This is a genomic window from Thauera sp. 2A1 (assembly GCF_009469595.2).
GTDB lineage: Bacteria > Pseudomonadota > Gammaproteobacteria > Burkholderiales > Rhodocyclaceae > Thauera.
Map to the genome: position 1 here is coordinate 57,672 of NZ_SSXV01000006.1, position 57,671 is coordinate 115,342.

Sequence of the window (57,671 nt, forward strand, 5' to 3'; positions counted from 1 at the left end):
TCACGCTGGGCGATCGACTACCTCGCCCATGCCGCCGATCGCAGCCTGCCGGCGATGCTCGAAGCGGCCCTCGAACGCCACTATTCGGCCAGTCCCGGCGAAAGCTTCTTCACCGGTGGCGGCGTGCACACTTTCAGCAACTTCAACGCCTCGGACGACGGTCGCAGCCCGACGATGCGCGAGGCCTTGCAGGGGTCGATCAACCTGCCCTTCGTGCGCCTGATGCGCGACGTCGTGCGCCACACCATGTACCAGGTGCCGGGCAGCACCGCCCAATTGCTCGACGACGCCGACGACCCGCGGCGCATGGAATACCTTGCCCGCTTCGCCGACCGCGAAGGCCAGGTCTTCCTGCGCCGCTTCTGGCGCAAATACCAGGGCAAGACGCCGGACGAGGTGCAGGAAGCCTTCCTCGACGGCCTGCGCCCCGGCGCCGAGCGCCTCGCCGCGGTGTTCCGCTACCTGTCGCCGCAGGCCTCGCCGGACGAGCTGGCCGCCTTCCTGCGCAAGCGCCTGGACGATGCCGAGCTGACGTCCGCGCGTGTCGAGCAGCTCTACAAGCGCACCGCGCCCGAAGCCTACGACCTGCCGGATCGCGGCTATGTCGCCCGCGTGCATCCACTGGAGCTGTGGCTGGTCGGCTATCTGTCGGCCAAACCGGAGGCGAGCTGGCAGGAGGCGGTGGACGCGAGCGCCGAGGAACGCCAGGAGGTCTATCGCTGGCTGTTCCGCACCCGCTTCAAGGGGGCGCAGGATTCGCGCATCTACACCATGCTGGAAGTCGAAGCCTTCCTCGACATCCACCGGCGCTGGGCACGCCTGGGCTATCCCTTCGACCACCTGGTGCCGTCCTATGCCACTGCGCTCGGCAGTTCGGGCGACCGGCCGGCGGCGCTGGCCGACCTGATGGGCATCATCGTCAATGGCGGCGTGCGCCTGCCCACTGCGCGCATCGAAAGCCTGCGCTTCGCTGCCGACACGCCGTATGAGACGCGCTTTGCGCGCCGCGCCGCGGAGGGCGAGCGGGTGATGGCGCCCGAAGTGGCGGCGGCGCTGCGCAATGCGCTGTCCGAGGTGGTGGAGGGCGGTACCGCGCGGCGGTTGTCGGGCGCGTTCAAGCTCGCCGACGGCACTGCGCTGGTGGTGGGCGGCAAGACCGGCACCGGCGACAACCGCATCGCCATCGGCCGCGGCGGCGCCAAGGGGCTGGCGCTCAACCGCACCGCGACCTTCGTGTTCTACATCGGCGAGAACCATTTCGGCACGCTGACGGCCTACGTGATCGGCCCCGAGGCGTCAGGCTACCGCTTCACGTCCGGTCTGCCGGTGCAGATCCTGAAGTCCATGGGGTCGATGCTGCTGCCTCATCTCGAGCCGCATGCCAGCGGCGGCTGCGCGGCGCCGAGGCTTGAGCCGGCGGGCGCGGCCGGCAATAATCCGGCGCTCCCCGCCACAACGACAGAGATCAAAGATGATTGAACGCCAAGCCATCATCCCGCAGGGGATGGAATACGTGTACGACCGCATCCACTACGCGCCGGCGGTGCGCGTGGGCGACACGATCTACGTGTCCGGCCAGATCGGCCGCGACGACGACGGCCAGCTGGTGGAAGGCACCGAGGCGCAGATCGTGCAGGCCTTCGAGAACCTCAAGAAGGTGCTCGCGGCGGCCGGTGCGCAGTTGAGCGACATCGTCGATCTCACCACGTTCCACACCGACATGCGCGACCTGCAGTTGTTCATGAAGGTCAGGGATCGCTACCTGACGCAGGACTTCCCGGCGTGGACGGCCATTGGCGCGGCCTCGCTCGGCGGCGCGCCGGGCTATCTCATCGAGATCAAGGCGGTGGCGGTGCTGCGGCGCTGAGGCGCGCACTGCTGCGTCCTGAGCGTTGGCCATCCAGCCCAGGCTCCGCTCGCTGCCCGATCGGCTGCGCCAGATCGCGCTGTTCGAGATCGGCGGCCTGCTGCTGATCACGCCGCCCTTCGCGTTGCTGAGCGGTGTGCCGGTGACGGAATCACTCGGCCTGCTGGCGGTGCTGGCGTTGATGGCGGCGGTGTGGAACGGCGCCTACAACACCGCCTTCGACTGGTTCGAAGGCCGGCTCACCGGCCGCACGGCCGACCGCCGGCCGTTCCGCCTGCGCTGCCTGCATGCGGTGGGCTTCGAGACCGGCCTGCTGCTGATGACGCTGCCGGTCATCGTGTGGTGGACCGGCATGGGCTGGGTCGATGCGCTCGTGGCCGACATCGGCCTGGCGGCCGGCTACACGGTGTATGCCCTGGTGTTCAACCTGGGCTACGACCGCATCTTCCCGATAACGCCGGCGGTGCGGCCCGGGGCAGAGGCGAGGCCACGCGACTGATCCCGTGTTCAGCATCGATTTCCCGGTTTGGCAGCGCGCAGCCAGCGCTGCAATCTCCTTCCTCGCCGCCTGACTTGCGCCGCATCATTGCCCGGACCCTCCAGTGACTGCTCTACCCTTTTCCGTGCCCGATGCCGACCTCACACGGCTCAATACCTTCGGCCTGCCCGCGCATGCGGGGAGGCTCGTCCGTGTGACGACCGCCGAGCAACTGCGGGCTCTGGCCGCTGAAACCTGCTGGGCTGCGACGCCGAGGCTGGTGCTGGGTGGAGGCAGCAACCTGATCTTCACCGGCGATTTTGCCGGCACGGTGCTGAAGGTGGAGATCGGCGGCCGCCGGCTGGTGGGCGAGGATGAAGAGGGCTGGATCGTCGAGGCCGGCGCCGGCGAAAACTGGCACGATTTCGTGCGCTGGACGCTGGCGCAGGGCTGGCCCGGGCTGGAGAACCTGTCGCTGATTCCGGGCACGGTAGGCGCGGCGCCGATCCAGAACATCGGCGCCTATGGTCTGGAGATGGCGGAGCGCTTCGAGTCGCTCGATGCGATGGAGCTGGCGACCGGGGCGGCGCGCGTCTTTACTGCGGCGGACTGTGCCTTCGGCTATCGCGACAGTGTGTTCAAGCGCAACCCCGGGCGCTGGCTGGTGACGGCGGTGCGCTTCCGGCTGCCGAAGCGCTGGGCGCCGGTGACGCGTTATGCGGATGTGGCGCGCGAGCTGGAAGCGCAGGGCATCGCGCAGCCGACTGCGCTGCAGGTGTCCGATGCGGTGATCGCGATCCGCCGCCGCAAGCTGCCCGATCCGGCGGTGATCGGCAACGCGGGCAGCTTCTTCAAGAATCCGGTGGTGGATGTGGCGACCCATGCGCGGCTGGCAGCGGCACACCCCGGCATGCCGGCCTATCCGCAGGCCGACGGTAGCGTGAAGCTGGCGGCGGGCTGGCTGATCGAGCAGGCGGGCTGGAAGGGCCGCGATCTCGGGCCGGTGGGCTGCTTCGAGCGCCAGGCGCTGGTGCTGGTCAATCGCGGCGGCGCCACCGGGGCCGACGTACGGCGCATCGCGGCGGCGATTCAGGCCGAGGTGCTGGCGCGCTTTGGGGTCGGGATCGAGCCGGAGCCGGTGTTCGTTTGAGTCGCGGTTTGCCGTTGTGGCTTGGGGGCGCTAAGCGCCGGGCGCGCCGGGTATTCGCTCCGAGGGCTGCGGAACTCGCCTGCGCTGCGCTTGGCTCAAACAGTCCTCGCCCTCTCCGCGAATACCCGGCACGCCCGGCTTGGCATGGGTGCGACTTCAGGCGCCCTGTATTTCTTCGGAGTGACACTGCACTGTTGCGGTGCGCCTGGTCTGCCGCACCGCATCAAGCTTGGGCGCCGGTCGGTCGCCGGTGCGATCCTCTATCCGCCGTGGTGCATCCGCGCTGAAAACGGGTGCTGCCGCCCAAGTGGCTGTGTTGCCGGTGGTTTTATATCCGTTCCGGATCTTTGGCGTGCTCGCTGCGACACGTGGCACGCCCTTTGCTGTTAGCTGACCGACAACGCGTTTTGCCGTTGTGCATCTCTCAGCTCACAACAAGGGGTCGTCCATGAACCGTCGCAATTTCGTCAAAGCGCTCACGCTGTCCGCTTCCATCGCCGCCATCGGCCTGCCCGTCGGGGCGCACGCGGCCGACACCATCAAGGTCGGCATCCTGCATTCGCTGTCGGGGACGATGGCGATCTCCGAGACCGCGCTGAAGAACGTGGCGCTGATGACGATCGAGGAGATCAACGCCAAGGGCGGCGTGATGGGCAAGAAGCTTGAGCCGGTGGTGGTCGATCCGGCGTCCAACTGGCCGCTGTTCGCCGAGAAGGCGCGCCAGTTGGTGGCGCAGGACAAGGTCGCGGCGGTGTTCGGCTGCTGGACCTCGGTGTCGCGCAAGTCGGTGAATCCGGTGTTCAAGGAGCTCAACGGCCTGCTGTTCTACCCGGTGCAGTACGAAGGCGAGGAACTGGAGAAGAACGTCTTCTACACCGGCGCCGCGCCCAACCAGCAGGCGATCCCGGCGGTGGAGTACCTGATGAGCGAGGAGGGCGGCGCCGCCAAGCGCTTCGTGCTGCTCGGCACCGACTACGTGTATCCGCGCACCACCAACAAGATCCTGCGCGCCTTCCTCAAGAGCAAGGGCGTGGCCGATGCGGACATCATGGAGGACTACACCCCCTTCGGCCATTCCGACTATCAGACCATCATCGCCAACATCAAGAAGTTCGCCGCGGCGGGCAAGAAGACGGCGGTGATCTCGACGATCAACGGTGACTCCAATGTGCCTTTCTACAAGGAACTCGGCAACGCCGGCCTCAAGGCCACCGACGTGCCGGTGGTGGCGTTCTCGGTCGGCGAAGAGGAGCTGCGCGGCGTCGATACGAAGCCCCTGGTCGGCCACCTGGCGGCGTGGAACTACTTCATGTCGTTGAAGAACCCGGAGAACGCGGCCTTCGTGAAGAAGTATCGCGACTGGGCGAAGAAGAACGGCGTGCCCAACGCCGACACCGTGGTCACCAACGACCCGATGGAGGCGACCTACGTCGGCATCTACATGTGGAAGCAGGCGGTGGAGAAGGCCAAGTCCACCGACACCGACAAGGTCATCGCCGCGCTTGGCGGCCAGACGGTCAAGGCGCCGTCCGGCTTCACGCTGACCATGGACAAGACCAACCACCACCTGCACAAGCCGGTGTACATCGGCGAAGTGCGCGGCGACGGCCAGTTCGACGTGGTGTGGAAGACGAAGGAGCCGATCCGCGCCCAGCCCTGGAGCCCGTTCATCCCGGGCAACGAGTCCAAGCAGGGGATCTGAGTCGCGACCTGCGGGCCTGACGTGTTTCTTCTCGGGGCCGGCTGGTCTGCCCGGCCCCGCGGTGGAGGGCGAGTCCACCGTGTGTGCGCAGACCGTTTCTCTCCTCCCGTGCAGCGCCTTGGGGCCGGCTCCGGCCGGCCCGTCTTTCCCTACGGATGGGAATCCAGATGTTTCGACTGACACTGATGAAGCGAATTTTCGGGGTCGCGTTGTTGCTGACCCTGCTTGTCGCGCCAGCGCGGGCCGCGCTCGACCCGTCGCTGCTGGCCGGGTTTGCGGGCGATTTCCAGGGCCGCATGGCGGCCATCGAGGCGCTGGGCGTGGCGGGGGGCGACGATGCGCGCCGCGTGCTCGACGCGCTCGAGGCCGGCAGGCTGGGCGTCGTCGCCGGCCGGGCGGTGATCGTCGACGGCGACACCGTGCGCGATGCCGCGAGCGGCGAGGCGCTGGACCAGGGCGCCGGCGACATCGAACTCGTCACGCTCAACAACCGTGTGCGCCGCACGCTGGCGAATGCGCGCGCCGCGCTGGCACTGACCTCGGCCGACCGTGCCGAACGCCTGAGTGCCGCGATCACGCTTGGCGACAATCCCAATGAAACCCTGCTGCCGGTGTTCGACCGCGCCCTGGCGGCAGAGACCGACGAAGAGATCCGCGGCATCGTGGCGCGCGCCGCCGCGCGCATCAAGCTGGCTTCGCCCGATCCGCTGACCCGCCTGCGCGCCGTGCGGGCGCTGGGCGAATCGTCCGATCCGGCGGTCAAGAACCTGCTCGAGGGCCTGCTGCAGAAGCGCGACGGCAACTGGGTGGAGCCGCATCCCGAGGTGCGCACTGCGGCGAAGCTGGCGATCGACGACATCGAAGGCCGCATCGCCATCGCCGAGAGTGTCGGCACCGTGTTCTCCGGCCTGTCGCTGGGCTCCATCCTGCTGCTGGCCGCGCTCGGCCTGGCGATCACCTACGGCGTGATGGGCGTCATCAACATGGCGCACGGCGAGCTGCTGATGGTCGGCGCCTACGCCACCTTTTTGGTGCAGGGACTGTTCCGCAGCTACCTGCCTGCATACCTCGACTGGTACGTGGCGGCGGCGATCCCGGTCGCCTTCCTGTCGGCCGCACTGGTCGGCGTGGCGATGGAGCGGCTGGTGCTGCGCCACCTCTACGGCCGTCCGCTGGAAAGCCTGCTCGCCACCTGGGGCCTGTCGCTGGTGCTGATCCAGGCCGCGCGCGTGATCTTCGGCCCGCAGAACCTGGAACTGGCCAACCCCTCGTGGATGTCGGGCGGCGTCGAGCTGGCCGCCGGCGTGGTGCTGCCGTACAACCGCATCGTCATCATCGGCTTCGCGGTGTTCGTGCTGGTGCTGATCTGGCTGATGATGCAGAAGACGCGGCTGGGCATGTTCGTGCGCGCGGTGACGCAGAACCGGCCGATGGCCGGCTGCGTCGGCGTGCCCACCGCGCGTGTCGACACGCTGGCCTTCGCCATCGGTTGCGGCGTGGCCGGGCTGGGCGGGCTGGCGCTGTCGCAGATCGCCAACGTCGGCCCGGCAATGGGCACCGGCTACATCGTCGATGCCTTCATGGTCGTCGTGCTCGGCGGTGTCGGCCAGTTGGCCGGTGCGGTATGGGCGGCGCTCGGGTTGGGCATCGTCTCCAAGTTCCTCGAAGGCTGGGCCGGCGCGGTGATCGCCAAGATCCTGGTGCTGGTCTTCATCATCGTCTTCATCCAGAAGCGTCCGCAGGGCATCTTCGCCCTCAAGGGCCGCTTCGCCGACAGTTGAGGCCGCCATGCGCACCCCCTTCACCGTCAGACTGCTTCGCAGCACGCCGAAGTCCGGCTGGCTGGCGATCGCAGTCTTCGCCGCGATCACGCTCATCGGCGTGCCGCTCGCCCACCTCGCGCTGCCGGAGTCGAGCCCGCTGCACCTGTCGGCCTACACCGTCGGCCTGCTCGGCAAGATCCTGTGCTACATGGTCGTCGCCGTGGCGATGGACCTGATCTGGGGCTACGCCGGCATCCTGAGCCTCGGTCACGGCCTGTTCTTCGCTCTCGGCGGCTACGCCTTCGGCATGTACCTGATGCGCCAGATCGGCCGCGACGGCAGCTACGGCGCCGAACTGCCCGACTTCATGGTGTTCCTCGACTGGAAGGAGCTGCCCTGGTACTGGGCCGGGTCGGACTCCTTCCTGTGGGCGCTGTTCCTGGTCGTCGCGCTGCCCGGCGTCGTCGCCTTCGTGTTCGGCTGGTTCGCGTTCCGTTCGCGCATCAAGGGCGTGTATTTCTCGATCATCACCCAGGCGCTGACCTATGCCGCGATGCTGCTGTTCTTCCGCAACGAGACCGGCTTCGGCGGCAACAACGGCTTTACCGACTTCAAGCGCATCCTCGGTCATGACATCACGTCGCCCGAGATGCGGGTGACGCTGTTCGCGCTGTCCGCTGCCTTGCTGATCGCCTGCCTGGTGCTGGGCCGCTACCTCGTCAGCTCGCGCTTTGGCCGCGTGCTGGCGGCGATCCGCGACGCCGAGAGCCGCGTCATGTTCATCGGCTACAACCCGCTGCACTACAAGCTCTTCATGTGGACGCTGTCGGCCATGCTGTGCGGCTTGGCCGGTGCGCTCTACGTGCCACAGGTGGGGATCATCAATCCGTCGGAGATGAGCCCGGCCAACTCGATCGAGATCGCGGTGTGGGTCGCGGTCGGTGGGCGCGGCACCTTGATCGGTGCGGTGCTCGGCGCGGGCATCGTCAACCTGGCGAAGAGCTTCTTCACCGTCACCGTGCCGGAGTACTGGCCCTTCTTCCTCGGCTTCCTGTTCATCGCCGTCACGTTGTATTTGCCCGACGGCGTGGTCGGCCTGTGGCGCAAGCTGCGCGCCCGGCGCGCGCTGGCCGCTGCGCCGGATGCGGCCGAGTCGAGTGTTGCCGGGTCGAGTTCCGCCGCCGAGAAGGCCGATGCTGGGCCGGCCAACGTCACCGTTCCGAAGGGAGCCACCGCATGATCAACCTTAGCCAACTCGACCGCGCCGAGTCCGCCGCCGTCGCCCAGGCCGCGCTGCTGGCCAACGAGCAGCGCGAACAATGGGAGAGCGAGGCCACCACCAGCCACCTGGTGAGGTCGGGCGAGCTCGACCTGTCGCACAACGTCATCCTGTACCTGGACGACATCACGGTGAGCTTCGACGGCTTTCGCGCGCTGAACAAGCTGTCGCTGACCATCGACGCCGGCGAGCTGCGCTGCATCATCGGCCCCAACGGCGCCGGCAAGACCACGATGATGGACGTCATCACCGGCAAGACGCGGCCCGACTCGGGCAAGGCCTTCTTCGGCCAGACGATCGACCTCACCCGCCTGACCGAGCCGGAGATCGCCCACGCCGGCATCGGGCGCAAGTTTCAGAAGCCGACGATCTTCGAGCGCCTGAGCGCGTTCGAGAACCTGGAGCTGGCGATGAAGGCCGATAAGCGTGCGCGCCGCACGCTGTTTGCGAGCCTGTTCGACGAGGACCGCGATCGCATCGCCGGGGTGCTGAAGCAGATCCGCCTTGCCCACGAGGCCGACCGCCCGGCCGGCCTGCTGTCGCACGGCCAGAAGCAGTGGCTGGAGATCGGCATGCTGCTGATGCAGGAGCCCCGGCTGCTGCTGCTCGACGAGCCGGTGGCAGGCATGACCGACGACGAGACCGAACGCACCGCCGAGCTGTTCGTGAGCCTGGCGGGCAAGCATTCGCTGATGGTGGTGGAGCACGACATGGCCTTCGTCGAGGCACTCGGCGGCAAGGTGACCGTGCTGTGCGAAGGCTCGGTGCTGGCCGAAGGGGATCTGGCTTCGGTGCAGGCGGATCCGCGGGTGATCGAGGTTTATCTGGGGCGGTAGTTTTTGTTTGGGTTCGGGGTTGGGAGTTGGGGGTATTAACCGCCGGCTGCGCAGGGTATTCCTTCCGAAGGCTGCGGAACTCGCCCTTCGGGCTCAGACAGTCCTCGCCTTCTCCAGGAATACCCCGCACAGCCGGCTTGGCTTGGGTAATGGAAGAACGTTTAGTAAACCCAGCTAGATGGATGAGCAATTGAGCTGCGTCGTGCTTCTCGGGAAGCGGATAACCGCGGACGTCAAGCGGGCCATGCTGGGTGTTTGTGGAGAGGGCGAGGACTGTCTGAGCCGAGCGCAGCGAAGGCGAGTTCCGCAGCCCTCGGAACAAACACCCGGTGTGGCCCGCGGTTAGCAGCACCCTCGCCGATCAAGAGAGAAAAAATGCTGAAAGTAGAGAACCTGAACCAGTACTACGGCGGCAGCCACATCCTGCGCGGCCTGTCCTTCGAGGTGCCTGTCGGCAAGGTCACCACCCTGCTGGGCCGCAATGGCGTGGGCAAGACCACGCTACTGAAGACTTTGATGGGCCTCGTACCATCGGCCACCGGCAGCATCCACTTCGACGGCCACGACATCACCCGCGCCCCCTCCTACAAGCGGGTGAGCGCCGGCATCGGCTTCGTGCCGCAAGGGCGCGAGATCTTCCCGCGCCTCACCGTCGAGGAAAACCTCCTCATGGGCCTGGCGACGAAGCCGCGCGGCACCGCCATCCCGGCGCGCATCTTCGACATGTTCCCGGTGCTGCGGCAGATGATGGGCCGGCGCGGCGGCGACCTCTCCGGCGGCCAGCAACAACAGCTCGCCATCGGCCGCGCGCTCGCCTTCGGCCCGAAGCTGCTCATCCTCGACGAGCCCACCGAAGGCATCCAGCCCTCCATCATCAAGGACATCGAGCGCGCCATCCGCAGCCTGGCCGAGACCGGCGAAATGGCCATCCTGCTCGTCGAGCAGTATTACGACTTCGCCCGCGCGCTCGCCGACCAGTACCTGCTGATGGAGCGCGGTGAGATCGTCATGCGCGGCAGCGGCGCCGACATGGACGCCGACGGCGTGAGGCAGGCGCTCGCGGTGTGAAGCGGGGCGGCAGGGCTGCCGCGGGGTGTTTGCCACCTATAATGGCCCGCGAGCCAGATACGGCGTCGAGCCTGGCCCCAGTCGTGGGGCAGGCGCCCGGAGGTCATCGGCTCTTCCCGTCCAGAACAGCCCATTCCTGCCCCCCATGAAGCGAAGCCTTTCCCGCCTGACCGCCGTCCTCGGCGCAACCCTGCTGGCCTTTGCGGCGCACGCGGCGGAAGTCCGGGTCGCCGTCGCGGCCAATTTCGCCGTTCCCTTGAAGGAGATCGCCGCCCGCTTCGAGACGGACACTGGCCACAAGCTGGTCGCCGCCTTCGGGCCGACCGGCGGGCTGTATACCCAGGTGAAGAACGGCGCGCCGTTCGAGGTCTTCCTGTCGGCCGATGACTCCACGCCGGCCAGGCTGGAGCGCGAGGGCGAGGCCGTCGCAGGTTCCCGCTTCACCTACGCCATCGGCAAACTGGTGCTGTGGTCCGCCACCGCGGGCTATGTGGACGACAAGGGCGAGGTGCTGAAGAAGAACGCGTTCAGGCATTTGTCCATCGGCAACCCGAAGACGGCGCCCTATGGCCTGGCCGCGACGCAGGTGCTGGACAAGCTCGGCCTGGCCGAGGCTGTGAAGTCCAAGCTGGTCGAAGGCACCAACATCACCCAGGCCTACCAGTTCGTCGCCAGCGGCAATGCCGAGCTGGGCTTCGTCGCGCTGTCGCAGGTGTACAAGGACGGCCGCATCACCGGCGGTTCGGCCTGGATCGTGCCGGTGGCGCTGTACGAGCCCATCCGCCAGGACGCGGTGATCCTCGCCCGCGGCAGGAGCAACGCGGCGGCGGCGGCGTTTTTGGAATACCTCAAGGGGCCGAAGGCCGCGGCGGTGATCAAGGCCTATGGCTACGACCACTGAGCGGACTCGGCGCGCCCGGCTGAGGGCGGCGCGTTGAGCCTGCCCGCGTCCGCCCTCGCCGCGATCTGGCTGACGCTGGAGCTGGCGTCGCTGACCACCGTGCTGCTGCTGCTGATCGGCACGCCAATCGCCTGGTGGCTGGCGCGCACGCGCTCGCGCCTGAAGGGAGTGGTGGGCGCGGTGGTGGCGCTGCCGCTGGTGCTGCCGCCCACCGTGATCGGCTTCTACCTGCTGGTGGCGATGGGGCCGCACGGGCCGGTCGGCCGGCTGACAGAGGCGCTGGGGCTGGGCGTGCTGCCCTTCACTTTCGCCGGGCTGGTCGTCGGCTCGGTGTTCTATTCGCTGCCTTTCGTCGTGCAGCCGCTGCACAACGCCTTCGAGGCGATCGGCGAGCGCCCGCTGGAAGTGGCCGCCACGCTGCGCGCCGGACCTTGGGACAGCTTCTTCAGCGTGGTGCTGCCGCTGGCGCGGCCGGGCTTCGTCACCGCGTCCATCCTCGGCTTCGCCCACACGGTGGGCGAGTTCGGCGTGGTGCTGATGCTGGGCGGCAACATCCCCGGGAAGACTCGCACGGTGTCGGTGCAGATCTTCGACCATGTCGAGGCGATGGAGTACGCCCAGGCGCACTGGCTCGCCGGCGGCATGCTGCTGTTCTCCTTCGTGGTGCTGCTCGCCCTGTATTCCAGCCGGCGCATGCGGCCGGGGCTGGGCTGAGGTCGATGCGCATGGAGCGTCAGGGGGGCCAACCGGCCGCTGCGGCGTCTGCCATCGAGGGCGGCATCCGCGCGCGCTTTGCCGTCGGCTACCCCGGCTTTGCGCTGGACGTCGATCTGCAACTTCCCGCGCGCGGCGTCACCGCGCTGTTCGGGCATTCCGGCTCGGGCAAGACCACCTGCCTGCGCTGCATCGCCGGACTGGAACAGGGCGCGCAGGGGCGCATCGAGGTGAATGGCGAACTCTGGCAGGACAGCGCGGCGGGCGTCTTCGTGCCCACCCACAAGCGGTCGCTGGGTTACGTTTTCCAGGAGGCAAGCCTGTTTCCGCACCTGTCCGTGCGGCGCAACCTGGAATACGGCATGCGCCGCGCGGGCGCGGGCAAGGTGTCGTGGGCGCAGGCGGTGGAACTGCTCGGCATCGGCCATCTGCTCGAACGCATGCCGGACAGGCTGTCGGGTGGCGAGCGCCAGCGCGTGGGCGTGGTCCGCGCGCTGCTCACCAGCCCGCGACTGCTGCTGATGGACGAGCCGCTGGCGGCGCTGGACCTGCGGCTCAAGCGCGAGATCCTGCCCTACCTGGAGCGGCTGCATGGCGAGCTCGACATCCCGGTGATCTACGTCAGCCACTCGCCGGACGAAGTGGCACGCCTGGCCGACCACGTCGTGCTGCTGGACCAGGGCAGGGTGGTGGCACAGGGGCCGCTCACCGACACGCTGGCGCGGCTGGATCTGCCCGCCGTGTTCAGCGACGACGCCGGCGCGGTGGTGGAGGCGGTCGTCGCCGCGCATGACGAGCACTACCACCTGACGCGGCTGGATTTCACCGGCGGCAGCGTGCTCGTCGCCCGCCGTCCGGAACCGCTCGGCCACCGCCTGCGCTTTCGCGTGAATGCGCGCGACGTCAGCCTCGCGAAGGAGAGGCTGGAAGGCAGCACCATCCTCAACCTGCTGCCGGTCACGGTTTTGGATGTGGGCGACGCCGACACGCCCGCCCATGTGCTGGTGCGCGTCGACGCGCAGGGCACGCCGCTGCTGGCGCGCATCACGCGGCGCTCGTGCGAGCAACTGGGCATCGCGGCGGGGCGGCCGATGTGGGCGCAGATCAAGAGCGTGGCGCTGCTCGGGTGAATGGCGGCAAACCCTCGCGGCGACTGTGCGCCGACGGGGCTTGCAGCGGGATCGGCGTGGGCTATTGTTCAGTTCGACGGGGTTCGACGCTGCGCCGGTTGTGCCTGGCGGAACTTCGTGGTGGACGGTGCCCTGGGCAACGAGCAGTCGCGTGGGCGCGACGGGGCAGCGCGGCACAGGATGGCGTGGGCAAGGTCAGGGAGGTTATTTCATGCTGGCACCGGGAGCACTGATCCTCTGCAGCGGGAATGGGCCTGCAAGCCTTGGCTGTTTCGCCTTCCGTCATTCCAGGAAGAATGAGCTGTATGGGGTCATCGCCGCGCATGCGGCGACGCTCCAGAACCCGGTGAGTTTCGGGGACGGCGACGTGTTCGGCGTCGTCACTGAAATCCACAAGAAGCTCGATACCGCGCTCGTGACGATAGGCCGGGCGGTGAATGCGGCGCTGCGCGAGGACAACTTCAGCGTCGTCGATTTCAATGCGCCGCTGACCGGCGTCTTTCCGTTCTCGGACTACTGGAAGCTGATCGAGGGAAGCCGGACGCAGCGGCAGGAGCAGTGGTGGGCGAACAATGTGCGCATCCCCGTTCGCCACAGCGGCTTCAAGTCCAATCGTGTCGATCCGCCGGCCTTGCAGAAGAAGGGGGGCGAACGCGGGGCGGTGGCGTTCGGCACGAAACAGGCGAACATGGTGACCATGCGCGAGCGCACCTCGCGCGCCGGCGATTCCGGCGGGCCGGTGTTCACCCCCGCGCATCAGCTCGTCGGCTTCATCTCCATGGGCGGCGGCAAGACCGACTCGCGGCAGACGAGCATCGTGGTTGCCGAGCGGGTGTTTGCGGAACTGGGCCTGACGCTCGCCACCTGGCAGAACCGCGACGCGTGGCAGGCGACCCCGTCCCCGGCAAACACGGGCGCGCCCGCGTCATCGTCTTCGTCTTCCTCGTCGTCTTCCTCTTCGTCTGACGACGACCCGTTCTCCGGAATCTCGCTGGCGACCTGGTGAGCGGCCGCCACGACGGGCGCGAGCGTCAGGGACGGTAGCGGAGGGCCGCACGCGACGCGTGGCTGGCGCGCGGTTGGTGGGCGGAGCTCGCGGCTAGAATGCGGGCATGGCCGAAGCCCCCACGCCCTTGCCGCCCGCCTGTCCGGTCTGTCTCGCCGATTCGCCGCGCCATTTCATGCGTGTCGGCGCGTCCGACTACGGGCGCTGCGACGTGTGCGAGGCCACCTTCCTGCTGCCACACCAGCTTCCGACGGCGGAGCGGGAGCGCGCCGAATACGAGCGGCATCGCAACGAAGCCGATGATGCGGGCTACCTCAGCTTTCTCGCGCGCCTCTCGGCGCCGCTGCTGGCGAGGCTCGCGCCGGCGTGCGAAGGGCTGGATTTCGGCTGTGGTCCGGGGCCTGTGCTGGCCCGGATGCTGCGGAACGCCGGCCATGCGGTTGCGCTGTACGACCCCTTCTTCGAGCCCGATCGGTCGGTGCTGCAACGCCGCTACGATTTCGTCACCTGCACCGAGGTCGTCGAGCACTTTCACCATCCGGCCCAGGAGTTCGCCCGGCTCGATGCGCTGCTGCGCCCCGGTGGCTGGCTGGGCATCATGACCTGCTTCCAGACCGACGATGCCCGCTTCGCGCGTTGGCATTACCGCCGCGATCCGACGCATGTGGTGTTCTACCGCGAGGCGACGTTCCGCGTCATCGCGCGGAAATACGGCTGGTCGTGCGAAATTCCGGCGAAGGATGTGGTGCTGATGCGCAAGCGCCCTCCGCCGGCCTGAGCATGCCGGCGGAGGGCGCGCTGCGCGTATGGAGTGGCCCGTTCAGCGCGTGCGGCGCCGGCTGGCGCCCAGGGCGCCGATGGCGGCGATGCCCAGCAGTGCCAGCGTGCCCGGCTCGGGAACGCTCGTTTCCGGGCTGGCCGGATCCCGCGCCCAGACGGTGATGTGCGACAGGCCGGCCGGGTTCTTGAGTCCGTCCTTGCCGCCCGCGCGCAACGTGCCCGTAACGTCATACGTTCCCGCCCAGTTCATCACCGGCGTCGCCGCTGTCGGGTGCGTTACGCCGAACTGCTCGGCGGTGAAGTCGTAGACGGCGAAGGCGTTGGCTGACTTGAAAACGAGGGCGAACTGGTCGAAGTAGTTCTTGCCGAGAACGGTGCTCGCGCGTTGGGCCACGGTGGCATCGGGCGTCAGCGCCCAGGAGCCCTTGCCCGCGCTGTCGACCGTCGCGGTGAAGAACGAGCTCAGCACGATGCTGGTGTCCCCGCCCACGGCAGAAGGCGTGAATGTGCCTTTGGAGGGGTCGAACTTGCCGAGCATGATCCAGCCCGGATCGTCCGCCGCGCCGTCGTTGTCGAGGTCGGAAAGCGGGTGGGCGTCCGTGATGAAGGCTCCGCTGGGGAAAATGATCCGGCCGGTGCTGACCTGGAAACCGCCGTTGAGCAGCCCATCGTTCTGCCAGCCCAGGTTGTCCTGCGGGTAGTAGCCGTCGTTGCCCGAATAGGCGCCGGCGCAGGCTGCTGCGTTGAGCGACAGGTTCGACGCGATCGTGGTCAGCGTGGCGCCTGCGGTGGTGTCGCTGTACTGAGCCACGCTGGTGACTTTCACGTCGTTCAGATTGCAGGGGAGCAGACTTGTGGCTTGAGCCGTGCCAGCCGCAGCGATGAGTGACGCCGACAGGAGGAGTTGGGTGAGTTTCATATTGAATGTCCGCGGAGGGTTGTTTGCTGCTGCGGTCAGCAGGCTTCGTGCCAGAGTTCTTATCAAACTGATTTATATGATCTTTTACGGCGGCGGAGGGCTCCTCTGGCCGTCCATGTAAAATAATTCAGAAAAAACGTTTAAAAACAATTTATTGAAACGTAATTCCGCCTTGACCTGGCCTGGCGGGCGAGGACTTAAGTCACTAAGTCAATAAGCGGGGTTTTGTATTTCGTGACTCCTGTCACGGAGGTTGCCCAGGGTCGTTCATTCGAGTGCCGCGAGTCGGTCGCTGGCTGGTGAACTTGGGCCTCCGTGCTGTCAAGTTTTCCGACATGGAGGCGGAGGCAAGTGCTTGCACCAGCGTGGTGCGTCTTCCGTGTCCTGCCGGGGCAGGAAGTGGCTCATGTCATCCTTCCAAGGCCTGCCTGATCTAGTAAATCATTTTTAAAACAGGATTTTAGCGTTTTATATTCTAGATTGGCCTGAAAAATGCTTGAGTGTGGCATGAGCGTCGCTGGACTGACCCCATTGCCTGTCTCCACGTCTGCGCCCACGCCCGGTGCGTGGCGTGCTGCGCTGCGCCTGTCGTATGCAGGACGAGGGGAGCGAACTGTGTTGGCGGCGAGGTCGCATGTGGGGCCCCTCGTGGTTCAGCGGCCCTTGTACCCGGAGGGTGAGGCGGTTTGTCACACCATTTTGGTGCATCCGCCTGCCGGCATTGCCGGTGGCGACCGGCTGCGTGTCGACGTGTCGGTGGGGGCAGGGGCGCATGCCCTGCTGACGACCCCCGGCGCGGGCAAGTGGTATCGCAGCGCGGGGGCGCGGGGCGAGCTGGTGCAGCGCATCGAGGTGGCGGGCGGCGGCGTCTGCGAGTGGCTGCCGCAGGAGAGCATCGTGTTCGATGGGGCGCTGGGCGAGCTGGCGACCGAGGTGAGCCTGCAGGGTGACGCCTGCTTCATCGGCGCGGAGATGGTGTGCTTCGGGCGCACGGGTTCGGGCGAGCGCTTCGCGCGCGGGGAGCTGGCGATGCGCACGCGGATCGAGCGCGATGGTCGGCCGGTTTGGCTGGAGCGGGGTGTCGTCGAGGGTGGAGATGCGCTGCTGGGGTCGAAGGTGGGTTTGCAGGGCTTTCCGGTGAGCGGGAGCCTGCTGGTGGCCTGGCCAGGTTGCGATGCGGCGCTGCTGGAGGTGTGGCGCGGGGTGGAGCCGGTGGCGGGCGTGGGGGCGGTGACCTTGTTGCCGGGTTTGCTGGTGGCGCGCTGGTTGGGGCCGTCATGCGAGCCGGGGCGGGCGTGGTTCGCGCGGCTGTGGGCGGCGGCGCGGCCGGTGGTGGCGGGGCGCGAGGCGCAGGTGCCTCGCATCTGGAATACCTGAAGGGATTGGCAGCGCGAGGGCGTTGCGGAGGGAACGATGGAACTGACTCCACGCGAGAAGGACAAGTTGCTGGTGTTTACCGCCGGCTTGCTGGCGGAGCGCCGGCGGGCGCGCGGGTTGAGGCTGAATTATCCGGAGGCGGTGGCTTTCATTACCTGCGCGATTCTGGAGGGGGCGCGGGATGGGCGCACGGTGGCGGAACTGATGAGCTTCGGGGCGACGCTGCTGACGCGCGAGGAGGTGATGGAGGGGGTGCCGGAGATGATTCCGGATATTCAGGTGGAGGCGACGTTTCCGGATGGAACGAAGCTGGTCACCGTGCATAACCCCATCGTTTGAGAGGATTTGCAATGCTCGATTCGTGCGGGGTGCCCGCAATCGGCACGCCGGGTATTTGCGCCGCAGGCTGCGGAACTCGCCCTTCGGGCTCGGACAGTCCTCGCCTGCTCTGCAAACACCCGACATGCCGATTGCTACCGCGTAGCTTATTCGACGCGGTTCGCTGCCACTGGGAGAGGATTTGATGATCCCCGGAGAATATTTCGTCGCCGACGGCGACATCGAACTCAACGCCGGCCGCGCCACGCTGACGGTGGTGGTGACCAACACCGGCGACCGGCCGATCCAGGTCGGCTCGCACTATCACTTTGCCGAGACCAACACCGCGCTCGACTTCGATCGCGCGGCGGCGCGTGGTTTCCGGCTGAACATCGCGGCGGGTACGGCGGTGCGTTTCGAGCCGGGGCAGTCGCGCACGGTGGAACTGGTGGCGCTGGATGGCGAGCGAGAGGTGTACGGCTTCAATGGCCTGGTGATGGGAGCACTCTGATGGCGAAGATCTCGCGCCGCGCATATGCGGAGATGTTCGGCCCCACGGTGGGCGACAAGCTGCGGCTGGCCGATACGGAACTCGTGATCGAGGTCGAGCACGACTTCACGATCTACGGCGAGGAGGTGAAGTTCGGCGGTGGCAAGGTGATCCGCGATGGCATGGGGCAGGGGCAGGGTGTGTCCGCCGATGTGGCCGACACGATCATCACCAATGCGCTCATCGTCGATGCGGTGGCGGGCATCGTGAAGGCGGACGTCGGCCTCAAGGACGGGCGCATCTGGCGCATCGGCAAGGGCGGCAATCCGGACATCCAGCCGGGGGTGACGATTCCGGTGGGCGCGGGTACCGAGGTCATCGCGGGCGAGGGCATGATCCTGACCGCGGGCGGCATCGACAGCCACATCCACTGGATCTGCCCGCAGCAGATCGAGGAGGCGCTGATGTCGGGCGTCACGACGATGCTCGGCGGCGGCACCGGGCCGGCGACCGGCACTTTCGCCACCACCTGCACGCCGGGGCCGTGGCACATCCACCGCATGCTGGAGGCGGCCGAGGCGTTTCCGATGAACCTGGGCTTCTTCGGCAAGGGCAACGCCAGCCTGCCGGCGCCGCTGAAGGAGCAGGTGGCGGCGGGGGTGATCGGCCTCAAGCTGCACGAGGACTGGGGCACGACGCCGGCGGCGATCGACAACTGCCTGACGGTGGCCGACGAGATGGACATCCAGGTCGCCATCCACACCGACACGCTGAACGAATCCGGCTTCGTCGAGACGACGCTCGCGGCGTTCAAGGATCGCACCATCCACACCTTCCACACCGAGGGCGCGGGTGGCGGCCATGCGCCCGACATCATCCGCGCGATCAGCCGGCCCAATGTGTTGCCGTCGTCGACCAACCCGACGCGGCCCTACACGGTGAACACCATCGACGAGCATCTGGACATGCTGATGGTGTGCCATCACCTCGATCCGAGCATCGCCGAGGACGTGGCCTTCGCCGAGTCGCGCATCCGGCGCGAGACGATCGCCGCCGAGGACATCCTGCACGATACCGGCGCGTTTTCGATGATGTCGTCCGATTCGCAGGCGATGGGCCGCGTCGGCGAGGTGGTGATCCGCACCTGGCAGACGGCACACAAGATGAAGGTCCAGCGCGGCTGGCTGGCGCCGGCGCGCCGCGCCGCGGCAGCGGTGCCGCAGGCGGTCGCGGCCGTCGAGGGCAGCGCGGCCAACGACAACTTCCGCGTGAAGCGCTACATCGCCAAGTACACGATCAACCCGGCGATCACCCATGGCATCGCGCACGAGGTGGGCTCCATCGAGCCGGGCAAGCTTGCCGACCTGGTACTGTGGAAGCCGGCCTTCTTCGGCGTCAAGCCGAGCCTGATCCTGAAGGGCGGCATGATCGCGGCGGCGGCGATGGGCGACGCCAACGCTTCCATTCCGACACCGCAACCGGTGCATTACCGGCCGATGTTCGGCGCCTTCGGCAAGGCGGTGAAAACGTCGGTGATCTTCGTGTCGCAGGCCGCGCTGCACAACCCGGAGGTGGCCGCGCTCGGGCTGCAGAAGACGCTGGTGGCGGTGCGCGGCTGCCGCAAGGTGCAGAAGTCCCACATGGTGCTCAACGACGCCACGCCGGCGATCGAGGTCGATCCCGAAACCTATGTGGTGCGTGCGGACGGCGAGCATCTGACTTGCGAGCCGGCGACGGTGCTGCCGATGGCGCAGCGTTATTTCCTGTTCTGAACGGGGGCGGTGTAGGAGCGGGCTCGACCGCGATCCGTGCGCTGTGGCTGGCTTGATATCGCGCTCAAGCGCGCTTCTACGCAACGCATGCTCAGACCATTTTTTCATATCGATGCCATGACGACCGAAGCCGACATGATCTCCACTGCCTCCACCGCCGCACCGGCACTGTTGCTGATCGAATCCCTCTACGAGGGCGATGCGCCCGCGACCGATGGACTCGAGCTCGACTTCAACTACCGCACCAAGAGCCGCCTGCGCGCCAGGCTTGCCTCCGGCGCCGAGGTGGGACTGTTCCTGCCGCGCGGCACGGTGCTGCGCGGCGGGCAGAAGCTGCGCGCGAACGACGGGCGCATCATCGCGGTGGCCTCGGCGGCCGAGGATCTGCTCGAGGCGCGCTGCGCATCGGCGGTGGACCTGGCGCGCGCGGCCTTCCACCTCGGAAACCGCCACGTCGCGGTGGAGGTCGGCCACGACGCCGAGGGCGACTGGCTGCGCCTGCAGGCCGATCACGTGCTGGAAGGCATGCTGGTCGGGCTGGGCGCGCGCGTGCGTGCACTGCGTGCGCCCTTCGAGCCCGAGGCCGGCGCCTATGCGCCGGGCCACCAGCATCCCGGCGACGGCAGCGGCGCGCGCATCCACATGATGGCCGGGCAGTGAGCATGCGCGCCGACGCCACTGGACTGCTGCGCCCCGTGGGACCAGCGGCTGTCGCTGCTCCGGGGACGGCGGCCGGCATGATCGCCGCCGACCGCGCACCTGCAAGCCGCGAGGTCACGTCCGGCGCCGGCCTGCTGCCGCTGGTGCGCCTGCTGCAACTGGCGAGCCCGGCGCTGCCGGTCGGGGCCTACACCTATTCGCAGGGCCTGGAATGGGCGGTGGAGAGCGGCACGGTGCGCACCGAGGCGGACGCCGCCGCGTGGATCGGCGACCTGCTGGAGTGGAACCTGGCACGCTTCGAGGCGCCGCTGATGGCCTGCCAGCTCGGCGCCTGGACGGCGGCCGACGACGGCGAGGTGGCGCGGCTCAACGAAGATTTCCTCGCCAGCCGCGAGACCGCCGAGTTGCGCGCCGAGACCGTACAGATGGGCTGGTCGATGGCGAAGCTGCTGGCCGAGCTCGATGCCTTCGCCGCCTTGCCGGGCTGGCGCGCGCGGCTGCTGGCGGTCGACACGCCGTGCTTCCCGACCGCGTGGTCGGCCGCGGCTGCGGCCTGGCAGGTGGCGCCGGAGCAGGCGGTGGCGGCCTATCTGTGGGCCTGGACGGAGAACCAGGTGATGGCGGCGGTGAAGGCGGTGCCGCTCGGCCAGAGCGCCGGTCAGCGCCTGCTCGCCACGCTCGGCGCCGGCATTCCGCCGCTGGCGCAGCTTGCCCTGCATCTGCCGGAGGCACGCTGGAGCAACTACACCCCCGGTCTGGCGATTGCCAGCAGCCGGCACGAAACCCAATACACGAGGCTGTTCAGATCATGAGCACGACACTTTCAATGCATCGCGGCCCGCTCCGCGTCGGCATCGGCGGCCCGGTCGGCTCCGGCAAAACGGCGCTCACGCTGGCGCTGTGCCTGGCGCTGCGCGACAGGTACAACATCGCCGTCGTTACCAACGACATCTACACTGCGGAGGACGCGCAGTTCCTGGTGCGCAACGAGGCGCTGGCGCCCGAGCGCATCATCGGCGTCGAGACCGGCGGCTGCCCGCACACCGCAATTCGCGAGGACGCCTCGATCAACCTCGAGGCCGTCGACCGGCTCAACGCGCGTTTTCCGGGGCTGGACATCATCTTCGTCGAATCCGGTGGCGACAACCTGGCCGCGACTTTCTCGCCCGAGCTGTCGGACCTGACGATCTACGTCATCGACGTGTCGGCCGGCGACAAGATCCCGCGCAAGGGCGGACCCGGCATCACCCGCAGCGACCTGCTCGTCATCAACAAGATCGACCTCGCGCCGCTGGTCGGCGCGTCGCTGGAAGTGATGGACCGCGACGCGCGCAAGATGCGCGGCGAGCGGCCCTTCATCTTCTCCAACCAGAAGACCGGGCAGGGGCTTGCGGATATCATCTCCTTCATCGAGCGCCAGGGCCTGCTCACCGCCCCGGCCGCCGCCTGACCATCCCGCCTGGCGGGTCCTCCCGCCGGTGTCGCTGAATTGCAAACCGCTGTCGAGGACAGATCATGAAGATCCACAGACTGATGGCTACCGCCACCCTGGCCGCCGCATCGGGCGCCGCCCTGGCCCACCCGGGGCATGAAACCGCGAGCTTCGCCACCGGCTTCGCCCACCCCTTCGGCGGGGTGGACCATCTGCTGGCGATGTTCGCCGTCGGGCTCTACGCGGCGCGCCAGCCGGGCGCCGCGCGCTGGGCGCTGCCGGCCGGGTTCGTCGCGGCGATGCTGGCCGGCGCCGGCGTCAGCGCAGCGGGGCTCGTGTTGCCGGCGGTGGAGTCGGGCATCGCGCTGTCAGTGCTGGTGTTCGGGCTCTTGATCGCCTTTGCCGCGCGCCTGCCGCTGCCCGCCAGCCTGTCGCTGGTGGCGGGGTTCGCGCTGTTCCACGGCTTCGCCCATCACGCCGAGATGGGCGGCGCAGCGCTCGTCACCTACGCCGCGGGATTTGCGCTCGCCACCGCGGCGCTGCACGGTTGCGGCTATCTGCTGGCGCGCTGGATGCCGGAAAGTACGCTGGCACAAGGCGTCAAGCGTGCTGCGGGTGCGTGCATCGCAGGAGTCGGAGTGGTCTTGCTGGGAACCTGACGTAGGAGCGGGCTTGACCGCGACCGAGTTACAGAGAATCGCGGTCAAGCCCGCTCCTACGGCATCCGCTTGTGGGTGGCTCGTTTCACGCCACCTTGTTAGGCGGCACCTGCCCGGCGAAGAAGGCGCTGAGGTTGTCCACCGCCATCAATCCCATGCCGTTGCGCGTCTCGTGCGTGGCGCTGCCCAGGTGGGGCAGCGCCACCACGTTTTCCATCGCCAGCAGGGCGGCCGGCACGCGCGGCTCGTGCTCGTAGACGTCGAGCCCGGCGCCGGCGATGGTGCCTTGTGCGAGCGCTTCGACCAGCGCGGCCTCATCCACCACGTCGCCGCGCGCGGTGTTGATCAGGAAGGCGTGGCGCTGCATCGCGGCGAAGCGCGCGGCGTTCATCAGGTGGCGCGTTTCCTCGCCGCCGGGGCAGTGCAGCGACACGAAATCGGCCTGCGCCAACACCTCCTCGAGGGAGTCGCACTGCTGCGCGTCCACGCCCTCGAGCTGTTCCGGTGACAGCCGGCTGCGGTTGAAGAACACCACTTTCATGCCGAAACCCTGCTGTGCGCGCCGCGCCGTGGCTTTGGCGATGCGGCCCATGCCGATGATGCCCAGCGTCTTGCCGCTGACGCGGGTGCCGATCATGTGCGTCGGCCGCCAGCTCAGCCACTGGCCGGCGCGCACCAGGCGTTCGCCCTCGCCGGCGCGGCGCGCCACCATCAGCATCAGCATGATGGCGAGGTCGGCGGTGCAGTCGGTCAGCACGTCGGGGGTGTTGGTCACCGTGATGCCCAAGGCCTTCGCCGCCTGAACGTCGATGTGGTTGTAGCCGACACCGTAGTTGGCGATGATGTTCGCGCGCCGGCCAGGGACGTCCAGCACGTCGGCGGTGATGCGGTCGGCGACGGTGGTCAGCACGCCGTCGGCAGTCTGCAGCGCCTGCTGCAGCTCGCGTGCGGTGTATGGGCGGTCGTCCGGGTTGAGCTGCGCATCGAAGCGCGCCAGCAACTCGCGCTCGACGTCTGCGGGCAGCCGTCCGGTCACGATCACTTTCGGTCTGGCATTGGCAGTCATCGCGAGCCTCTCCCCAATCTGGATGTATCGGTCAGGGGACGGATGATGCCGCCAAAGCCGGATGCACGCCACCCAACCGCCCAAGGAGGCAACACGATGAGCAGCCCCAACATCCTGGTCATGGCCGGCAGCGCCCGGCGCGAATCGCTTGCGCGCCGGCTGGCGCAGGCCTGCGTCGCGCCGCTGCAGCATGCCGGCGCCGAGGTGAACCTGCTGGAGCTCGGCGACTACCCGGCGCCGCTCTACCACGGCGATCTGGAGGCGGCGTCGGGCCTGCCGGACTGCATCGTCAGCCTGCAGCAGCAACTGGCCGCGTGCGACGGGTTGCTGGTGGTGAATCCCGAATACAACGGGTCGATCACGCCGCTGCTCAAGAACACGCTCGACTGGTGTTCGCGTCCCAACCCCGAGGACCCCGCGCGCTCCGGCGGCGCGGTGTATGCCGGCCGTGCCGCGGCGGTGCTCGCGACCTCGCCCGGGCCGCTCGGCGGCATGCGCGTGCTGTTCCATGTGCGCGACATCCTCGGCTATCTCGGCATGCAGGTGATTCCGCAGCAACTCGCCGTCGGCCGCGCGCATGAGGCGATCGGGCCCGACCACCTGCTGCTGGATCCGAAGCAGCAGGCCACGCTCGATGGCGTGGCCAAGGCGCTGGTGGATACGGCGCGGCGCCTGCGCGCCTGAGTCGCACGGACGCCGGGGCGGCCTCGTCTTCCGTGGCGAAGCGACCCTGCGCGCGTGCCGCTGTCAGGCCGTGTGCGAGCGTGCCCAGCGCACGATGTCGGCCGCGCCCATCGCACCGGCCTGGCGGGCGATCTCGCGCCCACCGCGGAACAGCGCCAGCGTCGGGATGCTGCGGATGCCGTAGCGCGCACCCAGCGCCTGTTCCGCCTCGGTATCGACCTTGGCCAGGCGGAAGTGCGGCTCGAGCATGCCTGCCGCCTGGACGAAGGCCGGTGCCATCATGCGACAGGGCCCGCACCACGGCGCCCAGAAATCCACCAGCACCGGGATGTCGTTGCGGCCGATATGGCGGTCGAAGCTGGCGGCGCTGAGGTCCGCGGGGCGCGCGGAGAACAGCGGCTGGTGACACTGGCCGCACCGGGGGCTCTCCGCCAGGCGCGCCTGCGGCACGCGGTTGACGGCGTTGCAGTGCGGGCAGACGAGGTGCAGGGCGTCGGTCACGGTCGGGCTCCGGTCATGGCATTGCAGCGCAGATGGAGGCGGTCCGCGCGAGATCAAGATCGTCGCTGTGGCAGGACGTGGCGAGCCGCTACAAAAATTCGCACACAAACGAATGCGAATTGTTATCATTAGCGTACCGAAAACCGGAGCTTCCCATGTCGCGCCTTCTCCTTGCCCTGCTCGTCTTTCCTGCGCTGGCTGTCGCCGCGCCGCCCGAGATCTCCCTGACGATCAAGGATCACCGCTTCCAGCCGGAGGAGGTGCGTGTGCCGGCCGGACAGAAGGTGAAGCTGGTCATCCAGAACCAGGATGCGACGCCGGAGGAGTTCGAAAGCCATGAGCTCAACCGCGAGAAGGTCATTCCGGGCGGTGCTACGGCAAACGTCTTCATCGGGCCGCTGCAACCGGGCAAGTACCCGTTCTACGGCGAGTTCAACGAGAAGACCGCGCGTGGCGTGGTGATCGCGGAGTAAGGCTCGTGCTGGGTGCCGCCATCATCGTGTTTCGCGAAGCGCTCGAGGCTGCTCTGCTCATCGGCATCGTCGCCGCGGCGGCGCGCGCGCTGCCGTACCGCAACCGCTGGCTGGCCGGCGGCATCGCCGCCGGCGTGGCCGGCTCCCTGCTCATCGCCGCGCTGGCCGGGTCGATCGCCGAAGCGGTCGACGGCATCGGCCAGGAGCTGCTCAACGCCATCGTCCTCGGGCTCGCCGTCGCCATGCTCGGCTGGCACAACATCTGGATGGCACGCCACGCACGCGAGATGGTGAGCGAGACGCGCAGTGTGCTGAACGCCGTCGCCGAAGGGCGCCGCGAATTGTCGGCGATTGCCGTGGTGGTCGCGATGGCGGTGCTGCGCGAGGGCTCCGAGAGCGTGCTGTTCCTCTTCGGGCTGATCACGCAGGGCGACTCGCTGGCGCGGGTGCTGGGCGGCGGTGCGCTCGGCCTGGCCGCAGGTGCGGCGGTGGGTTGCGGCATGTACGCCGGCCTGGTGCGCGTGCCGCTGCGCTGGTTCTTCACCGTCACCTCCGGCTTGGTGTTGCTGCTTGCGGCCGGCATGGCGGGGCAGATGGCGCGCTTCCTGATCCAGGGCGATGTGCTGCCGCCGCTGGCCAATCCGCTGTGGGACACCTCGCGCCTCCTGCCCTTGAATTCGGCCGCCGGCACCCTGCTGCACGTGCTGGCCGGCTACGACCCGCGGCCCAGCGCCATGCAGGCCATCTTCTATCTCGGCACGCTCGGGCTGATCGCACTCGGCATGTTCGCCGTGCGCTCGACGCGGGCGCCGAGCGCGCGTCCCGCCACCTGAATTCCCCCCCCCCTATCGATGCACGCGCTGCCGGACACGGCGGCGTCCGTGCGTCCTCAGTCACGTCATCATCACGTCCAGGCGAAGAACCGGAATGAAGAAGCGCATCCTCCTTGCGGCAATGGCCGCCCTTGCAAGCAGCCTCGTTCAGGCCGGCCCTGCCGATTATGTCCATACGCCGCACGTCGAATATGGCGAGCGCGAAATCGAGTTCAGGGCCGGATCGGAGCGCGATCGTGGCAAGGAAGCGGCGACTGCCGGCGTCCTCGCCTTCGGAGTGGGGGTCACCCAGTCGTGGTTCACCGAGCTTGCGGTGGAATTCAAGCGCGAACGTGGCGAGAGCTTCGGCTATGAATCGTTCGAATGGGAGAACAAGTTGCAGCTCACCGAACCGGGCGAATTTCCGGTCGACCTGGGCGTGCTGGTCGAGATCGAGCGTGCGCGGGATCACGCCGAAGGCTGGGAGCTCAAGCTCGGGCTGCTGACGCAGAAGGATTTCGGCAAGCTGCAGGTGAACTTCAACCTGATGGGCGAGCGCCATTTCGACGCCGAAGAGCGGAGCGTGACGGAACTGGGCTACGAGTGGCAGGCCAAGTACCGCTGGCGGCCAGAGTTTGCGTTCGGCCTGCAGGGCTTCGGCGAAGTCGGCAAGTGGAACAACTGGGAAGGCTCGGAGCGACAGGAGCACAAGATCGGCCCGGCCATCTTCGGCAGGCTGCCGGCAGGTGGTCGCCAGGCGATCAAGTACGACGCCGCCTACCTGGTCGGTCTCACCCGGGCGACACCGGACCATACCCTGAGGCTGGCTGTCGAATTCGAATTCTGAAAGCACGCGGCGCGCGGCCAGTGTTCGCGATCGCCAAACAGTGTTTTTCCATTGTTGTGTCTTTTTGCATGACACCACAGAATCTCGAGACTCTTTCCGTAGTCCCGTGATACGACCTTGAACAACAATGGAGACACCATGCAGCGTCGCGACTTCCTGAAGAAAGCTTCCGTGGGAGCCGTGGCTGGCGCTTCCGTCAGCCTGGCCGCACCCGCCATCGCCCAGTCGCAGCCGACCGTCAAGTGGCGCATGACCTCCAGCTTTCCGAAGAGCCTGGACACGATCTACAACTCCGCGGACATCCTCGCCAACCGCGTGCGCGAGCTGACCGGCGGCAAATTCGACATCCGCGTGTTCCCGGGTGGCGAGATCGTGCCGGCGGGGCAGGCGCTCGACGCGGTGCAGGCCGGCACGGTGGAGTGCTGCCACACCATCTCCAACTACTACAACGGCAAGAACAAGGCCTTCGCCTTCTCGGGCCTGCCCTTCGGCATGAACACGCGCCAGGCCACCGCCTGGCTGTACCAGGGCGGCGGCAACGAGCTGCTCAACGAGTTCTACGCCAAGTACAACGTGATCGGTTACCTGGGCGGCTGCACCGGTGCGCAGATGGGCGGCTGGTACCGCAAGGAGATCAAGACCCTGGACGACATCAAGGGCCTCAAGATCCGCATTGCCGGCTATGGCGGTGAGGTGTTCGCCGCGCTCGGCGCCATTCCGCAGCAGATCCCGGCCGGCGATACCTATGCCGCGCTGGAAAAGGGCGCCATCGACGCGGTGGAGTGGATCGGTCCCTACGACGACGAGAAGCTGGGTTTCGACAAGGTCGCCAAGAACTACTACTACCCCGCCTTCTGGGAGCCGGGTTCGTTCTCGCACTTCTTCGTCAACAAGGACGAGTGGGCCAAGCTGCCCAGGGAGTACCAGGCCGCGTTCGAGGTCGCCAGCTACGAGGCGGCGGCGAAGATGATCAGCGCCTATGACACCAAGAACCCGGCTGCGCTCGCACGTCTGCTGCAGAAGGGCGTCAAGCTGCAGAAGTTTCCCGACGACGTCATGCAGGCGGCGTACAAGGTGGCGTTCCAGCTCTACAACGACGAAGCCGCGAAGAATCCGGATTTCAAGAAGATCTTCACCGCCTACGACAAATTCCGCCGCAGCTCCAACGCCTGGTTCAGCGTGGCCGAGATGAACATCGACCGCTTCCTGCAGACGGCGAAGTGATCCCTTCGCACTGCCGGCTGCAGGCCGGCAGTTGCCGCGAGGATTTTTCGGCGCATCTTCGGGAGCCTGTCCCTCTCCCTCTACCCTCTGACAGGCTTCCCTTCATGGCTGCCGCCCTTCACGGGCCGGCAGCCAATTTTTTGGGCCCTTCCGCAGGGTGCCCCTGCCTCAGCTCGCGGGGCTGCGTTCCCCGCCAGCGGCGTCGTGCCGAGCGATCAGCCGCTGCAGTTCGGATGTGGTGCTCACGTCCATCTTGCGCAGCACGTTGGCGCGGTGCACGTCGACCGTCTTCGGGCTGATGCCGTACCGACGGGCGATCTCCTTGCTCGTCAGGCCCTCCTTGATCGCGTCCAGAATCTCGATCTCGCGCGCCGACAGCTTGCCGATGCGCTGTTGCCAGGCGGCCTGCTGGAGGCGGCGCGCATGACGCTCGCGGGCGATGCGCATGACCTTGTTCACCGCGTCGAGAAAGTCCTGCGGCTTGAACGGCTTCTGCAGGAAATCGGCCGCGCCCAGTTGCATCGCGTTCACCGCGGCCGGGATGTCGCCGTGTGCGCTGAGGAAGAACAGCGGAATGTCGAGCGCCTCGTCGACGAGCCGCTTCTGCAGTTCCAGCCCGCTCATCTCCGGCATGCGCAGGTCCAGCACCGCGCACAACGGCCCTTCGGCTTGGCGCGCGGCGTCCACGAAGGCTTGCGGCGAAGTGAAAGTGCGTGCGCGGATCTTCACCGAATCGAGCAGCCAGACCAGGCCTTCCAGCACCTCCGGCTCGTCATCGACGATGAACACTTCGACACTCGTGTCGCTCATTCAGCGCTCCACCGTTCTCAGGGTGAATTTGAAGGACGCCCCGCGACAACGCGACGGCACCAGGCGCAGCGCGCCGCCGTGCGACTCGACGATGTTGCGGCAGATCATCAGCCCCATCCCCAGCCCCGTCGGCTTGGTGGTGAAGTAGGGCTCGAAAAGCCGTGCCGCGGCATCGGGCGAGATCCCGGAACCCGTGTCGCGGACGACGACTGCCAGCATTGCATGCTTGTCGCGTTCGAGGCGAATCTCCAGCCGCCGCTCATCGACCGGCGTGTCCTGCATGGCGTCCAGCGCGTTCATCAGCAGGTTGACCAGCACCTGCTGGATCTCCACTGCATTGCAGCGCACCAGCGGAAGATCCGCGTCGGCATGCACCTCCGGCCGCAACTGGGCCGCGCGCAGTTGCGGCTCCATCAGCGCCAGGGTCTTGCGCAACAGTGCGCCGAGGTCGGTCTCGACCTGCGGTACCGGCTTGCGCGACACGAAGGAGCGCACGCTGCGCATGATCTCGGTGGCGCGCTCGAGATGTCCGGCAATCTTGTCGACGGCGATCTGCACGTCGGCGAAGGTGGCGCTGCCGTGTTGCAGCCTGAGGTGCAAGCCGCCCACGTAGCTCTGGCAGGCGTTCAGCGGCTGCCCCAGCTCGTGCGCCAGCGCCGACGTCATCTGCCCCATCAGCGACAGGCGCGACGCGTGGGCGAGCGCTTCCTGCTGCTGGCGCTCGCGCTCGGCGGCGCGCCGCTGCCGGGTGACGTCGGTGAAGGCGAAGATGGCGCCGAGGCCATGGCTGCGCAGCGGCGCCGCCGTCACCGCGATCTCGCGCACCTTGCCGGCGGTGGTGAGCCAGCGGAACTCGAAGCGGTCCTCGCCCTGCAGGTCGCCGGTGACATGGCGTTCGAGCAGGCTGGCAAAGGAGGTCGTGCCGTCGTCGGTGAGCACGTAGGCATCGTTCTCGAGCATCTCCATCGCGTGCTTGCGCGAGCGCGCCGCGATGCTGCGCTGCAGGACGCGATTGACCTCGATGGCGCAGCCCTGCGCATCCGCGACGAGCAGGCCGAGCGGCAGCTTGCGGAACAGCGTGCGGTATTTTTCCCTGCTCTCCGTCAGTGCGAGCTGCGCCGCGCGCCGACGCTCGATCTCCGCGCTCAGCGTTGCATTGCTGCGCTCCAGGCTGCGCGTGCGGGCCTGCACCGTCTGTTCCAGGCGCGCGTTGGCACGGCGCAACTGCTCCTCCGCATGCAGCCGGTCGCTGACGTCCTGCAGCACCCAGACGGTGGGCGACGTAGGGTCGGCAGGATCGATGCGCTGGCCGGACAGCGTGCACCAGAAGGTCTCGCCGTCCCGGCGCCGCATTTCCAGGTTGTGGGTGTAGCGACGATCGCGGGTGATGGCCGCGTAATTGCGGCCCACGGCGTCGAAGGCGTCCTGAGAAGCGTAGATCACCCGCACGCTCTGGCCGTTCAGCTCGCCGTCGGCGTAGCCGAACATCTCGTTCATGCGCGCATTGGTCCACAACAGGCGCCGATCGGCGACGAAGCAGATCCCCACCAGCGCGTTGTCGAGCACCAGCTCGTACGGGAACTCGTAGCCGTCGAAGGAGAATCGTCCGGCTTCGTGGTCCGGCATGGGGCTGCGCCTTGTCGTTGGTTGGCGGTCGCGCAATGGTAAATCAAGGGAAAAAACGGCGCCGAGCCCCGATGAGGGCCCGCCGCCGGGTCTGGATGGGGTGTCCCGGTGCGGGGGACACCAGTCACGTTCGTCCGGTCAGGCCCGCTCGAGCAGCACCGCGATGCCCATGCCGCCGCCGATGCAGGCGCTCGACACGCCGTAGCGCGCCTGGCGCTGCTGCAGTTCCAGCGCCAGCGTGCCGGTGATGCGCGCACCGCTGCAGCCCAGCGGATGGCCGAGCGCGATTGCGCCGCCATTGACGTTCAGGCGTTGGTACAGCGGCGAATTCATGTCCCAGCCCATCTCCTTCATGCAGCCCAGCACCTGCGCGGCGAAGGCCTCGTTGATCTCGAACAGGTCGACCTGGTCCATTGCGAGGCCGGCCTTCTTCAGCACCTTCGGGATGGCGTAGGCCGGCCCGAGGCCCATCACCATCGGGTCGAGCGCGGCGATGGCCCAGTCCACCACGTAGGCGATGGGCTTCAGGCCCAGTTCGCGGCACTTGTCTTCCGACATCATGACCAGCGCGGCGGCGCCGTCGTTCATGCCTGTAGCGTTGCCGGCGGTGACGTTGCCGTCTTTCTGGAAGGCTGGCTTCAGCTTCGCCAGGCCTTCGAGCGTGACGTCGCCCTTGGGGTGCTCGTCGGTGTCGATGACGATCGAGCCCTTGCGCGTCTTGATCTCGTAGCCGACGATCTCCTGCGCCAGGCGGCCGCGCTCCTGCGCTGCCTTCGCCTTCATCTGGCTGTCGAAGGCGAAGCGGTCCTGGTCCGCGCGCGACAGGCCGTAGCGCACCGCGACGTTCTCGGCGGTGTTGCCCATCCACACCGGCGGGTAGAGTTCGTTGGGCGCGGCGTTGAAGTGCGACTGCTCGTTGGCGCACTTAAGCTGCTGCGACCCGTTGCGCAAGCCCTGGTAGCGCGCCGACAGTGGCAGGTAGAAGGGTGCCCGCGACAGCGCCTCGGCGCCGCCGGCGACGACGATGTCGGCCGCGCCGGTGACGATCTCCTGCCACGCCGAGGCCACCGCCTGCAGGCCCGAGCCGCAGATGCGGTTGACGGTGAAGCCCGGCGTATTGACCATGCCACACAGCAGCGCGGCGTCGCGCGCCACCTGCGGCGCATCGGTGCTCGAGATGACGTGGCCGAGGATGACTTCATCGACTTGCTCGGCCTCGATGCCGGAGCGCTTCATCGCCTCGGTGATGGCGGCGGCGGCGAGGGATTCGACCGGGACTTCCTTCAGCGCGCCGAGGAAGGCGCCGACCGCGGTGCGCGCGTAGCTGGTGATCACAACCTTTTTCATGGATTTCTCTCTTGGTGTTCTTTAAGGGGCGGCTACTTACAGCGACACGCCGCCGCTGACTTCCAGCGTGGCGCCATTGACGTAGCTGGCCTCGTCGCTGGCGAGGAAGGCATACACGTTGGCGAGCTCTTCCGGCTGGCCGACGCGGCGCATCCAGCACGCGTTCTTGATCTGGTTCATGACGTCCTCGGGCACCGTGTCGAGGATGTGGGTGGCGACCGAGCCGGGCACCACGGTATTCACGCGCACGTTCTTCGGCCCGAGTTCCTTCGCCCAGGTCTTGGTCAGGCCGATCACGCCCGCCTTCGACGCCGCATAGTTGCCCTGGCCGAAGTTGCCGTGCGTGCCGGCGATGCTCGAAGTGTTGATGATCGAGCCGGAACCCTGCGCCAGCATCGTTTGCGCCACCGCCTGGGTGCAGTTGAACACGCCCTTCAGGTTGACCGCGATGACGGCGTCGAACTGCGCCTCGGTCATCTTCACCAGGCGCGCGTCCTTGGTGATGCCGGCGTTGTTCACCAGAACGTCGATGCGGCCGAACTTCGACTTCACATCGGCGACCATGGCGTCGACGGTGGCGCGCTCGGTGACGTTGACCACATAGCCCGCGGCCTTGCCGCCGCTCGCCGCGAGGCCCTTGACCGCTTCGGCGACCTGCTCGGCATTCAGGTCGCAGACGATGACGATGGCGCCTTCCGCGGCGAATTTGTGTGCGGCGGCGAGGCCGATGCCGTTGGCGGAGCCGGTGATGATGCAGACCTTGTCGAGCAAACGCATGATGTGTCTCTCCGTGTTCCAGGTTCAGTTGGCGCCCGTCAGGTGCTGGCGTGCTTGTCGATGAGGGCCTTCAGGCCGCCCCAGTTGGCCTGGAACAGCGCCGAGTCCATCTGGCGCACGTTGTCCATCCTCGGCACGAAGTCCATGTGTTCCAGGATGTCGCGCTCGATGTCGATGCCCGGCGCGACCTCGATCAGTTCCAGCCCGTCCGCGCCGAGTTGGAACACCGCGCGCTCGGTGATGTACAGCACAGGCTGGCGGATCGTGCTCGCGTAGTGGCCGCTGAAGGTGATCTGCTCGACGTGGTCGATCAGCTTGCGGTTCTTGCCTTCCTTGATGATCTTCAGCTTGCCGTCCTCGACGGCCACCTCCAGCCCGCCCGCGGTGAAGGTTCCGAGGAAGGCGACCCGCTTGGCGTTCTGCGTGATGTTGATGAAGCCGCCGCAGCCCACCGCGCGGCCGCCGAACTTGCTCACGTTCACATTGCCGTGGCGGTCGGCCTGCGCCAGCCCGAGGAAGGCCATGTCGATGCCGCCGCCGTCGTAGAAATCGAACTGCAGCGAGTGCTCGACGATCACCTCGGGGTTGATCGAATGGCCGAATTCATGGCCCGACGCCGGCAGGCCGCCGACCGGCCCGGTCTCCAGCGTCAGCGTCAGTTGGTCCGCCACGCCTTCCTCCGCCGCCACCGCGGCCACGCCCTCGGCCATGCCGATGCCCAGGTTCAGCACGCTGCCGCGGGTCAGGTGGGTGGCGGCGCGCCGGGCGATGATCTTGCGCTCGTCGAGCGGCAGCGGCTCGAGGCCGTGCAGCGGGATCTTCAGGTCGCCGTTGAGCGCCGGGTTGAAGTAGGCGTTCTCCGACTGGCGGTGGTACTCGGGCTCGGCCACGTAGATGTAGTCCACCAGGATGCCCGGCACCTTGATCTGCTTGGGATGCAGCGTGCCGGCCTGGGCGATGCTCTCGACCTGGGCGATGACGATGCCGCCGCAGGCGCGCGCCGCCTGGGCGATGTTGATCGCCTCCATCAGCACGCCTTCCTTGTCCAGCGTGATGTTGCCGCGCTCGTCGGCCACCGTGCCGCGGATCAGGCCGACATTGACCTTGGGCGGCTTGAAGTACAGGAACTCCTCGCCGTCGAGCTCGCGCACCTCGACGAGATCCTCGGCGGCACGCGCATTGAGCTTGCTGCCTTCCTCGCGCGGATCGACGAAGGTGCCCAGGCCCACCTTGGTGAACAGCCCGCCGCGACGCCCGGCCACCTGGCGCGGCATCACCGACAGCACGCCTTGCGGCCAGTTGTAGGCCTCCACCTTGTTCTCGCGCACCAAGGCGGACAGCTTGGGTCCGCCCACGCCGTAGTGCGCTGCGACGATGCGCTTGACCAGCCCCTCGTGGGCCAGCCGCGCCATGCCCTTGTCCTTGAAGTTGCCTTGCCCCGCCGGGAAGTACCAGGACAGGTCGCGCGGATGGCCGCTGTCGAGGAAGCTGCGCTCGATCTGCATGAACGCTTCCTCGGCCAGGCCGGCCAGCATCATGCCGGTGCTGTAGATCGTGTCGCCGTCCTTGATGAGGCCGGGAACGTCCTTCGATTCGATGAATTTCACCACTTTCCATTCCTCCTTGATGGTGTCGCGGGCCTTCAGCCGAGCGCGAACTCGGGCCGCACCGGCGCCTTCTTCAGCGGCAGCCCCATGATCTCGCGGGCCTCGGCCGGCGTTGCCGGCTCGAACCCCATCTCGCGCACCAGGCGCACCGCGCGCTCGGTCAGGTGCACGTTGGTGGCGGGTTCGCCCTGCCGGTAGTACAGGTTGTCTTCGAGGCCGGTGCGCACATGGCCGCCCAGCAGCAGCGCGTTCATCGCCGCAGGCAGTTGCGCCGGGCCGATGCCGCTGACGCAGAAGATGCTGCCCTGGGGCAGCAGGTCGACCATCTGCTGCAGCACGCGCGGCGAATACGGCATGGCGTTCTGGAAGCCGCGGTGCACGTTGAGCACGATGTTGATGAAGTAGGGCGGTTCGTCGAACCCGGCCTCGATCAGCGTGGCGACGTCCTGCACGATGTGGGTCGGGCTGAACACTTCCCACTCCGGCTTGATGCCGCGCGCTCGCATGCCTTCGGCCAGCTCGCGGCAGCGCGACGGCGGCGTGTTCATCAGCAGCTCGCGGCCGCCGAAGCTGGCGTTGATCGTGGTGGGGTCCAGTGTGCACATCTCGGCGCCGGCTTCCATGCCCTTGATGCGCTCCTCCCACAGGATCTCCCAGTAGCCGTTCGGCATCTGCCGCACCATGTCGCCATGCACCCCGCCACCGGTGGAGTTGTTGATGACGATGTCGCACTTGTCGCGGATGCGCCGGTTGATGTCGCGGTAGATCGCCGGGTTGCAGGTGGCGCCGCCGTCGGGGCGGCGCGCATGCACCGCGACCACGCTGGCGCCGGCGTTGTAGCAGTCGTAGACGTCGCGCGCGATCTCGTCGGGCTGCGTCGGCAGGTGCGGGTTCTGTTCCTTGCTGGCCATGCCGCCGGTGGGGGCGATGGTCACGATGACCTTGTTCGGGCTCATGGGGGCGTTCCTGTGTGATCGAGGGGCGGGCGCTTCAGTGCGCGCCTTCTGGCATGGTCTCGCCGACCCGCAGCGCGCTCTTCGGCACGGCGACCAGCAGCGTGACGCCGCCCAGGCAGATCACCACCGTCATCGCCAGCAGGCCGGCAGACATGCTGCCGGTCAGGGTCTTGACCCAGCCGATGAAGGTCGGGCTGATGAAGCCGCCGAGAATGCCGATCGAGCTGATCGCGGCGATGCCGGTGGCGGACGCTTCGCGGCTCAGGTAGGTCGGCGGGATCGACCAGAACAGCGCGCAGGAGAAGATGAAGAACGACGCGATCGACAGCAGGATCATCGACGGCAGGAAGGCGCCGGCGGTGAAGGTGGTCGCATACAGTGCGACGGAGCCGATGATCAGCGTGCTCGCCACATGCCAGCGGCGCTCCTTGAAATGGTCGGAGCTGCGGCTCATCAGCAGGATGCCGATGGCACCGAAGCTGAACGGGATCGCGGAATACCAGCCCACCTGCGCCACGTCGGTGATGCCCAGGGCCTTGACCATGGTCGGCAGCCAGAAAGTGATGGTGTACACCGCGCAGGCGCAGGTGAAGTAGATGAAGGCCAGCAGCCACACCTTGCCGTCGGTGAGCGCGGCGCGCAGGCGGCCGTGATGCGACGGCGCGGTGTCGCCCTTGTGGTCGGCCGCCATCACCCGGGCGACGATTGCCTTGTCGCGGCTGCTGAGCCACTTCGCCTGTTCCGGCTTGTCGGCCAGCAGGAAATACACCAGCACGCCGATCAGCACGGTGGGGATGCCTTCGATGAGGAACATCCACTGCCAGCCGTGCCAGCCGCCGACGCCGTCGAAAGTCTTCATCAGCCAGCCCGACAGCGGCCCGCCGATCACGCCGGTGATCGGCATGCCGAACAGAAACAGGCCGGTGACGCGGCCGCGCCGGGTGCTGGGATACCAGTAGGTCAGGTAAAGGATGATGCCGGGGAAGAAGCCGGCCTCGAAGATGCCCAGCAGCAGCCGCAGGATGTAGAACTGCGTCGGCGTGGCGACGAAGGCGGTGGCGGCCGAAGTCAGGCCCCACAGCACCATGATGCGCAGGAAGCTCAGGCGCGCACCGATCCTCTCGAACCACAGGTTGCTCGGCACTTCGAACAGCAGGTAGGTGATGAAGAAGATGCCGGCGCCCAGGCCGTACACCTCATCGGAGAACTGCAGGTCGTGCTGCATCGTCAGCTTGGCGTAGCCGACGTTGATGCGGTCCAGGAACGCCGTCATGTAGGCGATCAGGATCACCGGAACGACGCGCCAGTTGATCTTGGACCAGACGGCATCCTGCTCCGTCCGGTTGGGGAACACCGCCGGCGATACGCCGAGCGGCACCGTTGCTGCGCCAGTTTGCATGCTTGTCTCCTCGCTTCGACTTGGATTTTTCAGCCGGTGTGGGCACCGGGTACTGCAGACGGTCGAAGTCTAGGAGTCGCGCTCGGCAGCCGCATCGGGAGCGATTCCCGAGCGGACTAAAGGAATTACCTAGCGTGCGGCTTCAGGCAATGGGGAGGAGCAAGGAGGGGCGAGGGGCGCTTGCCAGGCGTGCTAAGCGGCTTCTGCGTCGATGAAACGGAGCAGGGCGTCGGCGACCTTGCCGGGCATCTCTTCGGGAAGGAAATGTCCGCAGTCCAGGCCGTGCCCGATGACGTCGATCGCCTTTTCGCGCCACAGGGCGAGCACGTCGTAGGTGCGTCCGACGAAGCCCTTCGCGCCCCACAGCGCCAGCACAGGGCAGCGGATGCGCTTGTCCGCGTCCTCTGCGTCGTGGCGCAGGTCGATGCCGGCTGCCGCGCGGTAGTCGTCGCAGGACGCGCGGATCGCGTCCGGGCGGGAAAAGCAGCGTACGTATTCGGCCACCACCGCCGGGTCGAAGGCCGCGTCGTTGCCCATGCTCCAGCGCTGCAGGCAGCCGCGCAGCCAGGTCTCAGGATCGGCCGCGATCATGCGTTCGGGCAGGGGCGCCGGCTGGATCAGGAAGAACCAGTGGAAGTAGGCCGTCGCCAGTGCCTGGTCGGTCAGCGCGAAGGTCGTCGCAGTGGGAACGATGTCCATGAAGCACGCGCTCTGCACCTGCTCCGGATGGTCGAGACAGAGCCGGTGCAGCACCCGCGCGCCCCTGTCGTGGGCGGCGACGTGGTAGCGCGGCAGGCCCAGGGAGGCCATCAGCTCGGCGATGTCGCGCGCCATCGCCCGCTTGGACTGGTTGGCCGCATCCGCTTGCGACGGTGGCTTGCCGGAGTCGCCGTAGCCGCGCAGGTCCGGGATCACCAGCGAGAAGCGCGATTCGAGCAACGGCGCGAGCTTGTGCCACATCACATGGGTTTCCGGATACCCGTGCAGCAGCACCAGCGGCGGCTTGGCGGCGTCGAGCCGCAGGCGCACGTGCAGGTGGGTGTCGGCCAGCGGAATGTCCCTCACGACGTAGCCCGGATCGAACATGGCTTCTTCCTCTTTTCGTGGTGTTCGCCGCAGCCCGCTCGCGCACGTGATCGCGTCGAGCATGCAGGGCTGAGCGGCTTCAGACCGACATTTCGCGTTCTCCTTGCCGCGCGCTCAGGGCCGCACGCAGCATGTCGGCGAGATCGCGCTGCCAGGGCGCGCGCAGGTCGAAGCGGCTGATCATCCACAGCTCACCGACCGGGCCCGGGCGGTCCGGGCACACCGGGCGCAGGTCGCGATAGTCGCTCGCGATGATGGCAGGCATTATGGCCGCCCCCTGGCCCTGTTCGCACATGCGCGCCAGCATCAGCATGCTGTCGGACCACACCGCCACGTCTCCGCTCAGGCCGAGATCGTCCCAGCTCAGTTCGCCGTAGGCGAAATTGTGGTCGCTGTGGGAAAAGCGCAGGTTCATCGCCAGCAAGCGATGCCTTGCCGTTGCGGGGTTCAGGCCGTGTTCCTCCAGCCGTGTCAGGTAGGCCTGGCTGGCGTAGGCGTTGATCTGCAGGTCGCCGATCTTGCAGATACGCAAGGTGGCGCCACTGCGCAGCGGACGGGCGAGCCGGATGGCGATGTCGACCTGCTCCTGCTCGAGATCGACGAAGTGGGACTCGGTGGTGATGTTGAGGATGATGCGCGGATACTTTCGCTGGAAGTTGCCGAACACGTCGCTGAACAGGTGTGCGAAGGCGTCGAGCATGGTGATCGAAATGACGCCCGTCTCTTCCTGATGGGGGCGCGAGAAACAGCGCGCCGCTTCGTCCATGCGCTGCGCGGCCCTGACCAGCTCTAGCTGGTCGGGGGCCGCCTTCCAGCCGCGCTCGGTGCGCACGAACAAGGCACGGCCCATGCGCTGTTCCAGCGTGCGGATGCGCCGCCGCAGCGTGGAATCGTCGATGCGTTCCATTTCCGCCGCGACCGCGTAGTCGCCATGGCGATCCAGTGCCAGGAAGGCACGGATCAGATCCCAGGGAAGCTTGCTTACGCCTTCATCCGTCATCGGCCTTCCTGTCTGCGTGTGGCGGCGCCTCGACCGCTCAGGGGAAGCGCACTTCCAGCGTGTCGCCGAGCGCGCGTGTGCGGCAGGCGACGAGCCAACCGTCGGCGACGTCGTCCTCGTCCAGCACTGCATTGTTCAGGCGTTCGACCTCCCCGCTCACCAGGCGGCACATGCACGAGGCGCACTCGCCGGCCTTGCAGGCATATGGCACCGCGAGGCCGGCATTGAGCATTGCGGCCAGCAGCGATTCCTTGCCATGCACCGGCAGCGTCGTCGTGTTGCCGCCGAATTGTACGGTGAGCTGCGTCAGGCGTTCGCCACCGGCGTCGCCAGCGGGCTCATCGGGCGCGCTGTCGAACTCCTCGCGGTAGATGCGGGATGCGTCGAAGCCGGCCTGCGCGAGCCCTTCATCGACGCCGCGCATGAAGGGCTCGGGGCCGCACAGGTAGACGTCGCGATCCGCGCGGGCGGTTGCGAAGGCCGCGAGCTGCCCGGCCGAAGGCAGGCCGTCCTCGTCGTCGTGCCAGTACCGCACTTCCAGGCGCTCGCCGTGCCGGGTCTGCAGGTCCTCCAGCTCGCGCACCAGCATGGCCGACGCGCGGCTGCGGTTGGCGTAGAAGATCGACACCCGGGGCGCCCCCTTCTCGAGCGCCTGCCGGGCGAGCGAGAAGATCGGCGCGATACCGCTGCCACCGGCGAACAGCAGCACCGGCTCGCCCTCGCGCCGCAGCGTGAAGTGGCCTGCGGGCGGCAGCACCGTCAGGCTGTCGCCGGGCCGCGCGTGGTCGCACAGCCAGTTCGACACCAGGCCGCCCCGCACACGCCGCACCAGCACGTCGAGTGGGGCGCCCGGCGCGCTGGTGAGGGAATAGCAGCGCCACTGCCGGGCGTCGACGGGGCCCGCCGCGAGCGTCAGATACTGCCCCGGCTCGAAGCGGAAATCCTCGGCCAGCCCGGCATCGGGCTGGAAGCGCAGCAGCACGGCATCCGACCCCTGCGGGATGACGTCGCCGAGGCGCAGTTCATGGGCCTTTTTCATCGGTCCGGTCCCTCAGAGGAAGAACGAGTTGTTGCCCTGGGGCTCGTCGGGGTCGAGCAGGTTGACCTGCTTGAACGCCAGCCGCAGCGCGTCGCCGACGCGGCGCACGACGAAGCCGTACCAGCCGCCGAGCACGCGACGCTTGCCCGCACGCGATTCGGCCATCAGGAAGTTGCAGCGTACACGCCATTCGTCGCTGCGCCCCGGGCTGGCCCAGATTTCGAGGCCGCTGAGCTGGCGCGCGGTGCGCGACGCGGGCAACTGTGAATACGCCAGCCCGGTGCCCAGGCGCGCCACGCGGTCGAGCAGGCGCCGCCGGTCGTGGAACTCGAGGGTGATCTGCGCGCGCGGGTCGCCCGCCGGCCGGGTGGCGGGAATCCAGTACGCGCATTCGGGCGTGTAGAGGTCGAGCCATTCGGCGTAGGCGTGCTGGTCGAGCAGGCGCGACTCCACCGTCAGCAGCCGCTCGATCTCGGCGGCCAGCGCGGCATCCGGTCGTCCGGTGCGCTGGGTGGTCACGGCATCGAGGTCGAGCGAGACCTCGTTCAACCAACCATAGAACGCGTCGTCGACGTAGTTCGAGGCCGGCTGGTAGCGGGGGGCGGCGCTTGCCGCGGTGGCAGTGTCGTTCTTCATCGCGCAATCCTCGACTTGCTCGCCCGCAGCGTGGGTTCGGCGGCCATCAGGCGCTTCCACTGCGCGTAGTAGGCGCGCAAATGCAGCTCCGACGTGACCGGCCCGACGATGCGGCCCTCTTCGTCGGCGACATCCTGGCCGGTTTCATGGTGGCGGCTGATGTCGATCCATTCGTCTTCGGGGAAATTCACCAGCCCGCGGTGGCACTCCTCGAAATTGCCTGCGTCGTCCATCTCGCCCATGATCGGGAAGTCTTCCTGTGTGCGCATGCGCATCGTGTTGAGCGCATCGTCGGCATCGCGGCGCCGCGTCGCATGCCAGTGCATCGTCGTGCCGCCGGCGTTCAGCGGCTGGACGACCTGGATCTGGTTGCCGATCAGCAGCAGGTTGGGGAAGATGTTCAGGTTCATCCCGGCGCCGACCGCGCTCTCCAGCACGCGCTTGGCGTCCGCGTCGGCCACCGTGGCGCGCACATGGGCCTCGAACACTTCGCGTCCGGGCTGCGGTCGCTGCTGCTCCCAAGCCGAGTTGCCGTACATGTCCGGGCGCTGGTCGATGACGGTGTGGCCATTGCCCAGCGCGTAAAGCTTCATGCGCGAGCGGTCGGCATCGGCGAAGTAGGACATGTCGCCACCGCCGTAACGTGCGTTGGTCATCTGCAGCAGCGACTGGTGCGAGAACGGGACGTGATAGCCGTCGCCGGCGTTGTCGAACACCATCTTCCAGTTGCATTCGAGATGGAAGCGCTGCGCGCCGCCGACCATGATGTTGTCGGCGCCGCCCTGGTGCTCGATCCACTCGTCGAGGAAAGGTGCGGCAGCGCCGAGGTGGGTTTCGAGCGGCGGGGCGTCGGGGTTGAGCGTCGCGAACACGAAACCCTTGTACGAGGCCACCTGGGCCGGGCGGGCGAGATGCATGTCGCGCGCCTTGAATTCGGCGCCATAGGCCGTCTTGCCCGGGATGCCGAACAGCTGGCCGCGGTTGTCGTACTTCCAGCCGTGATACGGGCAGGTGAAGCTCGAGGCCTTGCCGCCGGGTTCCCGGCACACCGTGGCGCCGCGATGCGAGCAGCGGTTGGCGAAGACGTGGAGGGCGCGCGCCTCGTCGCGGGTCACGATCAGCTCGCGCGTCCCCATCCAGGCGCGGCGAAAGTCGCCCGGCTCCGGGAGCTCGCTTTCGTGTAGGAGGTAAACCCAGGTCGCCGCGAAGATGTTGTTCATCTCGCGCGCGAAGATGCTGGGGTCGGTGTAGATCGTGCGATGCACGCGATCATCCTGGATCAGCCAGTCCCATGACGGGCTGCCTGCTGCAAGCGGTAGAGGGTCGTTCATGTTCGTCACCGTCGATTCATGTTGCGTGAGTCGGCTGGGCTTGGGCTACAGCCGGCCTTGCGCCAGCAGGCGCTGCGAGAGGGCGACAAGGCCTGCGCGGCTCAACGTCAGCTCACATTCCTGTTCCACGCCCCGCCACCGCTCCGGGCTGAACTCGGCGCGATGCAGCGGCATGAAACCTTCCTGCAGGTCGCGGATGCTCATCTCGGGGTGGCCCTGGATGCCGAGGAAGCGGTCCCCGACCAGGAAAACTTCGTGCGCAATGGTCCTCGATGAGGCCAGCAGCGTCGCGTTGGCCGGCAGCGTCTGCACGCATTCGCCGTGGCTCGCGACCAGCACCGCGTCGCTATCGAGCTCCGGCCAGCGCTGCCGGTCGACGGCGGCGTCCCATGCGAGCTGCTCCACGCCCAGCCTGAAGCCACCGCCCGGGTTGCGGCCGACCTTGCCGCCGAGGGCGGTCGCCAAGGCCTGCGCGCCGAAACAGATGCCGAGCACCGGGCTGGCCGATGTCTCCGCGGTGCGGCGCAGCCATGCGAGCAGCCGCGCCACGAAGGGCGTCTGCACGTCATCGACGACCGACTTCTCGCTGCCGCTGAGCACGTAGCCGTCGTAGCCGGCTGCCGCTGCCTCGAACGCCGGGTCGGCCGGCGACAGGACGTCCCACTGCTCCCCCGGCTGGCGAAAGGTGTCCAGGAACATCTGCTGGAAAGGGGCTCCCAGACGCTCCGAACACCAGACGAGCGCGAATCTCTTCATGTGATTGTCCTTGTCCTGTAAAGGGCAGGGCGGACCCGGTGCGGGCCGCCCTCTGGATCACATCAGCTCGAAGTATTCGCGATGCTCCCACTCGGTGACGGCCTCCGACTCCATGCCGGCTTCCCCTTCGGCCGTCACGAAGCGCTTCCACTCGCTGCGGCGCAGGTGCAGCCAGTAGTCGACGAAGGCGTTGCCGAAGCTCTCGCGATACAGGGTCGAAGGTTCGAGCGCGTCCAGCGCGGCCGACAGGTTGGTCGGCAGGATGGTGACGTCGGCCGCGTACGGCGTTTCCTGCAGCGCGCCAGGGTCGACGTTGCGGCGGATGCCGTCGAGGCCGGCGAAGATCTGCGAGGCGAGGTACAGGTAGGGGTTGGCGGCGGGCTCGCCGACGCGGTTCTCGACGCGGCTGGCCGGGTCTCCGGGGGCGGAGATCACGCGCGCCATGGCGGCGCGGTTATCGACCGCCCAGGTGACGCGGTCGGGGGCGAGCGAATAGGGCCGGCGACGGCGATAGCCGTTGATCGTGGGGGTGGTGAAGCTGGACGCGGCGCAGGCATGCTCCAGCAGCCCGCCGACGTAGGCCCGGCCCAGCGGCGACAGCGGCTCGTCGCCGTCGGGAATGAACAGGTTGTGGCCGGTCTCGCGGTCGGCCAGCGACTGATGCAGGTGCCATCCCGAGGCATAGAAGCCGGGAATGCCGGGCTTGCACATGAAGCTGGCGAGGTAGCCGCGGCGCCGGCAGATCTGCTTCACCGCGTTGCGGAACAGCACCATCGTGTCGGCGACGTCCATGCCCGACATCACGTCGAAGGTGGTTTCCATCTGGCTCGGGGCCCACTCGTCCTCGATGCTGCGCAGCGGCATGCCTAGCGTCAGCAGATGGTGGCGGATCTCGGCCATGATCGGCTCGACTTCGTCGAGGTGGTTTTCCAGCAGGTAGGAGTAGCCCTTGGCGACCGGCATGACCTTGGGCGGTGCGGCGGGCGTGCCCGGGCCGCCGAGCGTGGCGGGCTCGAGGCAGGGATCGACGATGCGCGTCAGGTACCACTCCACTTCCAGGCCGGCCTTGAGCTCGTAGCCGGCTTCGGCGAGCTGCTTGATCGCCTTCTTGAGGATGGCGCGCGGGCTGAGCGTGAACGGCCGGCCGCTGCGCATGTAGAGGTCGGCCAGCATCCAGCCGGTGCGGTCGGCCCAGGGCAGCACGCGGAAGGTGCTCGGGTCGGGCACCATGACCACGTTCGGGCTGCCCGACAGCTCCGAGGTGCCGAAGCCACCGCCGGCCTCGAAGGGGTTGAAGACGATGGCGCTGGCGGTGTCGAAGAAGAACGGCGCCATGGTGATTTCAGAGCCGCTGGCGAACGCCGACTTGAGCGCCGCCACCGACAGCATCTTGCCGCGCAACAGCCCGTACTGGTCCGGCCACGACAGCCGCACCATCTGGATGCCTTCGCTCTCGATGCGCTCGAGCACGCGCTGTGCGGCTTCCCGTTGCTCGTCCGTCCACAGGCCGTGCTGCTCGATGAACTTCTTGCTCATAGTGTCTCCTCCGTATCGGTAGGCTTGTTTGTCTGCGCCTGTTGCTTTGTTTTGGATTGGGCGCGGACCGACTCTACGAGATGACTTTTTTTTGATACAGATCAAAACTGCGACTGGCGATTGCAGATATGCGAACGCATCTGCATGGGCGCGGGCGGTGGTGCGACGGGTCGAGCGCCGGTCGGGCCCGCCCGCCGCGTTGCCCGGACGGCTGGGCGAAGCGGCGTGGCGGTGTGGTGCGCGGCATTGCGCCGCGCGTTCCCCGGATGTGGATCAGCCCAGCGTCGGATAGTCGATGTAGCCCTTCTCGCCGCCGCCGTAGAAGGTGGTGGTGTCCCACGGATTCAGCGGCGCCTTCTCGCGCAGCCGGCGCACCAGGTCGGGGTTGGAGATGAAGGCCTTGCCGAACGCGACCATGTCGGCGCGGCCGCTGGCGACGGCGGTCTCGGCCATTTCGCCGTCGTAGGCGTTGTTCAGCATCCAGGCGGCCTTGCCGCCCGCCTTCGCATAGGCCACGCGCAACGCGGTGTAGTCGAACGGGGTGTCGCCCTGCTGGTAATCGCGCGCGCCGCCGGTCTGGCCTTCGATCACGTGCACATAGGCCAGGGGCCAGCGCGCGAGCTGCGCCACCACGTAGTTGAACAGCGGTTGCGGGTTCGGATCCGAGGCATCGTTGGCCGGCGTCACCGGCGAGATGCGGATCGCGCTGCGGCCGGCGCCGATCTCATCCACCACCGCCTGCATCACTTCCACCAGCAGGCGCGCGCGGTTCTCGATGCTGCCGCCGTAGGCGTCGCTGCGGTGGTTGCTGCCCGAGCGCAGGAACTGGTCGATCAGGTAGCCGTTGGCGGCATGCACTTCCACGCCATCGAAGCCGGCTTCCATCGCCGCGCGTGCGGCGCGCCGGTAGTCGGCGACGATGCCCGGAATCTCGGCGAGTTCCAGCGCGCGCGGCTGCGAGGTCGGGACGAAACCGCCGTTGCCGTCGGCATCGATGATGTAGGTCTTGGTCTTCGCGGTGATCGCCGACGGCGCCACCGGCGCGCCGCCGCCGGGCTGCAGCGAGGTGTGCGACACGCGGCCGACATGCCACAGTTGCGTCACGATTCTGCCGCCCGCGGCATGCACCGCGTCGGTCACCCGCTTCCAGCCGGCGACCTGCTCGGGCGCGTACAGCCCCGGCACGTCGGCATAGCCCTGGCCCTGCTGGCTGATGGCGGTGGCCTCGGTGATCAGCAGGCCGGCGCTGGCGCGCTGCGCGTAGTAGGTGGCGGTGATCGGTTGCGGGATCGCGTTGGGCGCGCGGTTGCGCGTCAGCGGGGCCATCGCGATGCGGTTGGCGAGATGCAGCTCGCCGGTGTCGATGGGGTCGAACAGCGTCGTCATGTCGAACGTTCTCCACGGGTAGGGCAGCGGTCGCGTCCGCCGCGCCGCGGCTGGCGTCGCGCGGGGCGAAATATTGACTATGCTGCCAATGTAAATGGGACCGCAGCGCGGGCCGGCGCGCCTCGCCGCGCGGCACGCGCCGCTGGCGTGAAGCCGGAAGTATCGCCGAAGGGGACGGATGCGACCATGGGGGTGGCGGGCGGATTCACTCACGACCTGTTCGTGAGCTACGCGCATGCCGACGACGAGCCGGTGGCGGGAGCGGAGCAGGGCTTCGTGTCGCAACTGGTGTCCGACCTCAGGAAGGAGGCGGGGCGCAAGGTCGGCAGCGCGCTGGACGTGTGGTGGGACCATCACAAGCTCGCCGGCGACAGCCCGGTGACGCCCGAGATCGTGCAGGCGGCCGCCGGTGCAGCGGCGATCCTGATGGTGGTGTCGCTCGCCTACCTGCGCTCGGAATGGTGCGGGCGCGAGCGCTCCACCTTCCTTGCGGCGCTGAACGCACGCGGGGGCGGCGGCGGCGTGTTCATCGTCGCCATCGAGGATCTCGACCGCAGCCGGCTGCCGCCCGAATTCCAGGACCTGATTCCGCACAACTTCTGGAAGAAGCTCTCCGACGACCGGACCTCGCGACCGCTGCGGGTCGATTTTCCGTCCGACCGCGAGCTCTATTACGACCGCCTGTCGCAGCTCGTGCAGAAGGTGGCCGACCATCTGAACCGGATCACCCGGGCGTCCTCGCCGCCCATCGCGGTGCCGGGCGTCGTGCCGCCCCCGCCCGCCGGCGAACGTCCGCCGCCACCCGGCAGCGGCGCGCGCGCCCGGCCGGGTGGCGAAGAAGCCGCCACCCTGGTGCTCGCCGAAGTCACCGACGATCTGGTGCAGCGGCGCGAAGAGGTGAAGGCCTACCTCGAGCAGCTCGGCTTCGACGTGCTGCCGAAGAAGCGCTATTCGCGTGACGACCTCGACCTGCATTGCCGGCAACTGCGCGACGATCTGGAGAAGTCGCAACTGTTCGTGCAACTCCTCGGCCCGCTCGCCGGCGACAGGACCGATTATCCGAAGGGCATGGCCTGGTTGCGCTACGCCACCGCGCTGCCGGTGCTGCCGACCGCGCGCATCGTGCAGTGGCGCGACCCGCAGCTCGACGTCGGGCAGGTGGCCGACAGCGATGCGCGCGACCTGCTGGCGCTGCCGACGGTGCGCAGTTGCGGCCTGCAGGAGTTCAAGCAGGCCGTCGCCGCGCTGCTGCAGCACAAGCCGCGCGAGCGCGCCGCACCGGCCCCCAAGTGCCTGTTCGTCAATGCCGACCTGCTCGATCGCGGTTTCGCCACCGAGATCGCCAACTGGCTCACCGGGCAGGGCTACATCGTGCTCGAACCGCCGGCCGCCGCGGATCCGGCGGCGTGGCGCGAGGAGTGGGAGACCAATCTGAGCCTGTGCCAGGGCCTCATGCTGGTGTATGGCAAGACGCGGCCGTGCTGGGTGACGCAGCAGTTCCTGCAGAGCAGCAAGATCATCGCGCAGCGCGAGGTGCCGATCGAGCTGCTGTCGATCTGCGTCGGTCCGCCGCCACCGGCGGCGCCCGACCACGACAAGCTCGAAGAGCTGAGCCTGCATTACGCGCCGATGAAGTACTTCCGTTGCGACAGCGGGGTGAATCCGGCCGAGCTGGCGCGGATCGGCGAGTTCCTCGGGGGCTGACGTGGCGACGGCCTCCGATCTCGCCTGGCTGTCCGGATCGCCCTATCCCGGTCTGAGGCCCTTCGAGGCCGGCGAGGCGCACCTGTTCTTCGGCCGCGAGCAGCAGATCGACGCGCTGCTCGAGCGCCTCGGCCGCTCTCGCTTCGTCGCCGTGGTGGGCGAGTCCGGTGCCGGCAAGTCCTCGCTGGTGCGTGCGGGCCTGCTGCCGGCGCTGGAGGCGGGCTTTCTCGCCGTGGCGGGCTCGGACTGGCGCGTGGTGCTGATGCGGCCGGGCGGCGCGCCGATCGATGCGCTCGCCGCGGAACTGGTGGCGCCCGGCGTGTTGAGCGGGCCGGGCGGCATCCCGGCGCGTGAATTCGCCGCCGCCGAGCTGCGCCGCGGTCCGCTCGGCCTGGTGCAACTCGTCGCCGATGCGCGGCTCGAGGCGCACGCCAACGTGCTGGTCGTGGTCGACCAGTTCGAGGAGCTGTTCCGCTACAGCACCGTGCAGCGCAAGGACGAGGCCAACGCCTTCGTCGAGCTGCTGCTGCGCGCGGCGGCGCAGCGCGAGCTGGCGATCCATGTCGTCCTCACCATGCGCTCGGACTTCATCGGTGCCTGTGCGCGCTTCCGCGGCCTGCCCGAAGCGCTCAACGACAACCAGTTCCTCACCCCGCGGCTGACGCGCGAGCAGGTGGGCATGGCGATCCGCGGTCCGGCGCGGGTGTTCGGCGGCGATGTGGAGGAGTTGCTGGTGGCCGAGCTGGAGAACGAGGTCGGCGACGATCCCGACCAGCTCCCGCTGCTGCAGCACCTGCTGTTGCGCCTGTGGCAGCACGCGCCGGGGACGGCGGCGCCGGTGCTGTCCCTGACGCTGTACCGCGAACTGGGCGGCTTTCGCGGCGCGCTCGACCAGCATGCCGAGCAGATCCACGCGGCCTTGTCGTCGACGCAGCAGCATGTCGCCGAGCATCTGTTCAAGTGCCTCACCGGCGGCCAGCCGGGGCGCCGCGACATCCGCCGCCCGGTCGCCGTCGGCGAGGCCGCGGCGGTGGCCGGCGTCGAGCCGGCCGCGCTGATCGAGGTGGTCGAAGCCTTCCGCGCCCCGGGGCGGCATTTCCTGATGCCGCCGCTCGCGGTCCCGCTCGGTCCCGACACGCAGCTCGACATCTCGCACGAATCGCTGATCCGCCAGTGGCAGCGCCTGCACCGCTGGGTGGAGGACGAATCGGCCGACGCGCGCGACTTCCTCGGCCTGCGCGACGAGGCGCTGCGCTGGAGGGCGGGCGAGGGCGAGCTGCTCGGCGGGCGCGACCTGCTGCGCGCGCTCGACTGGCGCGAACGCGCGCAGCCGACCCAGGCTTGGGCAATGCGCTACGCCGCTGCGGAAGAGTTCGACGCCACGCTGAGCTTCATCGGCGACAGCGAGCGCGAGGACCGCCGCCTGCACCGTGCGCGGCAGGAGGCGCTCGAGCGCGAAGCCGCCACCGCCCGCCACCTGCGACGCCTGTCGAGCGTGCTCGGCGTCGCCCTGGTGGCCTGTCTCATCGTCGGCGGCATCGCGTTCTCCGCATTCGTGAGCAAGCGCGAGGCGGAGCGCAAGGCGACCGCCGAGAAGATGGAGAAGGTGCTGGCCCAGGCCCGCTCGAGTCTGTTCCGCCAGCCCGACCTCGCGCTCGCCGACCTGCTCGACGTCGTGCGCGACGACCCCGAGAACGAGCGGGCGGTGATGGCCCTGCGTGCCGCGGTGGCGGCGAACGTGTCGTCCGTCACCTACCGTGGCGTGCAGCGGCTGCTCAACATCAGTGCGTCCGGCGAGTTCTGGCTGGGCTTCGCCCTCGGCCCCGACAGCTTCAGCCCCGATGGCGGCCGGGTGGTGATTCCCACCGAGAAGGGCGCGGTGATCCACGACATCTTCGGGCGGCCGGACATTGCGCTGGACGGCCACACCGACATCGTCGGTTCGGCGCGCTTCAGCCCCGACGGTCGGCTGATCGTCACCACCAGCGGCGACGGCACTGCGCGGCTGTGGGATGCGGCTTCCGGCGGCCTGCTGCACGTGCTGCAGCACGCCGCCGCCGTGAATAGCGCGGTGTTCGATCGCAGCGGCCAGAGCCTGGTGACCGCGACCGATCCTGCGGCTGGCAGCGGCAAGGGCGAGGTGGTGGCGTGGGATGTGGCCAGCGGCAGGCGTCGGCCGCTGAAGGCCATGGAATACACCGCCGAGGATGTGCGCTACGCGGGCTTCAGCCCGGATGGCCGCCGCATCCTCGCGGTCGGTCGCACCGGCCACGCCTCGGTATGGGATGCCGCCACCGGCCGCGCCGTGCGCGAACTCGAGCTGGTGCATGCCGACAGCGCCGGCACGCGCGACCCGCGCGCCAGCTCGGCGCATTGCGAGGACTTCGTGTTCGTCAAGGCGGGGGTGACCTACAGCCCCGACCACAAGTGGATCACCCTGCTCGATCAGGATGGCAGGGCGACGCTGTTCGACGCCGCGACGCTGAGGCGCGCGCGCTGGCAGTTGCCGGCCGACGAACGGTTCTGTGCGCTCGACTGGAGTCACGACGGCACGCGCATCGCCGGCGCGTCGACCGACGGCGTGGTGCAGGTCTGGGATGTGCAAGGCGGCGACCGGCTGCGGGTCTTTCCGCGGCGCCCCGAGGTGGTGCTGTCGGTCGCTTTTCATCCGCACGACCGGGACGTGCTGCTCACCGCGAGCAGCGACAGGGCGGTGCGGCTGTGGACGCTGGGCACGGGTGAAGGCAGCGGGCCGGTGCAACTGCTGGTCCTGCGCGGGCACAAGGGGGCGGTGGGTTCGGCGGTGTTCTCGCCCGATGCCCGTTACGTGCTGTCGGCCGCCGACGATGGCACAGCACGCCTGTGGACCCTGACGCCGGCGGCCCCGCTGCTCGCCTATGACGATCGCCAGGGCGATGTCGCCGCCACGGTGATCGCCGCGGGCACCTCGGCGCAGGCCCTGCTGCCCTTGCTCGCGCGCGGCAACCGGCTGCGACTCGAGGGTCAGCGCGCGGAGGGCGCCGCACCCGCCGGCCCCGCCACGGCATCCGATCTGCCGGCCGCAGGCTCGCCGCTGCCCGACGGCCTGCAGTTGTCGCTGCGCGGCGCGGGGGATCGCGTCGTGCGCTGGGACGTCGGCGCGGGGCGCTTCAACGTGGTCGCCGCGGTGAGCGGCGCGGCGACGGCCGACCACCGCTTCGAGCATCTGATCGCGGCCGATGGCCAGCAACTCGCCGTCTTCGACCGCGGCAGGCTGGTCGGCCTGCACGCCCTGACGGCGGCCGCCGCGCCGTCGCCATCGGTGCCGCGTGCCGGCATTGAGTACCGGGCCGATATCTGCGACCCCGCGGCGCTGTCGCGCGACGGCCGACAGGTCGCGTTCGTCTGCAGCGAGAGCGAGCGCTTCCACTACATCGATGTCGTGCGGCTGGACGAGGCCGGCGCCCGAACCCAACGCCTGCCGCTCAAGTACCGCGCCACGCTCGCTGCCTTCGACCCTGAAGGCAAACGTCTGGCGCTCGCCCTCGACAGCCAGACGGTGGTCGTCGCCGACCTCGTGGGTAAGGACGGCAAGACAGGCAACGGCATCGAGATCGCCCAGCCTTTCAGCGGGCAGATCACCGATGTCAACGACCTGCGCTTCAACGACCAGGGCACGATGCTGGCGACCAGCAGCTACGACGGCACGGTGCGCGTCTGGGATGCCGACACCGGCCGCCAGCTCGCGGTGATGCGGCCGCCGGAGACGCCGCGCGCGGTGCGCTTCGATGCGAGCGGGCGCGAAGTCCTGATCCTGACGAGGAGCGCCGTGCTGCGCTGGGAATGCCCGGTGTGCGGCAGTGCCGAGGACCTGATCGACGCCGGCAGGCGCCTGCTGGGCGAAACGCGCTGAAGGCGCGAGCGCCCGGCGGTGCGCCTTCGCTAGAATCGGTGCCCCACATTCCGCAGTCCGAGGCCCGGGCAGGCACGATGCTGACGCGCAAACTCTATTGCGGGCGCCACGTTTCCCGCGCCCAGGACATCGCCGATCTAAGAGCGATGGCGACGCGGCGCCTGCCCAACTTCTGCCTCGAATACCTCGAAGGCGGCGCCGACGACGAGCTCGCGCTCGCGCGCAACCGCGAAGCGTTCGATGCCATCGACCTGCTGCCGCGCACCCTGGTCGATGTGTCGCGCCGCGAGCTGGGCTGCACGCTGTTCGGTGCACCGATCGCCATGCCGGCGCTGATCGCGCCCACCGGCTTCAACGGCCTGCTGGCGCACGACGGCGACCGCCTGCTGGCCGAGGCCGCGCGCGACGCCGGCATCCCGTTCTGCCAGAGCATGGTGTCCACCGTCGCGCTGGAAGAGATCGCCGCCACCGGTGTGCGCCACTGGATGCAGATCTACCCGTTCAAGGACCGCGCCAACCTCGCCGGCGTGGTCAAGCGCGCCGAGCGCGCCGGCGCCGAGGCCATCGTGCTCACCACCGACGCCAGCGTGTTCGGCAATCGCACCTGGGACCGCCGCAACTACCGCGCGCCGATGAAGCTCGATGCGCGCAACTTGCTCGATGTCGCCCTGCACCCGCGCTGGATCCTCGACGTGCTGGTGCCGCACGGCATGCCGCGCTTCCGCAACCTCGGCGACTTCCTGCCCCCGGGCATGGACAGCGCGCGCAACGCCGCCGCCTTCCTGGCGTCGCAGATGGATCTGACGCTGACCTGGGACGACATCCGCTGGCTGCGCGACCTGTGGCCGCGCAAGCTGCTCATCAAGGGCATCCTGCTGCCCGAAGATGCGCTGCGCGCGCAGGCGGCGGGCGCCGACGGCATCGTCGTCAGCAACCACGGCGGCCGCCAGCTCGACACCTGCCCGGCGCCGATCGACATGCTGCCCGCCGTCCGCGCCGCGGTCGGTCCCGACATGACCGTCATCGTCGACAGCGGGCTGCGCCGCGGCAGCGACTTCGTCAAGGCGCGCGCCCTGGGGGCGGATGCCGCGATGTCCGGCCGCGCCACGCTGTACGGGCTGGCTGCCGGTGGCAAGGCCGGCGCCTCGCGCGCGATCGACATCCTGCGCAGCGAGATGGAGCGCACGCTCGGGTTGATCGGCTGTCCACGGATGCGGGACGTGGCGGCTGAATTCGTGCGGCAGCGGCACGGCGGGTGAGGGGCAGGTGGCGAGAAGGCGGGATTTGGACACGGACATCGATTCGCATGGCGGCCTTCATCCGCGGTGCGCGGAGCGCCTCGCCTTCGTGCTGCTCGCAGTGCTGGCGATCGCCCTGCTGCTGATGCCGCCGATCCCGCAGCCGCAGCAATACCACCGGCTGTCCGACATGCGCTCGCTCGTGCTCGGCGCCTTTGTGTTGCCGAATGCGGTGGACGTGCTGTCCAGCCTGCCTTTCACCGTCGTCGGCCTTGCCGGCCTGGCGTGTCTCGATGGCCGCCTGCCGTCCGCGCAGCGCAGCGCCCTGCGGGTCTTCTTCTCCGGCCTCGCGCTCACCGGCCTCGGCAGCGTCTGGTACCACCTGCAGCCCACCGACCAGTCGCTGGTGTGGGACCGCCTGCCGATGACCGTCGCCTTCGCCGGCGCCGTCGGCGCGGTCGCCGCCGAACGGCGCGGCGCCGACGCCGGTCTGCGCTGGCTGCTCGGCTGGCTGGCGCTCGGCCTCGTCTCCATCGCCGTGTGGGTCGTCACCGGCGATCTGCGGCTGTACGGCCTGTCGCAGTTCGGCGGCTTCGCCGTGGTGCTGCTGTGGCTGCCCCTGCCCGCCGCGCCCGGTGCGCTGCGCCTGCCGTGGGGCATACTGCTCGCCGCCTACGTCGTGGCGAAGGGGTTCGAGGTGTTCGATCGGGAACTGTGGGCGCTGACCGACAAGCTGATCGCCGGACATGCGCTCAAGCACGTGGCGGCGGCGCTGGGGGTGGTGCCGTTGGTGAGGGGGTTGAGGCGAGGGAGGGTGTAGCGCGCAGCCGCGAGGGCGATCGAGTTCGTGCCTGCGGCATGCACGCGTCACGGATGCTCAAATGGCATGTTCCTGCGGCGCAAGCGCCTTGGCGTGCGGTACGCTCTGCGGGCAATGATTGATGGTTGAAGTGCAATCAGGAAAGGACTCGCGATGAGCACTTTGGAGCGTATAGCGGCCGAGGCGATGAATCTGCCTGCTGCTGATCGCTGGCGGTTAGTTGAACGGTTGATGTCCAGCCTGGAAAGTGACGATGAAATTGCGCGGGCGTGGGCCGAGGAGGTTGAACGGCGTATCGATGCATTCGAGCGTGGTGACACGTCCGCGACACCTGTTGATGACGTGATCGCCGCGGGGCGCGCGCGAATTGGTGGTGGCACGGCGTGAAAGTCATGCGCAGGCACGGCCTTCCTCGTCGCGGTCATGTTCGTTCGCGCTGTGCGAGAATGCGCTTTATGAAATCTACATTCCCGCGTGGTCGCCCGTAGGGCACTTTTGCATTGTGTGGCCTTCGTGCGAGCGAATGCTATCCGAGCAAAGCTCGGTCCACGCTCAACTCCGACGCGCGCGCCGTAATCCCTGCAAATGCTGTCGGACTCCTGATCCACGACGACGCCTCGACCAGCGCTCGAGGTGAGCAACAACGATGACGAGAGAAACACAACCCCAAGACAAAATCCGAAGGGCGCTTGATGTCCCCCATTTTCGGCCGGCCCGTCGGCTGCGGACGGAACGCCTGTGCTTCGTTGATTCAACCGTGCGGAGTGGGAGGCCACAGCAGTGAATGCGCCAACCCTGACTCCTTACCAAAGCCAATACTACGCCTGGCTTCTAACCCGCCGCGCTGCGGGGGACTCAGTCGAATCCCTGGCGTCAACGCTCGTTGATTCCCAAGTGGACCTTAACCCCCACCAAGTTGAGGCGGCGCTCTTCGCTTGCCGGAACCCCCTCTCGCGCGGGGTGATTCTGGCTGACGAGGTTGGTTTGGGCAAAACCATCGAGGCAGGCCTTGTCATCTCGCAGCGTTGGGCCGAGCGCCGCAGGCGCATCCTGATCATCGTTCCGGCGAACCTGCGCAAACAGTGGCACCAGGAACTGCAGGACAAGTTCGGCCTGCAAGGGCTGATCCTCGAAGCCAAGAGCTACAACGCGATCCGCAAGCAGGAGCGGCAGAACCCGTTTCTGTTCGCGTCCGGCCCGATCATCTGTTCCTACCAGTTCGCAAAGGCCAAGGCCGACGACGTCAAGGGCATCGACTGGGATCTGGTCGTGCTCGACGAAGCGCATCGCCTGCGCAACGTCTACAAAACCAGCAACGTCATCGCCAAGACCCTCAAGGAGGCGCTGTCGCGCGTTCCCTCCAAGGTGCTGCTGACCGCGACACCGTTGCAGAACTCATTGCTCGAACTCTATGGACTGGTCAGCTTCATCGATGACCGCGTGTTCGGAGACCTTGACAGCTTCCGCTCGCAATTCACTGGCAGGGAGCAATCCTTCAGCAACCTGCGTGACCGACTGGCCCCCATCTGCAAGCGCACACTGCGCAAACAGGTTCAGCCCTACGTTTCGTACACAGCACGCAGAGCCATCGTCGAGGAGTTCACGCCATCGAGCGAAGAGCAGGAACTTTCCAGGCTCGTCGCCGATTATCTGCGCCGCCCCAACCTCAAGGCCCTGCCCGACGGGCAGCGCCAACTGATCTCGCTTGTGCTGTGGAAGCTGCTCGCCTCCAGCACGCACGCGATTGCGGGCGCGCTGGACACAATGGCGAAGCGTCTCCAGGGGGTACTGAATGAAGCTCCCGTGGTTGCCGATCTCGCCGAAGAGCTGGACGAGGACTACGAATCGCTCGACGAGACCGCCGACGAATGGGAAGACCAGGAGCCGGGCGCAAAAGCAGCGAGCCGTAGCGAGCGCGACGCCATCGCGGACGAGATCGAGGAGCTGCGCCACTTCAAGACGCTGGCAAGCAACATCCGTGACAACGCCAAGGGCAAGGCGCTGCTCACCGCGCTGGATCGTGCCTTCGCCGAACTGGATCGGTTGGGCGCGGCCCGGAAGGCCATCATCTTCACCGAGTCCAGGCGCACGCAGGAATATCTCCTCGACTTACTGGCCGCCACGCCATACGGCGACGGCATCGTGCTCTTCAACGGCACCAATAGCGACCAGCGTGCGCAGGCGATCTACAAGGACTGGCTGAAGCGCCACGAAGGCACCGACCGCATCACCGGCTCCAAAACAGCCGACACTCGCGCGGCCCTGGTCGAGCACTTCAAGGAGCGGGGCAAGGTCATGATCGCCACCGAGGCCGGAGCCGAAGGCATCAACCTCCAGTTCTGCTCGCTCGTCATCAACTACGACTTGCCGTGGAACCCGCAGCGCATCGAGCAGCGCATCGGGCGTTGCCACCGCTACGGTCAGAAGCACGACGTGGTGGTGGTCAATTTCGTCGACCGCAGCAATGAGGCCGATGCACGGGTGTATGAGCTGCTGTCGCAGAAGTTTCAGCTCTTCGAGGGCGTGTTCGGGGCCAGCGACGAAGTGCTGGGAGCCATCGGCTCCGGTGTCGATTTCGAGCGGCGTATCGCCGACATCTACCAGAACTGCCGAGAGCCCGAGGAAATCAAGTCCAGCTTCGAGCAACTCCAGCTCGACCTCTCCGGCGAGATCAACGAGGCGATGGTCAAGACACGCCAGGTGCTGCTTGAGAACTTTGATGAGGAGGTGCAGGAGAAGCTGCGCATGCGCGCCGACGACAGCCGCAAGGCACGCAACCGCTTCGAGAGGATGCTCATGGACTTGACCCGTGCCGAACTGGTCCAGTACGCCGCGTTCGATGACGACGGCTTCGATCTCCGCCACATACCGACTGGAGTCGAGCACAGCCGCCCCGCGGGCATCGAGCTGGGGCGCTACGAATTGCCCCGCCGCTCCGGCGACGCCCACCTGTACCGCATCAATCATCCGCTGGCACGATGGGGCATCGAGCAGGCCAAGGCTCGCGCACTTGACGGGGCGCGTCTTGTGTTCGACTACAACGCCTACGGTTCCAAGGTCAGCACCCTCGAGGCCTATCGCGGCAAGGCCGGATGGCTCACCGTGAAGCTGATCTCGGTCGAGTCACTCGGCACCCAGGAACAACATCTGCTGGTTGCCGCGGGCACGACCGACGGCGTCGTGCTCGCGGAAGAAGACCCGGAAAAACTGTTGCGCCTGCCCGCGACCATGCAGGCAGCGAGCCTGTTCAACGCCCCTGACGCCGCCCTGCTGACCGATTTGGAAGCCCGCAAGACCGCGCTCCTGCGCGACGTCAACCAACGCAACCTCGGCTACTTCGAGCAGGAAGTCCAGAAGCTGGATGCTTGGGCGGACGACCTGAAGCTCGGTCTGGAGCAGGAGATCAAGGAGATCGACCGCGAGATCAAGGAGGTGCGCCGAACCGCCGCGACCTCGCCGACGCTGGAAGAAAAGCTGTCATGGCAGAAGAAGCAGCGCGAACTGGAAGGCAAGCGCAGCAAGCTGCGCCGCGAGCTGTTTGCCCGGCAGGACGAAGTGGAAGCTCAGCGCAACGACCTCATCAGCCAGTTGGAATTGCAGCTTCAGCAGCAAGTGGAGGAGCACATGCTGTTCACCATCGAGTGGGAACTGAAATGATGACAAAAAGAGAGATTTCTCGGGGGGCAATCTGGAGGCAATGGGACCTGCATGTCCACACGCCCGCATCGTTCCATTGGTCGGGAGACAGGTTCGATGTCGATCTCTCTTCAGCAAAAAGCAAGAAGCTGGTCGATGAAATGATCGAAGCGATGAACAGTGCCGAACCGGCTGTGTTCGCGATCATGGATTACTGGACCTTTGACGGCTGGCTTGCACTGCGAAGGCGCCTCAAGGACGAGGACGCCCCTGCCCTAAAAAAGCTCGTCCTTCCAGGGATTGAGCTTCGGCTTGCCGCGCCAATGAAGGGACGACTGAACGCACACGTACTGTTCTCGAACGAGGTCGATGAACAAGTGCTCAGGGATTTCATATCTGCCTTGCGCATTGAGTTGGTGGACAGGCCGCTTTCTGAGCCTGCGTTGAGAGAGCTTGCCAGGAAGGTCGGCGAGGACAAGTTGAAGCATCACGGCTTCAAAAAAGTCGATGTAGATGCTTCCGACGAGAAGGCTCTGCTCGCCGGGGTGGTGATTGCGGAGATCAACGCTGACTCATACAGGGAAGCGATTCGGAAGGTTCCGAACGAGCACGCGATCGGCCTTATGCCGTTTGATACGAATGACGGACTGGCAGAGGTCGGATGGCAAGAGCACTACGCCTATGCCATGAACCTCTTTCAAACCTCTCCGATCTTCGAGACACGAGACGCTGACCTACGCGGCGCATTTGTTGGCGAGCAGACGGCCGGCAACGCCAAGTGGTTCAAGAACTTTCAAACGGGTCTGAATAATATTCCGCGCTTGGCAGTCTCAGGAAGCGACGCCCACTGCTTCGTTGGAACACCTGGCGACAACAACAAGCGAGGCTATGGCGACTTCCCCTCCGGGAAAAGGACGTGGATCAAAGCCGACCCAACGTTCCATGGCCTCAAGCAAGCCATTCTTGAGCCGGCGAAGCGCTCCTTCATTGGTGACAAGCCGCCAAAGGTTCAAGAAGTCGACTCCAACAAGACCTTCTACATCGAGTCGATCGAGATCAGCAAAACAGGTGACAAGGCCGGCGTCGGGCGGTGGCTGCACGGCTGTGACATCCCGCTGAATCCCGATCTTGTCGCCGTCATTGGGAACAAGGGAAGCGGCAAGAGCGCTTTGGCGGATGTC

General features: G+C 67.5%; 52 protein-coding genes (2 of these 52 cut by a window edge). 34 read left to right on the plus strand and 18 right to left on the minus strand.

The window, feature by feature from the left end:
* The 14 genes from GH664_RS07530 to GH664_RS07595 all read left to right on the plus strand — a co-directional run.
* On the plus strand, positions 1-1,479 hold the 3' portion of the coding sequence (locus GH664_RS07530; protein WP_153167585.1) for a transglycosylase domain-containing protein. The gene continues 1,575 nt to the left of window position 1, outside the view; only the last 1,479 of its 3,054 coding nucleotides appear in the window; its start codon lies beyond the left edge, outside the window; the stop codon is at positions 1,477-1,479.
* A complete protein-coding gene (locus GH664_RS07535) occupies positions 1,472-1,867 on the plus strand; it encodes a RidA family protein (protein ID WP_153167439.1) in 396 nt (131 codons plus the stop codon). The genes GH664_RS07530 and GH664_RS07535 overlap by 8 nt, the downstream gene beginning before the upstream one ends.
* Positions 1,868-1,892: 25 nt before the next feature.
* Positions 1,893-2,366: a PACE efflux transporter gene (locus GH664_RS07540; protein WP_153167440.1), complete on the plus strand. Its 474-nt coding sequence runs from the start codon at positions 1,893-1,895 to the stop codon at positions 2,364-2,366.
* Between the two features lie 103 nt (positions 2,367-2,469).
* Complete coding sequence (gene murB / locus GH664_RS07545) at positions 2,470-3,495, plus strand: UDP-N-acetylmuramate dehydrogenase (protein ID WP_153167441.1); 1,026 nt, start codon at positions 2,470-2,472, stop codon at positions 3,493-3,495.
* 448 nt (positions 3,496-3,943) lie between these two features.
* Positions 3,944-5,197, plus strand: coding sequence for an urea ABC transporter substrate-binding protein (gene urtA, locus GH664_RS07550; protein ID WP_153167442.1), 1,254 nt, complete (start codon positions 3,944-3,946; stop codon positions 5,195-5,197).
* Positions 5,198-5,382: 185 nt separating this feature from the next.
* Complete coding sequence (gene urtB / locus GH664_RS07555; protein ID WP_153167443.1) at positions 5,383-6,978, plus strand: urea ABC transporter permease subunit UrtB; 1,596 nt, start codon at positions 5,383-5,385, stop codon at positions 6,976-6,978.
* A gap of 7 nt (positions 6,979-6,985) precedes the next feature.
* A complete protein-coding gene (gene urtC, locus GH664_RS07560) occupies positions 6,986-8,200 on the plus strand; it encodes an urea ABC transporter permease subunit UrtC (protein WP_153167444.1) in 1,215 nt (404 codons plus the stop codon).
* Positions 8,197-9,075: an urea ABC transporter ATP-binding protein UrtD gene (urtD, locus tag GH664_RS07565; protein ID WP_153167445.1), complete on the plus strand. Its 879-nt coding sequence runs from the start codon at positions 8,197-8,199 to the stop codon at positions 9,073-9,075. The genes urtC and urtD overlap by 4 nt, the downstream gene beginning before the upstream one ends.
* 375 nt (positions 9,076-9,450) lie before the next feature.
* Positions 9,451-10,143, plus strand: a complete 693-nt coding sequence (urtE, locus tag GH664_RS07570; protein ID WP_153167446.1) for an urea ABC transporter ATP-binding subunit UrtE — start codon at positions 9,451-9,453, stop codon at positions 10,141-10,143.
* Between the two features lie 145 nt (positions 10,144-10,288).
* Positions 10,289-11,044: a molybdate ABC transporter substrate-binding protein gene (modA, locus tag GH664_RS07575; protein WP_153167447.1), complete on the plus strand. Its 756-nt coding sequence runs from the start codon at positions 10,289-10,291 to the stop codon at positions 11,042-11,044.
* 33 nt (positions 11,045-11,077) lie between these two features.
* Entirely contained in the window at positions 11,078-11,758 is a 681-nt protein-coding gene (gene modB / locus GH664_RS07580) for a molybdate ABC transporter permease subunit (RefSeq protein ID WP_153167448.1), read from the plus strand.
* Between the two features lie 11 nt (positions 11,759-11,769).
* Positions 11,770-12,888, plus strand: a complete 1,119-nt coding sequence (gene modC, locus GH664_RS07585) for a molybdenum ABC transporter ATP-binding protein (protein ID WP_153167449.1) — start codon at positions 11,770-11,772, stop codon at positions 12,886-12,888.
* Between the two features lie 151 nt (positions 12,889-13,039).
* Entirely contained in the window at positions 13,040-13,894 is an 855-nt protein-coding gene (locus GH664_RS07590; protein ID WP_153167450.1) for a trypsin-like serine protease, read from the plus strand.
* Positions 13,895-14,000: 106 nt separating this feature from the next.
* Entirely contained in the window at positions 14,001-14,672 is a 672-nt protein-coding gene (locus GH664_RS07595; protein ID WP_228111423.1) for a class I SAM-dependent methyltransferase, read from the plus strand.
* Between the two features lie 42 nt (positions 14,673-14,714).
* On the opposite strand, the gene GH664_RS07600 is transcribed toward GH664_RS07595, so the two are convergent.
* Positions 14,715-15,593, minus strand: coding sequence for a PEP-CTERM sorting domain-containing protein (locus tag GH664_RS07600; RefSeq protein ID WP_153167451.1), 879 nt, complete (start codon positions 15,591-15,593; stop codon positions 14,715-14,717).
* 702 nt (positions 15,594-16,295) lie between these two features.
* Between GH664_RS07600 and GH664_RS07605 the strand changes: the two genes are divergently transcribed.
* The 8 genes from GH664_RS07605 (at position 16,296) to GH664_RS07640 (ending at position 22,301) form a co-directional block, all read left to right on the plus strand.
* Positions 16,296-16,970 carry an urease accessory protein UreD gene (locus GH664_RS07605; protein ID WP_255424918.1) on the plus strand — a complete coding sequence of 225 codons (675 nt, stop codon included), beginning with the start codon at positions 16,296-16,298 and terminating at the stop codon, positions 16,968-16,970.
* 36 nt (positions 16,971-17,006) lie between these two features.
* Positions 17,007-17,309: an urease subunit gamma gene (ureA, locus tag GH664_RS07610; protein WP_153167453.1), complete on the plus strand. Its 303-nt coding sequence runs from the start codon at positions 17,007-17,009 to the stop codon at positions 17,307-17,309.
* Between the two features lie 184 nt (positions 17,310-17,493).
* A complete protein-coding gene (locus tag GH664_RS07615; protein ID WP_153167454.1) occupies positions 17,494-17,799 on the plus strand; it encodes an urease subunit beta in 306 nt (101 codons plus the stop codon).
* Positions 17,799-19,550, plus strand: a complete 1,752-nt coding sequence (gene ureC, locus GH664_RS07620; protein WP_153167455.1) for an urease subunit alpha — start codon at positions 17,799-17,801, stop codon at positions 19,548-19,550. The genes GH664_RS07615 and ureC overlap by 1 nt, the downstream gene beginning before the upstream one ends.
* 117 nt (positions 19,551-19,667) lie before the next feature.
* Positions 19,668-20,210, plus strand: coding sequence for an urease accessory protein UreE (ureE, locus tag GH664_RS07625; protein ID WP_153167456.1), 543 nt, complete (start codon positions 19,668-19,670; stop codon positions 20,208-20,210).
* Between the two features lie 77 nt (positions 20,211-20,287).
* A complete protein-coding gene (locus tag GH664_RS07630) occupies positions 20,288-21,022 on the plus strand; it encodes an urease accessory protein UreF (RefSeq protein ID WP_153167457.1) in 735 nt (244 codons plus the stop codon).
* Positions 21,019-21,660, plus strand: a complete 642-nt coding sequence (gene ureG / locus GH664_RS07635) for an urease accessory protein UreG (RefSeq protein WP_284440275.1) — start codon at positions 21,019-21,021, stop codon at positions 21,658-21,660. Before GH664_RS07630 ends, ureG begins: the two co-directional genes overlap by 4 nt.
* 65 nt (positions 21,661-21,725) lie before the next feature.
* Entirely contained in the window at positions 21,726-22,301 is a 576-nt protein-coding gene (locus tag GH664_RS07640; RefSeq protein ID WP_153167458.1) for a HupE/UreJ family protein, read from the plus strand.
* An 85-nt stretch (positions 22,302-22,386) separates the two neighbouring features.
* On the opposite strand, the gene GH664_RS07645 is transcribed toward GH664_RS07640, so the two are convergent.
* Positions 22,387-23,367, minus strand: coding sequence for a D-glycerate dehydrogenase (locus GH664_RS07645; protein ID WP_153167459.1), 981 nt, complete (start codon positions 23,365-23,367; stop codon positions 22,387-22,389).
* Between the two features lie 96 nt (positions 23,368-23,463).
* On the opposite strand from GH664_RS07645, the gene GH664_RS07650 reads away from it, so the two are divergent.
* The gene (locus GH664_RS07650) at positions 23,464-24,051 is read left to right on the plus strand and encodes an NADPH-dependent FMN reductase (protein WP_153167460.1); all 588 of its coding nucleotides are present in this window, start codon (positions 23,464-23,466) and stop codon (positions 24,049-24,051) included.
* Positions 24,052-24,114: 63 nt separating this feature from the next.
* Here the strand turns inward: GH664_RS07650 and trxC are convergent, their stop codons facing one another.
* Entirely contained in the window at positions 24,115-24,552 is a 438-nt protein-coding gene (gene trxC, locus GH664_RS07655) for a thioredoxin TrxC (protein WP_194270350.1), read from the minus strand.
* 155 nt (positions 24,553-24,707) lie between these two features.
* Between trxC and GH664_RS07660 the strand changes: the two genes are divergently transcribed.
* From GH664_RS07660 to GH664_RS07675, 4 genes are all read left to right on the plus strand, one after another.
* Positions 24,708-25,025 (plus strand): cupredoxin domain-containing protein, encoded by a 318-nt coding sequence (locus GH664_RS07660; protein WP_153167462.1) that lies wholly within the window; start codon positions 24,708-24,710, stop codon positions 25,023-25,025.
* A 5-nt stretch (positions 25,026-25,030) separates the two neighbouring features.
* A complete protein-coding gene (locus tag GH664_RS07665; protein WP_153167463.1) occupies positions 25,031-25,858 on the plus strand; it encodes an FTR1 family protein in 828 nt (275 codons plus the stop codon).
* Positions 25,859-25,952: 94 nt separating this feature from the next.
* A complete protein-coding gene (locus GH664_RS07670; RefSeq protein WP_153167464.1) occupies positions 25,953-26,684 on the plus strand; it encodes a hypothetical protein in 732 nt (243 codons plus the stop codon).
* 138 nt (positions 26,685-26,822) lie between these two features.
* The gene (locus GH664_RS07675; RefSeq protein WP_153167465.1) at positions 26,823-27,908 is read left to right on the plus strand and encodes a TRAP transporter substrate-binding protein; all 1,086 of its coding nucleotides are present in this window, start codon (positions 26,823-26,825) and stop codon (positions 27,906-27,908) included.
* Between the two features lie 168 nt (positions 27,909-28,076).
* Here the strand turns inward: GH664_RS07675 and GH664_RS07680 are convergent, their stop codons facing one another.
* The 15 genes from GH664_RS07680 to GH664_RS07750 form a co-directional block, all read right to left on the minus strand.
* Entirely contained in the window at positions 28,077-28,718 is a 642-nt protein-coding gene (locus tag GH664_RS07680) for a response regulator transcription factor (protein WP_153167466.1), read from the minus strand.
* The gene (locus GH664_RS07685) at positions 28,719-30,344 is read right to left on the minus strand and encodes an ATP-binding protein (RefSeq protein ID WP_153167467.1); all 1,626 of its coding nucleotides are present in this window, start codon (positions 30,342-30,344) and stop codon (positions 28,719-28,721) included. It abuts the gene before it with no gap.
* Between the two features lie 138 nt (positions 30,345-30,482).
* Positions 30,483-31,691, minus strand: coding sequence for a thiolase family protein (locus GH664_RS07690; protein WP_153167468.1), 1,209 nt, complete (start codon positions 31,689-31,691; stop codon positions 30,483-30,485).
* Between the two features lie 36 nt (positions 31,692-31,727).
* Positions 31,728-32,468, minus strand: a complete 741-nt coding sequence (fabG, locus tag GH664_RS07695) for a 3-oxoacyl-ACP reductase FabG (RefSeq protein ID WP_153167469.1) — start codon at positions 32,466-32,468, stop codon at positions 31,728-31,730.
* Positions 32,469-32,506: 38 nt separating this feature from the next.
* Entirely contained in the window at positions 32,507-34,075 is a 1,569-nt protein-coding gene (locus GH664_RS07700; RefSeq protein WP_228111425.1) for an acyl CoA:acetate/3-ketoacid CoA transferase, read from the minus strand.
* A 35-nt stretch (positions 34,076-34,110) separates the two neighbouring features.
* A complete protein-coding gene (locus tag GH664_RS07705) occupies positions 34,111-35,031 on the minus strand; it encodes a 3-keto-5-aminohexanoate cleavage protein (protein ID WP_153167471.1) in 921 nt (306 codons plus the stop codon).
* A gap of 34 nt (positions 35,032-35,065) precedes the next feature.
* Positions 35,066-36,430, minus strand: a complete 1,365-nt coding sequence (locus tag GH664_RS07710) for an MFS transporter (RefSeq protein ID WP_153167472.1) — start codon at positions 36,428-36,430, stop codon at positions 35,066-35,068.
* 192 nt (positions 36,431-36,622) lie between these two features.
* Positions 36,623-37,516, minus strand: coding sequence for an alpha/beta fold hydrolase (locus GH664_RS07715; protein ID WP_153167473.1), 894 nt, complete (start codon positions 37,514-37,516; stop codon positions 36,623-36,625).
* Between the two features lie 79 nt (positions 37,517-37,595).
* Positions 37,596-38,516, minus strand: a complete 921-nt coding sequence (locus GH664_RS07720) for a LysR family transcriptional regulator (RefSeq protein WP_194270351.1) — start codon at positions 38,514-38,516, stop codon at positions 37,596-37,598.
* 37 nt (positions 38,517-38,553) lie between these two features.
* On the minus strand, positions 38,554-39,555 hold the full coding sequence (locus GH664_RS07725) for a ferredoxin--NADP reductase (protein ID WP_153167475.1): 1,002 nt from the start codon (positions 39,553-39,555) through the stop codon (positions 38,554-38,556).
* A 12-nt stretch (positions 39,556-39,567) separates the two neighbouring features.
* Positions 39,568-40,191 carry an aromatic-ring-hydroxylating dioxygenase subunit beta gene (locus GH664_RS07730; protein WP_153167476.1) on the minus strand — a complete coding sequence of 208 codons (624 nt, stop codon included), beginning with the start codon at positions 40,189-40,191 and terminating at the stop codon, positions 39,568-39,570.
* The gene (locus GH664_RS07735; protein ID WP_153167477.1) at positions 40,188-41,522 is read right to left on the minus strand and encodes a Rieske 2Fe-2S domain-containing protein; all 1,335 of its coding nucleotides are present in this window, start codon (positions 41,520-41,522) and stop codon (positions 40,188-40,190) included. The genes GH664_RS07730 and GH664_RS07735 overlap by 4 nt, the downstream gene beginning before the upstream one ends.
* A 45-nt stretch (positions 41,523-41,567) precedes the next feature.
* Positions 41,568-42,278: a type 1 glutamine amidotransferase gene (locus GH664_RS07740; protein WP_153167478.1), complete on the minus strand. Its 711-nt coding sequence runs from the start codon at positions 42,276-42,278 to the stop codon at positions 41,568-41,570.
* A 57-nt stretch (positions 42,279-42,335) separates the two neighbouring features.
* A complete protein-coding gene (locus GH664_RS07745; protein ID WP_153167479.1) occupies positions 42,336-43,814 on the minus strand; it encodes a glutamine synthetase family protein in 1,479 nt (492 codons plus the stop codon).
* A gap of 273 nt (positions 43,815-44,087) precedes the next feature.
* Positions 44,088-45,200: an alkene reductase gene (locus GH664_RS07750; protein ID WP_153167480.1), complete on the minus strand. Its 1,113-nt coding sequence runs from the start codon at positions 45,198-45,200 to the stop codon at positions 44,088-44,090.
* 147 nt (positions 45,201-45,347) lie between these two features.
* Here GH664_RS07750 and GH664_RS07755 point away from each other — a divergent pair, with 147 nt between their 5' ends.
* The 7 genes from GH664_RS07755 to GH664_RS07785 all read left to right on the plus strand — a co-directional run.
* Positions 45,348-46,904: a toll/interleukin-1 receptor domain-containing protein gene (locus tag GH664_RS07755; protein WP_194270352.1), complete on the plus strand. Its 1,557-nt coding sequence runs from the start codon at positions 45,348-45,350 to the stop codon at positions 46,902-46,904.
* Position 46,905: 1 nt separating this feature from the next.
* Positions 46,906-50,796, plus strand: a complete 3,891-nt coding sequence (locus GH664_RS07760) for an AAA family ATPase (RefSeq protein WP_153167482.1) — start codon at positions 46,906-46,908, stop codon at positions 50,794-50,796.
* 77 nt (positions 50,797-50,873) lie between these two features.
* A complete protein-coding gene (locus tag GH664_RS07765) occupies positions 50,874-52,055 on the plus strand; it encodes an alpha-hydroxy acid oxidase (protein WP_194270353.1) in 1,182 nt (393 codons plus the stop codon).
* Positions 52,056-52,080: 25 nt separating this feature from the next.
* Positions 52,081-52,854: a hypothetical protein gene (locus GH664_RS07770; protein ID WP_228111426.1), complete on the plus strand. Its 774-nt coding sequence runs from the start codon at positions 52,081-52,083 to the stop codon at positions 52,852-52,854.
* 153 nt (positions 52,855-53,007) lie between these two features.
* Complete coding sequence (locus tag GH664_RS07775; protein ID WP_153167483.1) at positions 53,008-53,241, plus strand: addiction module protein; 234 nt, start codon at positions 53,008-53,010, stop codon at positions 53,239-53,241.
* 393 nt (positions 53,242-53,634) lie between these two features.
* Entirely contained in the window at positions 53,635-56,511 is a 2,877-nt protein-coding gene (locus GH664_RS07780; RefSeq protein WP_153167484.1) for an SNF2-related protein, read from the plus strand.
* A protein-coding gene (locus tag GH664_RS07785; RefSeq protein WP_228111427.1) for a TrlF family AAA-like ATPase crosses the window boundary here: on the plus strand, positions 56,508-57,671 show its 5' portion. 1,149 nt of this gene lie beyond the right edge of the window; only the first 1,164 of its 2,313 coding nucleotides appear in the window; the start codon lies at positions 56,508-56,510; its stop codon lies off the right edge, out of view. The genes GH664_RS07780 and GH664_RS07785 overlap by 4 nt, the downstream gene beginning before the upstream one ends.

Excerpts from the sequence above, each read along its gene's own strand:
- GH664_RS07535 (WP_153167439.1), top strand. The coding sequence starts at position 1,472 with ATGATTGAACGCCAAGCCATCATCCCGCAGGGGATGGAATACGTGTAC.
- urtA (WP_153167442.1), top strand. The coding sequence starts at position 3,944 with ATGAACCGTCGCAATTTCGTCAAAGCGCTCACGCTGTCCGCTTCCATC.
- urtB (WP_153167443.1), top strand. The coding sequence starts at position 5,383 with ATGAAGCGAATTTTCGGGGTCGCGTTGTTGCTGACCCTGCTTGTCGCG.
- urtC (WP_153167444.1), top strand. The coding sequence starts at position 6,986 with ATGCGCACCCCCTTCACCGTCAGACTGCTTCGCAGCACGCCGAAGTCC.
- urtD (WP_153167445.1), top strand. The coding sequence starts at position 8,197 with ATGATCAACCTTAGCCAACTCGACCGCGCCGAGTCCGCCGCCGTCGCC.
- urtE (WP_153167446.1), top strand. The coding sequence starts at position 9,451 with ATGCTGAAAGTAGAGAACCTGAACCAGTACTACGGCGGCAGCCACATC.
- modA (WP_153167447.1), top strand. The coding sequence starts at position 10,289 with ATGAAGCGAAGCCTTTCCCGCCTGACCGCCGTCCTCGGCGCAACCCTG.
- modC (WP_153167449.1), top strand. The coding sequence starts at position 11,770 with ATGGAGCGTCAGGGGGGCCAACCGGCCGCTGCGGCGTCTGCCATCGAG.
- GH664_RS07595 (WP_228111423.1), top strand. The coding sequence starts at position 14,001 with ATGGCCGAAGCCCCCACGCCCTTGCCGCCCGCCTGTCCGGTCTGTCTC.
- GH664_RS07600 (WP_153167451.1), bottom strand. The coding sequence starts at position 15,593 with ATGAAACTCACCCAACTCCTCCTGTCGGCGTCACTCATCGCTGCGGCT.
- ureA (WP_153167453.1), top strand. The coding sequence starts at position 17,007 with ATGGAACTGACTCCACGCGAGAAGGACAAGTTGCTGGTGTTTACCGCC.
- GH664_RS07615 (WP_153167454.1), top strand. The coding sequence starts at position 17,494 with ATGATCCCCGGAGAATATTTCGTCGCCGACGGCGACATCGAACTCAAC.
- ureC (WP_153167455.1), top strand. The coding sequence starts at position 17,799 with ATGGCGAAGATCTCGCGCCGCGCATATGCGGAGATGTTCGGCCCCACG.
- ureE (WP_153167456.1), top strand. The coding sequence starts at position 19,668 with ATGACGACCGAAGCCGACATGATCTCCACTGCCTCCACCGCCGCACCG.
- GH664_RS07630 (WP_153167457.1), top strand. The coding sequence starts at position 20,288 with ATGATCGCCGCCGACCGCGCACCTGCAAGCCGCGAGGTCACGTCCGGC.
- ureG (WP_284440275.1), top strand. The coding sequence starts at position 21,019 with ATGAGCACGACACTTTCAATGCATCGCGGCCCGCTCCGCGTCGGCATC.
- GH664_RS07640 (WP_153167458.1), top strand. The coding sequence starts at position 21,726 with ATGAAGATCCACAGACTGATGGCTACCGCCACCCTGGCCGCCGCATCG.
- GH664_RS07645 (WP_153167459.1), bottom strand. The coding sequence starts at position 23,367 with ATGACTGCCAATGCCAGACCGAAAGTGATCGTGACCGGACGGCTGCCC.
- GH664_RS07650 (WP_153167460.1), top strand. The coding sequence starts at position 23,464 with ATGAGCAGCCCCAACATCCTGGTCATGGCCGGCAGCGCCCGGCGCGAA.
- GH664_RS07660 (WP_153167462.1), top strand. The coding sequence starts at position 24,708 with ATGTCGCGCCTTCTCCTTGCCCTGCTCGTCTTTCCTGCGCTGGCTGTC.
- GH664_RS07670 (WP_153167464.1), top strand. The coding sequence starts at position 25,953 with ATGAAGAAGCGCATCCTCCTTGCGGCAATGGCCGCCCTTGCAAGCAGC.
- GH664_RS07675 (WP_153167465.1), top strand. The coding sequence starts at position 26,823 with ATGCAGCGTCGCGACTTCCTGAAGAAAGCTTCCGTGGGAGCCGTGGCT.
- GH664_RS07680 (WP_153167466.1), bottom strand. The coding sequence starts at position 28,718 with ATGAGCGACACGAGTGTCGAAGTGTTCATCGTCGATGACGAGCCGGAG.
- GH664_RS07685 (WP_153167467.1), bottom strand. The coding sequence starts at position 30,344 with ATGCCGGACCACGAAGCCGGACGATTCTCCTTCGACGGCTACGAGTTC.
- GH664_RS07690 (WP_153167468.1), bottom strand. The coding sequence starts at position 31,691 with ATGAAAAAGGTTGTGATCACCAGCTACGCGCGCACCGCGGTCGGCGCC.
- fabG (WP_153167469.1), bottom strand. The coding sequence starts at position 32,468 with ATGCGTTTGCTCGACAAGGTCTGCATCATCACCGGCTCCGCCAACGGC.
- GH664_RS07705 (WP_153167471.1), bottom strand. The coding sequence starts at position 35,031 with ATGAGCCCGAACAAGGTCATCGTGACCATCGCCCCCACCGGCGGCATG.
- GH664_RS07710 (WP_153167472.1), bottom strand. The coding sequence starts at position 36,430 with ATGCAAACTGGCGCAGCAACGGTGCCGCTCGGCGTATCGCCGGCGGTG.
- GH664_RS07715 (WP_153167473.1), bottom strand. The coding sequence starts at position 37,516 with ATGTTCGATCCGGGCTACGTCGTGAGGGACATTCCGCTGGCCGACACC.
- GH664_RS07720 (WP_194270351.1), bottom strand. The coding sequence starts at position 38,516 with ATGACGGATGAAGGCGTAAGCAAGCTTCCCTGGGATCTGATCCGTGCC.
- GH664_RS07725 (WP_153167475.1), bottom strand. The coding sequence starts at position 39,555 with ATGAAAAAGGCCCATGAACTGCGCCTCGGCGACGTCATCCCGCAGGGG.
- GH664_RS07730 (WP_153167476.1), bottom strand. The coding sequence starts at position 40,191 with ATGAAGAACGACACTGCCACCGCGGCAAGCGCCGCCCCCCGCTACCAG.
- GH664_RS07735 (WP_153167477.1), bottom strand. The coding sequence starts at position 41,522 with ATGAACGACCCTCTACCGCTTGCAGCAGGCAGCCCGTCATGGGACTGG.
- GH664_RS07740 (WP_153167478.1), bottom strand. The coding sequence starts at position 42,278 with ATGAAGAGATTCGCGCTCGTCTGGTGTTCGGAGCGTCTGGGAGCCCCT.
- GH664_RS07745 (WP_153167479.1), bottom strand. The coding sequence starts at position 43,814 with ATGAGCAAGAAGTTCATCGAGCAGCACGGCCTGTGGACGGACGAGCAA.
- GH664_RS07750 (WP_153167480.1), bottom strand. The coding sequence starts at position 45,200 with ATGACGACGCTGTTCGACCCCATCGACACCGGCGAGCTGCATCTCGCC.
- GH664_RS07765 (WP_194270353.1), top strand. The coding sequence starts at position 50,874 with ATGCTGACGCGCAAACTCTATTGCGGGCGCCACGTTTCCCGCGCCCAG.
- GH664_RS07775 (WP_153167483.1), top strand. The coding sequence starts at position 53,008 with ATGAGCACTTTGGAGCGTATAGCGGCCGAGGCGATGAATCTGCCTGCT.